Genomic DNA, 56,393 nt, shown 5'->3' with positions numbered 1-56,393 from the left:
GATCGGCGTGGACAGGTTGCCGATCAGACGCATCGCGCCGAAGCCGATGCGGTTGATCCGCTTGTCGCCGAGCTGCCAGGTGCCGGCAGTCCCGGCGGTGATGTGGTTCGTGGTCATGCTCTCCAGCGTCGCGACCCGACGCCGCGTACTCACGCCGTTGGCAGGTTGTTGCCGATCGCGCCTCGCGTCTTGGCAGGCGGGGGAGAATCGATGCCGTGACCAACATGGTGGGGACGATCCGGACGGGCGGGACCGTCGCCGTCGTACGCGGCGAGGAGGAGCTGGTGCGACGCACCTCGCACCTGTTCGCGGCCGCCACCGACATCGCCTGTGCGGCGATCGACCTGCGCACCTGGTCGGCCGCGCGGACCGAGTCCGGCATCAGGGCAGCGTTGTGCGGTCGCGACGGCGCCGAGGTGCGGCTGCGGAAGGTCTACCGGCCCAACGTGCTGCTCGACCCGGTCTCCGCCGCCCATCTGCGCGAGATCCGCGACGTCCGAGGCGCTCAGATCCGGATCACTCCCGACGAGATCAACGAGACGATCCTGATCGACCGCCGGGTCGCGATCCTCGCCGGCGACCCGCGCCTGGGCGAGCGCACCTTCAGCATCGTCACCCAGCCGGAGGTGGTCCAGGGCGTCACCTCGCTCTTCGACGTGGCCTGGCGCTCGGCGACGACGGTGGACGCCTACGACGCCCGGATCGCCGAGCTGCGCGACATCGCGCCGCAGGTGCTCGATCTGCTCGGCCGGGGCGTCAAGGACGAGGCCGCGGCGCGCACCCTCGGGCTCGGCGTACGCACCTACCGGCGCAGGGTCGCCGAGCTCATGGAGGCGCTCGGCGCCTCGTCCCGGTTCCAGGCCGGCGTACGCGCCCGGGAGCTCGGGCTCGTCTGACCGTTCCGGTCAGTGAATCCGGTCAGCGGTGTCCGGATCCTGACGCCGGAGTCTCTTTCTCAGGGGCCGCCCGGTAACGTCGAGGGCGACTTGTTCGGGCGGGTCAGGAGGTCAGCAATGCGTTGCTTCATCGTCGTCAAGGAGCGCAGCGACGCCGAGAAATGGGACTGGGTTCTGGCCGGTCCACGGCTGCACGCGGCGGGATCGCTGGGTGCCCGCGGGACCGAGGACGCGATCATCGCGGCGGTCGGGGCGGCGTACGACTCGCTGGAGTCGCTCGCGCCGGTGCAGGTCGTGGTCGCGCTGCCGTCCAACTCGCGGTTCTGGATGCTGACCGACGAGATCGCGGACGCCTATCCCGGGGTCACTGTTGTGCCGTTCACCGACGAGGACGCGGACATCCGCTCGGAGGCGGTGGAGGCGCTGGCGATCCATCGGGCCGGCCCGCTGCCGCCGCTGGTGGTGGCGACCGACGGCTCGGCGCACCGCGGGTTCATCGGCTGGGGATGGCTCGCCGGCGACGGCCAGCACGGCTTCGGCCGGCAGGTGCCCAACGCCCGGATCCGCGACCCCCAGTCGCTGGTGGTCCTGGCCGAGCTGCAGGCGATCGCGGAGGCGGTGCGGGCGCTGCCCCGCCGTACGCTGACCATCCGGACCGACTCGAGGGTCGCGCTCGCGATGATCGAGGACTGGCTCCGAGGCGAGCTGTCGATGCCGAAGGGCTATGACACCGAGCATCGCGCCGAGCTAGCCGGCCTGACCCGGATGCACGACGACCTGTGCCGCGAGTCCGATCGGCTCTCGTTCGAGTGGGTGCGCGGCCACGTCGGCGAGGCGCTCAACGAGGGCGCCGACTCGCTCGCGAAGCTCGCCCGGCGCTTCGCCGAGGGGACCTGGGGGCTGACCGCCGACGAGGTGCCCGGGCGCGCTCGGGCGATCGCGGAGACGTTCGCTGCGCCCGTGGCCTCTGGCTCCGCCACCGCCGGGTAAATTCGGCCCTCGTGAATCCTCCGACGGTCACCATCGCCCCCGACGAGCCCGCGCAGCTCCGCGCGCGGCTCGATGCGCTGGGCCTGGACGGCATCTTCGACGTACACATCCACTTCCTGCCCGCGCGGATGCTCGACAAGGTGTGGGCCTACTTCGATGCGGTCGGGCCGTTGACCGGCCAGCCGTGGCCGATCGCCTATCGGCACTCCGAGGAGGAGCGGCTCCGGGTGCTGCGGGATCTCGGCGTACGTCACTTCTCGGCGCTCACCTATCCGCACAAGCCGGGCATGGCGGCCTGGCTGAACCAGTGGGGTGCGGAGTTCGCGGCGGACAAGCCGGACTGTCTCCAGTCGGCGACGTTCTACCCGGAGCCGGGTGCGGGCGACTATGTCCGCGAGGCCGTCGAGGCGGGTGCGCGGATCTTCAAGGCTCACGTCCAGGTCGGCGACTACGACCCCAACTCACCGCTGCTCGACCCGGTCTGGGAGGTGCTCTCGCAGTCGCGTACGCCGCTGGTGATCCACTCCGGGCACGGGCCCGCTCCGGGGCGGTTCACCGGGCCGACCGGCATGGAGGCATTGCTCGGGCGCTATCCGGACCTGGTGCTGATCGTCGCTCACATGGGGCTGCCGGACTACTCGCGCTTCCTCGACCTGGTCGAGAAGTACGACGGGGTGCACCTGGACACGACCATGGCCTTCACCGCCTTCACCGAGGCGTCCACGCCCTTCCCGGCCGAGGAGCTGCCGCGGCTGAGGGCCCTGGGTGAGCGGGTGCTGTTCGGGAGCGACTTCCCGAACATCCCCTATCCCTATCTCGAGGCGGTCGACGGGGTCTTGGGCCTCGGTCTCGGGGACGAGTGGACGCGCGGGGTGCTCTACGAGAACGCCGCGCGGCTCTTCGGGCAGAAGCCCTAGGCAACCGCGGTCTCGTCGTAGCTGTCGGTGAGGAGCTGGACGATGTCGGGGACGCCGAGCGCGAGCCGGTTGAACCGTGGCGACTCGGCGGCGACTTCCAGGTGCTTGGCGAGCTCGACCTCGTCGCGGGCCCACGGGATCAGCCCGGCACGGTCCAGGTTGGCCGAGTTGGCGGCGCCGTGGCCGGAGATCGAGCGGTAGGTGATCACCGGGGTGCCCGAGGCCAGGGCCTCGAGCGAGGTGAAGCCGCCGGCGTTCTGGACGACGCAGTCGCTGGTCGCCATCAGGGCACGTACGTCGGTGCGCCAGCCGAGCGCCACGACCCCGGGGATCCGCTCCAGGCGGCGCTTGAGACACGGGTCGGTCGCGCAGAGGACCACCGGGGTCATGTCGCTGTGCTCGAGGATGTCGCGGGCGGTCTGCTCGAGCGCGCCGGCGCCCAGCGAGCCGCCGGTGACCAGCGCCCGCGGGCCTTCCAGCTGGAGGTCGGCCAGGGGGTCGGGGAAGACCTGCCCCGGCACGTACGCCGCCCCCGGCGGGACCAGCGGCTGGACCACGGCCGCGTTGCCGCCGAGCATGCGCGCCTCGCGTGCGGCGACCTCGTGGATGGCGAGGTTGAGGTCCATGCCGGGGTTGATCCACAGCGCCGGGACCGCGGCGTCGGTGAGGTAGGTGACCGCGGGCACGGCTAGCTGTCCGCTGGTGCGTAGGTGCCCGATGACCTGGGAGCAGAACGGGTGGGTCGAGATGACCAGGTCGGCGCCGCACATTGCCTCGGTGAGCTTGCGCGTGGAGAGACGGAGGAACTGGTTGAACGGCTTGTGGAGCGGGCGTCCCGGCATGACCAGACTCATCGTGGTGCCCCACGAGTCGGGGCTGACCTGGAGCTGCATCTTGTAGCCGACCTTCAGGCCGTGCCCGAGGCGCCAGGGCATCAGGTCGACGAAGTCGAAGATCTCGACGTCGCATCCGGCCTCCCCGAGTGCTCGTGAGATCTCCCGGGAGGCCGAGTTGTGGCCCGCGCCGTAGCTCGCGGAGATGATCGCCACGCGGGGAGCCGTGCCGGGCCGGATGTGAAGGAGGGGCCCGAGCCGCTCCGAGTCGATTGACATGCGCCGGATTCTGTACGCACGGTGTGACGTTGTGGTGAACGGGGGCACCCCGGCGCGTCACTCTTCACCGTCGGTTCGTCTCCCCGAACCTGCGGGCGTTCTATGGTTCATCCTGTGATCACCCCCCGGGCACTGCGCAGTCGAGCGCGGTCGGCGGTTGCCGAGCTGGGCGGTGGCCCCTCGGCGGTGGCGGCGGTGATGCGCAGCGTCGTTGCGGGGTTCGCGCAGGCGCGGGGGATGGTGCTCACCGATGGCGCCCTGGACGCCGCTGGGTTGCTGTCGTGCGCGGACGGTCCGGAACCGGATCATCTGCTGTCGAACTATCTGTTCCTGGATGGGGCCGCGATCGATGATCTGGTTCTGGAGGAGATCGGTTACGTCTACGAGGCGCTGCTCGAGGTTTCCTCGCGACGCGACAACGGCGCCCACTACACCCCGCCCGAGCTCGCCGACGAGGTCGTCGCCCACGCCCTGGCACCAGTCGCCTCTGCCGACGCGGCCGTGGTCGACATCGCCGCCGGGACTGGCGTCTTCCTCCTCGCCTCCGCCCGTTATCTGGCGTCCTCGTGCGAGCGGCCCGTGGCCGAGATCGTCACTCGCTGCCTCTACGGGGCCGACATCGACCCGGTCGCGGTCGACATCGCGAAGCTCTCCCTCTGGCTGCTCTGTGAGGACCCCTCGCTCCCGCTGACCTTCCTCGACGACCGGATCCTGTGCGGCAACTCGCTGGTCGGGCTCGTCGACGCGGGCGAGCTGCCTACCGGCGTGGATGACCCGAAGGCGTACGCCGATGCCATGGTCGCGGTCGCGCTGCCGCTGGGCGGGCGGCCGGGGAGAAGGCTGGACGAGGCGTACGCGGCGCTGGGCCGAAGCCGGCGCCTGCCCGTTCCCGCAGTCCGGCCGATCCACTGGGCGCTGGCTGCGCCCGAGGTGATGGCGCGCGGCGGCTTCGACGCGGTGGTCGGCAACCCGCCCTATCTCGGGGTGAAGCGGGTGCGGGACGCGATCGGCCAGGAGCTGCGCGACTACCTCGCGCACACCCTCGCCGCCGGCACGACGAGGCGGGCCGACTACATCATCTACTTCCTGCTCCGGGCCGCTGCGCTCAGTCGCGGCGAGATCGGGCTGATCACGACCGACTCGATCAGCGAGGGAGACACCGCGCGCTTCGGCCTCGGCACACTCCTGGACCGCGGCTGGCAGGTCGCCCGGGCGGAGCGTTCGGCCCCGTGGCCGACGGCGGGCGTGCGGTTCGCGAAGATCTGGCTCACCACCCGACCGCTCGACAGTGCGTGGCTCGACGGGCGCTCGGTCCCGGCGATCACCGGGACGCTCGAGGACGGCTTCTCGCTCCCGGAGCCGGCGCGGCTGGATCTCGACGTACCGCTGCCGCACGGCTATCAGGGCACGATCGTGCTCGGCCGCACGCTCGTCCTGACGCCGGCCGAGGCGGAGGCTCTCGGACGCGGTCCGCTCGGGCACAACGTACGGCCCTATCTGAGCGGCGAGGACCTGGTCACGCCGTGCGGCTCGACCGCTTCCCGCTTCGTGCTCGACGTCGGCAAGCTGGGTCTCGAGGAGCTCGCCGAGGACCGCGCGCTCGCACGTCTGGTGCGGTCGAAGGTGCGTGCCGAGCGCCGCCGCCAGTTCGTGAAGTACCCCCAGCTCAAGGAGCGCTGGTGGGGCTTCCTCAGCCCCGTCGACGAGCTCTACCGCGACGCCGCCGGGCTCTCGCACGTCATCGCGTTCAGCAAGCACAGCAAGCACCTGTGGCCCGTGCTGGTCGGTGCCGACCACGTCTTCTCCAACGGACTGGTCGTCTACCCGACGCAGGACGCGGCTGCGTACGCCTTCCTGGCCTCCGACCTCCACCGGGTCTGGGCGGTACGCGCCGGCGGCACCATGCTCAACACCGCCTACCGCTACAACCCCTCGCGCCTGCGCGCCACCTACCCGTTCCCCGCAGACCTCGGGCCGCTCCGCCCGGCCGGCGTCGCGCTCCTGGCCGCCCTGGACCGGGTCGGCGACGAGCGCCGCATCGGCATCACCGGCGTACTCAACCTCGCCGGCAACCCCGACACCCACGACCCAGCGACCACCGACCTCCGGCAGGCCATCGCCGACGTCAACCACGCGACCGCCCGCCTCCACGGCATCGACGAGTCCCTGGCCACGCCCGACCTGACCCCCTCCGGCTTCGGCCTCACCCCGACCCGCCAGCGAGCCCTCATGGCCGCCCTCGTCGACCAGAACCTCGCCCTAGCCGAGAAGGCACAAGCGCCGGCCGAGACCTGAGTTCTGGCGGCCGAGACTGTAGAAGTGGGCGACGAAACTAGAGTTTCGTCGCCCACAAGTGCGGATTCGGCCGCCACAACTGCGGTTTCGGCTAGACGGGGGTGGCGGGGCCGCCCTCGCCAGGGGCGGTGAAGTCGACGGTGCGCTTGGCGTTGGCGAGGGCGGTGACGGTGGCGGTGCCGATGGTCCCCTCCCGGTCGAAGACCTCGGCGGTGCCGACGGCGATGCCCTCGCGAGCGACGTGGTCGATGGTGGCGAGGCCGACCTCCATCCCGGCCGGTCGTCGGGCGAGGGCGAGCGAGATGTCGGTGTTGATCCACTCGACGCCGTTGCTGCCCCAGTTGGTGACCATCGAGGTGGCATCGGCGATCGAGGCCACGGTCTGGAACGGGGTCATCGGCTCGCCGGCGACGGTCGGTACGGCGACCTGCCAGGTGACGTGCCGCCCGGCGTTCTGGTGCTTGCCGAAGTCGTCGGACCAAGGGTTCTCGGAGACGAAGAAGGGTACGTGCGGCTCGGAGGTCGGCGGCGCGACCTCGAGCGGCGGGGGAGTGGCGCGGTCGGTCGCCGACCAGACGTCCCCGGCCGGGTTCTCGCCGGCGAGCAGGTAGGTGCAGGTCGCGCGGGCCACGACCCGCTCCTCGCCGTCGCCGGAGGTCTGGACCATCTCGGCGTCGAGCAGCGCGATGCGCGGGCCGTTGCGTACGACCCTCGTGCGGATCCTCGTCGGCACCATCCGCGCCGGTCGGAACAGGTCCACGTGATAGCGCGAGGGCACCAGTTCCGAGGCACGTCCGAGCTCCTCGATCTGGTCCTCGAGGCCGCGAGCGATCAGGCCGCTGGCGGCCACTCCGTGCATGTGGTCCTCGGCCCACATGCTGCGAGCCATCGGCGTAGGCTCGAAACCATCATCGGTGCGCCGGAAGAATGCGAGATCCATGCGGACATTCTAGAACGTGTCCTAACTTCGGATTCAGTTGTGAAAACCGGTAAAGAGTAACGGTTCCGTCATCAAAAGCGCTCCAAAACCACGTACCATCGCACCAAAGCAGCCCCCGATCGAAGAGGATGACGATGAGCACCACGCCTCCCTACCAGGTGACCGACCCCGCAACGGGAGAGGTGATCGAGACCTTCCCGTTCGCCACCGACGCCGAGGTGGAGGAGGCGATGGAGCGGTCCAAGAAGGCGTACGCAGCCTGGCGCTCGACCCCGATCGAGGAGCGTTCCGCGATCGTGAAGCGCGCCGCGGACCTCTTCACCGAGCGTGCCGCGGAGCTCGGGAAGATCATCCGCACCGAGATGGGCAAGAAGGCCTCCTCGGGTGCCGGCGAGGCCGAGTTCTCGGGTGAGATCACCGCCTACTACGCCGACCACGGCCCCGAGCTCCTCGCGGAGACCGACCTGCCCGGCCACGAGGGCAAGGCGGTCATCCAGCGTCTGCCGCTCGGCCCGGTCCTCGGCGTCATGCCGTGGAACTACCCCTACTACCAGGTCGCCCGCTTCGCCGCGCCCAACCTGGTCGCCGGCAACACCGTCATCCTCAAGCACGCCGAGAACTGCCCGCGCTCCTCGGCCGCGATCGCGAAGATCTTCGAGGACGCCGGCCTTCCCGAGGGCGTCTACCAGAACCTCTACGCCACCCACGAGCAGATCGCCACGATGATCGCCGACCCGCGCGTCCGCGCGGTCTCCCTGACCGGCTCCGAGCGCGCCGGCACGGCCGTCGCCGAGGCCGCCGGCCGCCACCTGAAGAAGGTCGTCCTCGAGCTCGGCGGCTCCGACCCCTACATCATCCTCGACTCCGACGACATCGATGAGGCCGCCGAGACCGCTTGGGCGACCCGGATGGAGAACGTCGGCCAGGTGTGCAACGGCAACAAGCGGATGATCGTGAACGAGGGCGTCTACGACGACTTCGTCGCGGCCCTCACCAAGCGCGCCGCGGCGATGAAGCCGCTCGAGGGCGAGGACGGCGACGACACCGCCTACTCCCCGCTGGTGGCCCGTAAGGCCGCCGAGGCTCTGCGCGACCAGATCGAGGACGCGGTCTCCAAGGGCGCCACGCTCCACGCCGGCGGCGAGATCTCCGAGGGCCCCGACGCCTTCTTCGCCCCCGCGGTCCTCACCGGTGTCACGCCGGAGATGCGCGCCTACACCGAGGAGCTCTTCGGCCCCGTCGCCGTCGTCTACAAGGTGACCACCGACGAGGAGGCCGTCGAGCTTGCCAACGCGGTGGAGTACGGCCTCGGCGGCGCCGTCTTCTCGACCGACGAGGAGCGCGCGATCGCCGTCGCCCAGCAGCTCGAGGTCGGCATGGCCAACGTCAACACGCCGGCCGGCGAGGGCGCCGACGTCCCCTTCGGCGGCACCAAGCGCTCCGGCTTCGGTCGCGAGCTCGGCCCGCTCGGGATCGACGAGTTCCTCAACAAGCGTCTGTTCTACGTCGAGCGCTGAGCAGACCCGAGCAGTCGCGCCGGATTCTGAGAGAATCCTGGGCGTGGCTGAGAAGGTGACCTTCAAGAGTACGTCCGGACCCATGCTGGCCGGTCTGATCGACCTGCCCGAGGGTGAGGTGCGTGGCTGGGGCGTGTTCAGTCACGGCTTCACCCTCGGGAAGGACTCTCCGGCCGCCGCGCGGATCTGCAAGCAGCTCGCCGCCGAGGGCGTCGGGATGCTGCGCTTCGACAACCTCGGGCTCGGCGACTCCGAGGGCGACTGGGGCGACGGCTCCTTCACCCACAAGGTCGCCGACACCGTCGAGGCGACCCGGTTCATGGCCGAGCGCGGCACCCCGGCCGAGCTGCTCGTCGGACACTCCTTCGGCGGCGCAGCGGTCCTCGCTGCGGCCGCTGACGGGGTCGGCGTCGATGCCGTCGCCACTGTCGCGGCTCCGTTCCAGCCGGCGCACGTCGAGCACAACTACGACGCGGTGCTCTCCCGGGTGCTGGAGGAAGGCGAGTCGCCGTGGATGGCGGGCGGCAAGTCGCTGACCCTTCGCAAGGCCTTCGTCCATGACGTACGCCGCGCCGACCTGCGCCAGAAGATCATGCAGCTCAAGAAGCCGCTCCTGGTGATGCACAGCCCGACCGACACCACGGTCGGCATCGAGAACGCCTCCGACATCTTCAACACCGCCCGCCACCCGCGCTCCTTCGTGGCACTGGAGGGCTCCGACCACCTCCTCACGAAGAGGGGTCAGGCCCAGCGCGCCGCCCGGATCATCTCGGCCTGGGCGGATCAGTACCTGATCGACTGAGTCGCAGAGCCGTCGCCGGGCCGCGCTCGGATAGGTTCGGGCCATCAGACGGTGGCACGGCCGTCGAGCGACGCGGAGGGCAGATGATCAAGAAGCCGAAGTTCCCGGTCAAGGAGCTGATCAAGGCAGGACCGGCGGCACCACAGGTGCTGGTCGGCCACCTGGTTGCCACCCAGGGCCCGGAGATCGCCAGGAGGGTGGCCGAGGACCGGGCCGAGCCCGGCTTCGACATCGAGGCGTACGTCGACGATCTGGTCCGCAAGCACCGCTGGTTCGCTCGCCTGCAGGGTGCCGGCGGCGGCGCGATGATCGCGGTCGCCGAGGTGCCGGCCGTCATCGGCGGCCCGGGTGCGGTCATGGCCGCGGCCGGAACGGCGATCCTCGGGGACCTGATCGCGCTGGCGTGGATCGAGCAGCGCCTGGTGATGCACATCGCCGCTGCGTACGGACACAATCTGGAGGATCCGGCCCGGATCAACGAGTTCCTCAGGCTGGCCGGCGTGGATCTGCTCTTCGACGGCGGCGGCAGCGCGGCGGGCACCGCAGGCAGCCGGTTCGGCGTCCGCGCCGCCTCCCGCTGGGCGACGAACAAGACCGTCGAGGCCACCAGGTCGATGGCGCACCTCGTCGGTGCCCGGGTCGCCCGGCGTGTCGTCCTGCGCGGGATCCCGGTGCTCAACATTCCGCTCGGTGTGGTGCTGTCGGACGTCGCCACCAAGCGTCTGGGACGGCGCGCCCGCGAGTTCTACAGGGCTCGTCCGAGGTCTGTCTGACCCATGTGTTTGATCAATTGACAGAAAACGCGGAACGAGACTTCCGCTAACGGGTGTGGGTGGGGTTACACTCGCTGCAAGCGCCCGGCTCGTGGACGTTCGTCGTGGGGACCGAACGAGTCACTGGCCCGGTCGATGAGGCGCCGATCGCGCGTATCCGCTGTTTGGACGCGGTCGTCAGTCGTCTGCCATCGATCTGCGTGAGCCCTGGGAGGGCGACCGGCCGATGAGGGTCGGCATTTGGACATGCCACTCACCCGTGCGTGGCCCCAAGGAGGATTCAGTTGGCTCAGGGAGCCGCTACCCGGCGCAACAACCGGTCAGGCCGTTCGCGTAGCAACGGCAATGCCGGCAAGTCCGGGCAGAACGGTCGCCGCAAGGGCGTCCACAAGGACAACGAGGGCATCATCCCGGTGCTCGCTCAGGTCGTCCGCGAGGTGGAGTCGGCCGTGCAGCGCCGCTCGGCCATGCCCGACGTTCGGACCAAGTTCCAGGTCGTCGCGCTCCTCGCCCGAGACGAGCGCCACCGCGTGCTCGAGGACGAGACCCTCAACGAGGGCCGCCGCGCCGAGCAGCTCAAGCGTCTGGACGGGATCGCCACGATCCTCGCCAAGACCGCGACCATGGACTCGCGTCTGTTCGAGCTCCTCGCCGAGGACGCCGAGATCTCCGACGCCGCCGTCGACCTCAAGCACGAGCTGATGGCCCGTGGTGGAGTCGACGTGCCGGAGGACGAGGAGGAGGACGAGGACGAGACGCCCGCCGTCGTGGTACCCGACAAGCGCGTGGTCCCGACGAGCGTCGTCCAGCGCCAGCTCTCCAACCCGTTCCTGGCGCCCGACTTCACCAACGCCCGCCCGCCGGTGCACGCCCGCCGCCTGTCCGGCTGGGAGCTCCTCGGGCCGCTGTTCCGAAGCTTCGAGTACGCCGACTCCGGCCCCTCCTGCATGCCGCTCCCCGAGCCGCCCGCCTACGGCCCCGGCCACATCGACGCGCCCGGCACCCGCGAGCTCATGCACCACCAGGCCCAGCTGGTCGCCTCGGCAGCCGAGGGCCACCGCTCCTACCTCCTGGCCGACGAGCCCGGCCTCGGCAAGACCGCGCAGGCGCTGCTCGCCGCCGAGGCAGCCGACGCCTACCCGCTGCTCGTCGTCGTGCCCAACGTCGTCAAGGCCAACTGGGCGCGCGAGGTCAACCTCTGGACGCCGTCCAAGAAGGCGACCGTCGTGCACGGCAACGGTGAGGACATCGACGGCTTCGCCGACATCATCGTGGTCAACTACGAGATCCTCGACCGCCACGTCGGCTGGCTCGGCGAGTTCGGCTTCAAGGGCATGGTCGTCGACGAGGCCCACTTCATCAAGAACAAGTCCTCCCAGCGCTCCCAGCACGTGCTGGCCCTCTCGGAGAAGATCCGGCAGCGTACGGCCAACCCGCTGCTGATGGCGCTGACCGGCACCCCGCTGATCAACGACATCGAGGACTTCCGGGCGATCTGGCAGTTCCTCGGCTGGATCGACGACGTCAAGCCGCTCAACGGCCTTCTCGAGGGGCTCGAGGAGACCGGGCTGACCCCCCAGGACAACAGCTTCTACGGCGCCGCCCGCCGCGTCGTCGTCAACCAGGGCATCGTGCGCCGCCGCAAGATCGACGTCGCCAGCGACATCCCGGCGCGCCGCGTGGCCGACCTGCCGGTCGAGCTCGACGACGCCGAGGGCCGCTCGATCCGGGCCGCCGAGGCCGAGCTGGCCAAGCGGATGATGCAGCGCTACGACACCGCGATCGAGACGCGGGTGACCGGCGCCAAGCCGGCCCCTGGCGAGCTCGACCTCGAGCTGATCCGCCGCGTCGCCACCTGGGAGCGCGAGGACCAGGACGCCTCCACCGGCGAGAACGTCTTCGGCATGATGCGCCGCATCGGTCGCGCGAAGGCCTCGCTGGCCGCCGACTATGCCGCCCAGCTGGCGCGCAACGTCGGCAAGGTCGTCTTCTTCGCCAAGCACATCGAGGTCATGGACGCCGCGCAGAAGCTCTTCGAGGAGCGCGGCATCCGCTACTCCACGATCCGCGGCGACCAGACCTCGAAGGCGCGCGAGAAGGCCATCGACGAGTTCATGAACGACCCCGAGGTCAAGGTCATCGTCTGCTCGCTGACCGCCGCCGGTGTCGGCATCAACCTGCAGGCCGCCTCCAACCTGATCCTGGCCGAGCTCTCCTGGACCGACGCCGAGCAGACCCAGGCGATCGACCGTGTTCACCGCATCGGTCAGACCGAGCCGGTCACCGCCTGGCGCATCATCGCCTCGCAGACCATCGACACCCGGATCGCCGAGCTGATCGACTCCAAGGCCGGCCTCGCGGCTCGTGCCCTGGACGGCTCCGACGAGGAGGTCACCGACTCCGCCGACGTGCAGCTCGAGGCCCTGGTCTCGCTGCTCACCGACGCCCTCCGCAAGCGCGAGTCCGGCCGCCGCGGCCGGCGCGCCGCCTGACACCGACCCGGGACTCGTCCTGGCCCATCCGGGCCTCATCTCAGGGTGAATCCTGAGGTGAGGCCTGGGTGGTGCGGCGTACGCTGGACCACATGTTCTGGATTATCTTGCTGGTCATCGCAGCGGCTGTCGGTGGATACGTGTTCCGAGTGCCGATCGTCGCCAAGCTGACCGGTCAGCCACGCAGCCGCATCGAGCGGCAGATCGGGCCGAAGGCCAAGCGCCTTCCCTGATTCCACGAGGAATTCGCACGGGGAATCCTCAGTGGTGCACGTGCGTTGAGACGTACGTGCCCGCCGATCCGGCGCGCACCAACCCCAGACCGGAAGCGAGAGCCCCATGCCCACCGTCGAGCTCGGCGCAGAGAACTTCGAGAGCACCGTCAGCGACAACGAGATCGTCCTCGTCGACTTCTGGGCGTCCTGGTGCGGCCCGTGCCGCCAGTTCGGCCCGATCTATGACGCTGCCTCCGCAGAGCACCCCGAGATCGTCTTCGGGAAGGTCGACACCGAGGCCGAGCAGGCGCTCGCCGGTGCCGCCAACATCACCTCGATCCCGACGCTGATGGCCTTCAAGAAGGGCAACCTCGTCTTCTCCCAGCCCGGTGCGCTCCCCGCGCCCGCGCTCAAGCAGGTCATCGACGCCGTCGTCGAGCTCGACATCGACAAGGCGCTCGCCGAGCAGTCCTCGAAGGAGTCCGGCGAGTAAGACTCGTCGGTGCTCGGGGACTCGGATCAGGTTTGATAGCGCTGTGACCGAAGACGCCCACGACGAGCTCCTGCGCCTGCGCGGCAGCATCGACAACCTCGACGCCGCCCTTGTCCACCTTCTCGCCGAGCGCTTCAAGTGCACCGAGCAGGTCGGCCGGCTGAAGGCGCGCGCGGGCTTCCCGCCGGCCGATCCCAGCCGCGAGGCGGTCCAGATCGAGCGACTCCGCCGGCTCTCCGACGACGCCGGTCTCGACCCCGAGTTCGCCGAGAAGATCCTCAACGTGATCATCGCCGAGGTGATCCGCAACCACCGCCAGTTCGTCGAGGACTGAGCGGACCCGGCCTCAGCCGAGCACCCGGTCCAGCCAGGCGTTCCAGAACCGGCGGTCCGGGTCGAAGCGGCGTACGAGGTCCCTGAAGTCGTCCCAGCGCGGGAACTCGGCGCCGGGATCCTTGGTGGCGAAGAGCTTGCCCCAGTGCGGCCGAGTGCCCGCCGGAAGCCGCTGCTCAAGTTCGGGCAGGAGCTCGCGTACGCCGACGGGGTCAGCGTTCCAGGTGAAGTGCAGCGCCAACGTGTCGGTGCCGTAGGCGGGGGAGAGCCACAGCTCGTCGGCGGCGACGGCGCGGATCTCGCTCACCTGCAGGAGCGGCCGGACCCGGTCTGCGAGCGACCGGACGGCGTCGACCGCCTCCTGCGCGCGATCGAGCGGCACCAGGTATTCGCTCTGCAGCTCCGCACCGACGCTCGGCTGGAAGTCGAGCCGGAAGTGGGGCAGCCGCTCGTGCCACGGCCCCGGCACGCCGAGCTGCTCGGTGCACGGCGCCGGGTCGAGACCGGGGACGACGTGCCGCGGTCCCGTCGCAAGCACCGTCCCGGGGAGCTCCGGCGTCGTCGAGCGCGACTTCACCCAGACCCGGGCGACCGACCCGTCAGGCTCGTCGGCCCAACGCGTGAAGATCGACACCGAGTAGGCCGCACCGAGGATCTCGGTGAGGTGTTCTCGCAGGTCAGCGTAGGTAAGACCTTCGTGGACCGTCTGTGCGATCTGGTAGGTCGGCGAGGTCAGCAGCTCGAGATGGGTCACGATCCCGAGGGCGCCGATCCCGACTACGGCGCCGGCGAAGTCGGGCGAACCGGCTTCTAGACGCACCAGGTCGCCGCGGCCGTCGACGACCTCCAGCGCGGTCACGGAGTTGGCCAGCGAGCCGTTGCCGACCCCGGAGCCATGAGTGCCGGTCGCGACCGCACCGGCGACCGAGATGTGGGGGAGCGAGGCGAGGTTCGGCAGCGCCCGGCCGTGCTCCTGCAGCCAGGCGGCGAGTTCGCCGTAGCGCATCCCGCCGGGCACCCGGACCACGTCGCCGGCCAGGCTCGGCGAGCTCTCCAGGTCGAGCGAGACCAGCACGCCCGGTGTGTCCGCGAGATCGGTGAAGGAGTGCCGAGACCCCAGCGCGCGCAGCCGTGGCTCGCGCAGCACGAGGTCGCGTACGTCATCCACGGAACGTGGTCGCACCAGCTCGCGCGCGGTGTAGTCGTAGCTGCGGGCCCACGTCGATCCGGGAGCTTCGTGGGCAGAGGTCTCGGTGGGCATGGATCGGATCGTAGCCGGGATCCAGCTTCGGCGCCCGTCTTCAGAAAACGTTATCGACAACGATTGACAAAGTCGCGAGCCTCTCGCCATCCTGATCCCTGTCTGTGATGCCGATCACACTTAGTGCACTTGGAGGCACCGTGAAACTTCGTCACATCGTCGTGACCGTGACCGCCGCGGCGACCATCGCGGCCACCGCATCATCCGTGGCCCAGGCCGAGCCGCGTGGCTTCCGGCCCCCGTCCGACTCGCTCCGTTCCTACGCTTCCCAGATCGGGCTGCACCTAGGTGTCGCCGCCAACCCCGAGGTGCTCGCGGACGAGGAGCTCGCCGGCATAGCCGCGGACGAGTTCTCCAGCATCACTCCCGAGAACGAGATGAAGTGGGAGACCGTCGAGCCGACTCGCGGCACCTACGACTGGTCCGGCGCCGACGAGGTCGTCGAGTTCGCCCGCGCCCATGGTCAGAAGGTGCGCGGCCACACCCTGCTCTGGCACAACCAGAATCCCGCCTGGCTGACGGAGGGCGTCAACAACGGCACCATCAGCAACGACGAGCTGCGCGGGATCCTCAAGAAGCACATCACCGACGAGGTCGCCCACTTTCGCGGCAAGGTCTACCAGTGGGACGTCGCCAACGAGTTCTTCGCCGACTCCTGGAGCCCGAACCCGCTCCCCAATGGCATGAACGGCGACAACTTCTGGATCAAGCACCTCGGCACCGGGATCGTCGCCGACGCCTTCCGCTGGGCCCGTGCCGCCGACCCCAAGGCCAAGCTGTTCTACAACGACTACAACATCGCCGGTGAGGACGGGAACAGCGCCAAGTCGACCGCGGTCTACAACTGGGTCAAGGAGCTCCTCGCCCAGGGCGTACCCATCCACGGTGTCGGCAACCAGGGCCACCTCGACACCCAGTACGGCTTCTCCGGCGAGCGCTTCCGCGCCGACCTGCAGCGCTATGCCGACCTCGGTCTCGAGGTCGCGGTCACCGAGGCCGACGTACGCACCTTCGTCGACTCTGCCGAGACCCAGGTCCCCACGGACAACCTGGCGCTCTTCGCCCACCCCTACGAGTTCTCCCAGATGCTCCAGGCCTGCCTCGCCGTACGCGCCTGCACGTCGTTCACGGTCTGGGGCATCGACGACACCCACTCCTGGGTACCGGGCTGGTTCGAAGGGGAGGGCTACGCGCTGCTCTGGGATGTGAACCGGCAGCCCAAGGAGGCATACACGACCCTGAAGCAGGATCTCCGCCTCGCCCTGGGGGCACCACGCCGGCGCTGAGCCACAGCGATCCGTGGCGGCACCCGGGTGGCGGTGGTCTACTGGAGACCGAGCACACGGATCGAGCTGAGCGAGGGTAGATGAGCGAGTACGCAGCAGAGGCAGACCTCGAGGAGCAGGCGACCGACGTCGTGAAGAAGACCGTCGACGACGAGGCGCCTCTGGACGCCGAGGAGACGGTGACCTCGACGCCGGACGACGTCAACGAGGCCGACTACGCCGAGCAGAAGCTCGACGCAGTCGGCCCCGACGACGACTACGACTACTAGATCTCTCAGGAGTTCTGCGGGAACCCCAGGTTGATCCCGCCGTGCGACGGGTCGAGCCACCGGGTGGTGACAGCCTTCTCCCGGGTGAAGAAGTCCAGCCCCGCGGGGCCGTACGCCTTCGCGTTCCCGAACAGCGAGGCCTTCCAGCCACCGAAGGAGTGGTAGGCGACCGGCACCGGGATCGGCACGTTCACGCCGACCATCCCGACCTGCACCTCACGCTGGAACCGGCGGGCGGCGCCGCCGTCGTTGGTGAAGATCGCGGTGCCGTTGCCGAACTGACCGGAGTTGATCAGCTCGAGGCCCTCCTCGTAGCCGGAGACGCGGATGACCGAGAGCACCGGGCCGAAGATCTCCTCGGTGTAGACGGTCGACGTGGTCGGCACCCGGTCCACCAGGGTCGGCCCGACCCAGAACCCGTTGGGGTCGCCGTCCACCTCGATCCCTCGTCCGTCGACGACGACCTCGGCACCGTCGGCCGTGGCCACGTCGACGTAGCTCGCCACCTTGTCCCGATGGGCGCCGGTGATCAGCGGCCCCATGTCGGCGTCCCGGGTGCCGTCGCCGGTCTTCAACGTGGCCATCCGCGAGGTGATCTTCGAGATCAGGCTGTCGGCCACCGAGTCGACCGCGAGCACCACCGAGATCGCCATGCAGCGCTCGCCCGCCGACCCGAAGCCCGCGTTGACCGCCGAGTCGGCGACCAGGTCGAGGTCGGCGTCGGGCAGCACGAGCATGTGGTTCTTGGCGCCCCCGAGCGCCTGGACCCGCTTGCCGGCGGCGGTGCCGCGCTCGTAGACGTAGCGGGCGATCGGGGTGGAGCCGACGAAGGAGATCGAGGCGACGTCGGGGTTGTCGAGGAGCGCGTCGACCGCCTCCTTGTCGCCGTGCACGACGTTGTAGACGCCGTCGGGCAGCCCTGCCTCGGACCAGAGCTCCGCGATCCAGCTGGACGCGGTCGGGTCCTTCTCCGAGGGCTTGATCACGACCGCGTTGCCGGCCGCGATCGCGATCGGAAAGAACCACATCGGCACCATGGCGGGGAAGTTGAACGGGCTGATGATGCCCACCACGCCGAGCGGCTGCTTGAGCGTGGTCACGTCCACGCCGGAGGAGACCTGCTCGGAGACCGTGCCCTTGAGCAGGTGAGAGAGGCCGCAGGCGAACTCGACGACCTCGAGCCCGCGGGCGATCTCGCCGGCGGCGTCGGAGAGCACCTTGCCGTGCTCGGAGGTGAGGATCTCGGCGAGCTCGCCCTTGCGGGCGTTGAGCAGCTCGCGGAACTTGAAGAGCACGGCCGTACGCCGGGTGAGCGAGGTCTCGCTCCACTCTTCGAACGCCTTCTTGGCCGCCGAGACGGCGGTGTCGACGTCGGCGGCCGAGGCGAAACGTACGCGCTTCTGGACGGTGCCGAGCGCGGGGTTGTAGACGTCGCCGAGACGGGTTCCGGTGCCGGGGTTGGTGGCCCCGCCGATCCAGTGGTCGAGGATGGGGAGATCGGTCATGTCATGCGTCCTTTGAAGAGCTGTTACAGCGAGCCGAGCACGTCGTCGTAGATCGAGATCGCCTGGGCGACCTCGTCGGGGGTGACGACGCACGGGGGCACCACGTGGATGCGGTTTTCCATGATGAACGGGATCAGATCGCGGGCGATGAGGTCGGACTTGATCCGGCCCATCGTCGCGGCCGGCAGCGGCTCCCGCGTCTTGCGGTCGGCGACGAGCTCGAGGGCCCAGAAGACTCCGGTGCCGCGCACCTCGCCGATCACGTCGTGCTTCTCGGCCAGCGAGGCGAGGCCTGGGGCGATGTGGTCGGTGCCGATGGTCGCGGCGTTGTCGACGATGCCCTCCTCGTTCATCGCCTCGATGGTCGCCACGATCGACGCCATCGCGAGCGGGTGGCCGGAGTAGGTGAGCCCGCCGGGGAAGACCTGGTCGTCGAAGGTCGCGGCGACCGGGTCGGAGATGATCACCCCACCGGCGGGTACGTAGCCGGAGTTGACCCCCTTGGCGAAGGTGATCAGGTCGGGAACGACGTCGTAGGCGTCCAGGGCCAGCCACTCGCCGGTGCGGCCGAAGCCGGCCATGACCTCGTCGAGGATGAGCATGATCCCGAACTCGTCGGCCAGCGCCCTGACCCCGGGGAGGTAGCCCGGCGGCGGGATCATGATCCCGGCGGTGCCGGGGATGGTCTCGAGGAGGATCGCCGCGATCGACGCCGGTCCCTCGGACTCGATGACCCGGCGCAGGTGCTGGAGGGCGCGCTCGGCCTCCTGCTCGGGCGTGGTCGCCCAGAACTCCGAGCGGTAGAGGTAGGGGCCGAAGAAGTGGACGTGACCCCTGGCGTACTCGTTCGGGATCCGTCGCCAGTCGCCCGTCGCGACGATCGCCGCCCCGGTGTTGCCGTGGTAGGAGCGGTAGGTCGAGAGGACCTTGTCGCGGCCGGTGTGGATGCGGGCCATCCGGATCGCGTTCTCGACCGCGTCGGCGCCGGCGTTGGTGAAGAAGACCTTGTTGAAGCCCACCGGCGCGATGTCGGTGATCCGCTCGGCCGCCTCGCCGCGCGTCAGGTTGGCCGTCGTCGGCGCGATCGTCGTCAGCGTCTCGGCCTGCTTCTTGATCGCCTCCACCACCCGCGGGTGCTGGTGGCCGATGTTGGTGTTGACCAGCTGGGAGGAGAAGTCGAGGTAGGTGTGCCCGGAGTCGTCCCACACCTTCGAGCCCAGACCGCCGGCGATGACGAGCGGTTTCAGCGACCCCTGGGCGGACCAGGAATGGAAGACGTGGGCACGGTCGAGGTCGTAGGCACGGGCGTCGCTGGCGCTGGTCAAGGCTGTCCCCTGGGGTGCGTGGATGGACATGGATCTGGCTTCTCACTCTACGCCGCAAACCGCGACGTAGCCGCCGAACCGGAATACCGATTACGACGGTATATCAGGTCGACGGCTACGTTTTCGTTACATTCTGGTGCCATAGACGACTGAATCAGGCGCCTCCGGCCGTCACCTCCACCTCGATGGGCTTGAAGTCGGTGCCCTTGGTGTCGACCTCATCGCCGAGCTCGTCGAGCGCCTTCTCGATGTACTCGTTGGAGTAGGCCGTCTCCGGCGGCGCCTTGGTGATCAGCTTCTCGCCCTTCTCGTTGGTCGCCGCGAGCGCGCCGTCGACGGTCTGCTTCCAGGCGGCCTCGTCGATGACCCCGACCCCGTTCTCGGCAGGCCAGATGAGCTTGTTGGTCTCGTTGAGCATCCACAGCTCGTGCGAAGGCCCCCAGGTCGACTCGTGCTCGGCCATCGTCGGGGCCACCTCCTCGGCGTTGTCGCGGGCGTAGGCCCAGCCCTTGACGACCGCCTTGAGGAACTTGACGGTCGTCTCCTCGTAGTCCGCGTCCGAGGACAGCCGTTCGGTGTCGGCCCACAGCGCGTCCTGGAGCATCGCGCCTTCGGTGTCCTCGTACGAGATGACGTTGAAGTCCGAGGGCTGGTAGAGCTTCCCCGTGTCGGGGTTCTCGGCCTCCAGCAGCTGGGCGTACTCGTTGTAGGTCATCGCCTGCGCCGCGTCGATGTCGCCCTGCAGGAACGCGTTCATGTTGAAGTCCTGGGTGACGATCGAGACGGACTTGGAGTCGAGTCCCTCCGCGGCCATCGCAGCGAAGATCTCCCACTCGTTGCCGAAGCCCCACGAACCGATCTTCTTGCCCTCGAAGTCCGCGACCGACTCGATGCCGGAGTCCGCCCAGGAGACCTGCAGTGTGCCCGAGCGCTGGAAGATCTGAGCGACGTTGGTCAGGTCGGCGCCGCCCTCGATCGAGCCCAGCACCTTCGGCACCCAGGCGACCGCGTAGTCGACGTCGCCGTTGGCCAGGGCGTCCTGCGGCACGATGTCGCCACCCGAGGGGATGATCTCGACGTCGAGCCCCTCGTCCTCGAAGAAGCCCTGGTCCACGGCCGCGTAGTAGCCGGCGAACTGTGCCTGCGGCAGCCACTGCAGCTGCAGCTTGACCTGGGTGAGGTCGCCGTCGCCATCACCCTCGCTGTCGGAGCCGCCGCATGCGGCGAGCCCCAAGGTCAGTGCCACGGCGGCCGCGGCAGCGAGTCCTTGTCGTACGAAACTGTTCATTTCTCCTCCGGTGGTCCAGCTTGTCGAGACCTCCGCGCGACACTGCGAGAAGGAGGCGGTACGCCGCCTAGCGGCTCTCTCCTGACGGGTAGGCCCTGCGCGCCAGCCGCTCCAGTGCGGCCGTGATCGCGAAGACCAGCAGGCCGAGCACGATCGCGCCCCCGACGTACGCGAATGCCCGGGCATGGTTGGAGGTCGCGGCGTTCTTGATGGCGCTGCCGAGACCGTTGTTGACCCCGCCGAAGTACTCGGCGACCAGTGCCGAGATGACCGCCAGCGAGCCGGCCACGCGCAGCCCGGTGAGGGTGTACGGGATTGCGACCGGAAGCGTGACGGTGCGGAAGCGCTGCACCGGCCCGGCGGCGTACGTCCTCATCAGATCGCGCTGCAAGGGAGTGGTCTGCCGCAGGCCGCGGAGGGTGTTGATGAAGACGGGTACGAACGCGGCGATGCCGCCGATGATGCGTCGCGGCGTCTCCTGGTCGGTGCCGAGCATCGTGTAGAGCAGCGGCGCGATCGCGACGATCGGGATGACCGCGAGGATCGCGACCAGGGGTCCGAGCATGCCGTCGAAGAGCCGGGTCGTGGCGGCGACGCCGGCGAGCGCGACGCCGAGGACCGCGCCCGCAGCCAGGCCCCACAGCGAGTTGACCGCGGTGACCCAGAAGGCTGCCCGGATGGGCTCCCAGCTCTCCCCGAGCGCGGTGACGACCTCACCGGGACCGGGGAGGAAGAAGGTGCCGATGCCGAGCACGTCGACGGTGAGCGCCCACAGGGCGAGGCCGAGGAGCCCGACCACGAGCGGGGCGACCAGGCGCGAGAGCGACAGCGTCATGAGGTCGCTCCGGACGCGGGCCGCGAGTGCAGCGCCTCGCGGACCTCGGTGACCAGCTCGTAGAAGCGCTCCGACTCGCGCAGCACCTCGTCGCGGACGACGTCGGGGCCGAGTCCGGTCGGCACGATCCGGGTGATCCGGCCCGGCCGCGGCGACATCACCACGACCCGTTCGGAGAGGAAGACCGCCTCCGGGATGGAGTGAGTGACGAACACGACCGCGGCACCGGTCTTCCGGACCAGCCGGGACAGCTCGGTCTGGAGGCGCTCGCGGGTCATCTCGTCGAGCGCGCCGAACGGTTCGTCCATCAGCAGCAGCCGAGGCTGCTCGGCGAGAGCCCGGGCGATCGCCACCCGCTGCTGCATGCCGCCGGAGAGCTGGTCCGGGTAGTGCCCGGTGAACTCCTCCAGCCCGACCAGGGCGACCAGCTCGGCGATCCGCTCCTGTCGCCGGCGCCTGGAGACCTTGTGCAGCTCCAGCGGTACCGCGATGTTGTCGGCGACCGTACGCCACGCCAACAGCCCCGACTGCTGGAAGGCGATCCCGTAGTCCTGGTCCTTGCGGGCGCGCGCCGCGGTCTTGCCGAACACCTGCACGGTCCCCGTCGAGGGGGTCTCGAGATCGGCCACCAGCCGCATCAGCGTCGACTTTCCGCAGCCCGAGGGCCCGATGAGCGAGACGAACTCGCCCGGTGCGACGCTCAGGTCGATGTCGGCCAGCGCCTGCACCTGGCCCTGCTTGCTCGCGAACTGCTTGGTCACCCCCGTCAGCGAGACGGCCGGGGTCGGCAGCTCGTCACCGCTCTCGGCTGTGGGCGTCGTCGAATCAGGGGTCACGGTGGCCTTTCCGTCGTCGATCATGTCGCCTCACCCCTCCGGTAGCGCCGCAGTGCGACCCCGATGAGCCAGACCACCCCGGCGGCGAGCAGCCCGAGCACGGCCGCGCCGAAGATCGGCGCCCAGGCCTTCGCCGGGTCGCCGGAGGCCTGGCCGCCATAGCCGATCAGCTTGCGTCCGATGCCGTCGAGGTAGGCGATCGATCCCTCCGCAACCACCGTCCCGACCACCGCGGCGGCCGCTGCCAGACGTAGCGAGGAGAGCAGGTAGGGCACGGCTGCGGGCAGCTTGACCTTGCGCAGCGTGGGCCAGTAGCCCGCGTCGTACGTCCTGAAGAGCTCACGCTGCTCCACGGTCGGTGACTGGAGTCCCCGCAGCGCTCCGACGGCGACCGGGAAGAAGGCGAGATAGGAGGCGATCACCGCGACCGACATCCACGCCGGCCACTCCCAGGCGCCGATGGCGATGTTCGAGCCCCACGACTTCACCATCGGTGCGAACGCGATCAGCGGCACCGTCTGGGACAGCACGATCCACGGCAGCAGGCCGTGCTCGGCGAGCTGGAACCGGTCCATGGCCAGCGCCAAGGCGAGTCCGACGACGGTGCCGACGAGTAGCCCGACACATGCTATCCCCAGTGACACCAGGGCCGCCTGGAGGATGACCAGCCACAGCGGTGACGAGGTCGAGGCGGAGGTCTCCGGCTCGAGGAGCCGGGTGACCATCTCCCATACGTGCGGCATCGCCAGGTCGGTCGCCCGTGGCAGGATCCGCGCCTCGCCGATGACCCAGCCCGCCTCGGGCCCGAACTGCTTGTAGCACTCCCACAACGCCACCACCAGGGCCAGCCCCAGCACCCCGGCGACCATCCGGACGCCGCCGGTGAGGACGCGACCCACCGTCACGCCTTAGCTGTCGCCGGCCGGTTGACCCGGGGGATGACCAGATCGCCGTACGCCGCCAGGGTCTGATCCATCGCGTCGTGCTGCAGGTAGACGGCGAACTGGTCGACGCCGAGGCTCTTGAGCCGCTCGAGCTTGGCGACCTGCTCCTCGACCGAGCCGAGGATGCAGAACCGGTCGACGATCTCGTCGGGCACGAACTGGGTGTGGGTGTTGTCGGCCCGCCCGTGCTCGTTGTAGTCGTATCCCTCGCGGCCCTTGATGTAGTCGGTGAGCGCCTGCGGGACGGCACCGCTGCCGTACTTCGACACGATGTCGGCGACGTGGTTGCCGACCATCCCGCCGAACCACCGGCACTGCTCGCGGGCATGATCCAGCGCCTCGGGCGACCCGTCGGTGACGTACGCAGGAGCGGCCACGCAGAAGGTCAGCGACTCCGGGTCACGGCCGGCGTCGGTGGCCGCCTTCTTGACCGCCCCGATCATCCACTCGGTGATGTCGGGGTCGGCCAGCTGCAGGATGAACCCGTCGCCGACCTCTCCGGCGGCCTTCAGCGCGAGCGGGCCGTAGGCCGCGATCCACACCTCCAGCTCGGAGCGCTTGGCCCACGGGAACTGCAGCGTGGTGCCGTTGATCTCGACCGGGCGCCGGTTGGCGAGCTCGCGGATGACCCGGGTCGCCTCGCGCATCTCCTTGATCGTCGACGGCTTCCCGTTGAGCACCCGCACCGCCGAGTCGCCGCGCCCCATCCCGCAGACGGTGCGGTTGCCGTACATCTCGTTCAGGGTCGCGAAGACCGACGCGGTCACCGTCCAGTCGCGGGTCGCCGGGTTGGTCACGAACGGACCGACCTTGATCGTGCGGGTCTCGGCGAGGATCTGGCTGTAGATGACGTACGGCTCCATCCACAGCAGGTGGCTGTCGAACGTCCAGACGTAGTCGAAGCCGTACGCCTCGGCCTGCTTCGCGAGGGAGACGACCCGCCAGGCGGGCGGGTTGGTCTGGAGGACGACACCGAAGTCCATCACGTCACACCAGGTACTGGGAGAGGTCGCGCTTGAGGTAGCTGCCGTGGCCCTTGGTGCCCTTGAACTCGCCGTCGGCGACGACCACGGACCCGCGGGAGAGCACCACGTCGACGTGTCCGTCGATCTCGTAGCCCTCCCAGGCCGAGTGGTCCATGTTCATGTGATGGGTCTTGCCGACTCCGATGGAGGTGTGGCCGTTCGGGTCGTAGACGACGATGTCGGCGTCCGCTCCCGGCGCGATGACGCCCTTGCGGCCGTAGAGCCCGAACATCCGGGCCGGCGTGGTCGCGATCAGCTCCACCCACCGCTCGAGCGTGATCTGCCCGGTCACCACGCCCTGGTAGAGCAGGTCGACGCGGTGCTCGATCGACCCGATCCCGTTGGGGATGGCCCGGAAGTCGTCCTTGCCGAGCTCCTTCTGCTCCTTCATGCAGAAGGGGCAGTGGTCGGTGGAGACCATCTGCAGGTCGTTGGTGCGCAGCGCCTGCCACATCGCGTCCTGGTGGCCCTCCTCGCGCGAGCGCAGCGGCGTCGAGCAGACCCACTTGGCGCCCTCGAATTCGCCCCACTCCTCCGACCTCGCGCCGAGCTGGTCCTCGAGGGAGAGATAGAGATACTGCGGGCAGGTCTCGCCGAACACGTTCTTCCCGTGGTCGCGGGCCGTGGCCAGCTGCGCCACCGCCTGCTTGGCGCTGACGTGCACCACATAGAGCGGTGCCCCGGTCACGTCGGCGAGCATGATCGCCCGGTGGGTGGCCTCCTCCTCCATCTGCCAGGCACGCGCGATGCCGTGGTAGTAGGGAGACGTCTTGCCGGACTCGGCCAGCTGAGCGGCGAGCACGTCGATCGCCGGACCGTTCTCGGCGTGCATCATGGTCAGCAGCCCGTGGTCGGTCGCCTTCTGCATCGCCCGCAGGACCTGCGCGTCGTCGGAGTAAAAGACGCCCGGGTAGGCCATGAACAGCTTGTACGAGGTGATCCCCTCGTCCACGAGCGTGTCCATCGCCTTGAGCGAGTCGCCGTCGACCCCGCCGATGATCTGGTGGAACCCGTAGTCGATCGCGCAGTTGCCGGCGGCCAGCTCGTGCCAGTGCGCCAACCCGTCCTGTACGCGTTCGCCGTAGCGCTGCACCGCGAAGTCGATGATCGTCGTGGTGCCGCCCCAGGCCGCGGCCCGGGTGCCGGTCTCGAAGGTGTCGCTGGCGTTGGTGCCGCCGAACGGCAGCTGCATGTGGGTGTGGGCGTCGACGCCGCCGGGGATGACGTACTTCCCGGTCGCGTCGATGGTGACGTCGGCCTCGATCGTCCCCAGCGGAGTGCTCCCGGGGGAGATGAGCGCGACGATCTTCTCGCCGTCGACGAGCACGTCTGCCTGGGTGCGTCCGGTCGAGGAGACGACCGTGCCGCCCGTGATGAGCGTGGTCAATGCCGCAGTCATGGGTAGAGCCTCCTCAGGGTCGGGGGATGGAGGTGTACGAATCGGGCCGACGGTCGCGGTAGAACTGCCAGTCGTCGCGCATCTCCTGGACCATGCTCATGTCCAGGTCGCGTACGAGCAGCTCCTCCTTCTCGCCCGAGCCGAGCTCGCCCACGTAGTTGCCGCGGGGGTCGACGATCTGCGACATCCCGTAGAAGTTGACCGCCTCTTCGCCGTACTCGTTGTCCTCCAGGCCGACCCGGTTGGGCGCGAGCACGAAGTAGCCGTTGGCGACCGCGGCCGCGGGCTGCTCGATCTCCCACAGCCGGTTGGAGAGCCCCGGCTTGGTGGCGTTCGGGTTGAAGACCATGTGGGCGCCGTTGAGCCCGAGCTCGCGCCAGCCCTCGGGGAAGTGGCGGTCGTAGCAGATGTACATCCCCACCTTCCCGACCGCGGACTCGAAGACCGGATAGCCCATGTTGCCGGGGCGGAAGTAGAACTTCTCCCAGAACTTCTCGACGTGGGGCAGATGGTTCTTCCGGTACTTGCCGAGGATCGTGCCGTCGGCGTCGACGAGCACGGAGGTGTTGTAGTAGACCCCGGTGTCCGCCTCCTCGTAGATCGGCAGCACCATCACGATGCCCAGCTCCTTGGCCAGGCTCGCGAAGCGCTGCACGATCGGCCCGTCGGCCGGCTCGGCGTAGCGGTAGTACTTCTTGTCCTGGGTGATTCCGAAGTAGGGCCCGTAGAAGAGCTCCTGGAAGCACATCACCTGGGCACCCTGGGCAGCGGCGTCACGCGCGAAGCCCTCGTGCTTGTCCAGCATGGAGACCTTGTCCCCGGTCCAGGTGGTCTGGCTGATTGCGGCTCTGACGATCGTCATGCAACTACCTCCCGCCTCACATACAAGCACGCCGCCGCGACCCGTGGGGTCGCGACGGCATTTTTGCTTCAGACGTTGAGGTGGTTGAAACCCTGTCGTTTTATGCGGCGGTCGCCGGATGACGTACGACGACGTGCTCGACGGCCCTGGCGAGCTCCTCGCGGAGCTCGGGCGCGAGCTGAGGGCAGTCGATGGAGAGGAACAGCTCCATCGCGGAGCGGGTCGCGCGGGCCCGCTCGCCGGGCGTGCCCTCTGCAAGGGTCGGCGCGATCTCGGCGAGATGGGCACTGGTCTCGACCACGGTGTTGCAGTCGTGCGGGGTGAGTGGGGCGCGGGCCTCCCGGCCGGCGCGGACGAGGACGCTCAGAACCTCCACCTTGGCGGCGGTGGTCAACGACATAGCGCTCCTCGACGAGTCGAACAGATGCGACCCCACACCGTCCGCGTTGTGCGACGACATGTATCTCCTCGGTGGGACGTGTGCCTCCCCCGAGGCACTCTCGCCCACTCCAACGAGCAGGGGAAGGGATCGGTGACGCCCTTGGGTGCTTTGTAACTGACCTGTGGGCCGACCCGTGAGTAACCTATAGAAACCATGACCCTGGTGTTGCAGATCGCCTCGCATGGGACGACCCGGCACAATTGAGCCCATGAGTTCTCCTGGGGGCGCCGGCATCGGCGGTCTGATGGTCGAGACCGAGGCCGATGTCGTACGCCGCCAGGCACTGCGCCGCATGCGCATCGTCGCCACCGGGCTCCTGGTCGTGGCCGCCATCGTCTACCTGCTGACCCTTCGGCTGGACGGGTTCTGGGGGTTCGTGAACGCCGGCGCCGAGGCGTCGATGGTCGGCGCGATGGCCGACTGGTTCGCGGTCACCGCGCTGTTCCGCCACCCGCTCGGGCTGCCGGTGCCGCACACCGCGCTGATCCCGAAGCGGAAGGACGAGCTCGGCGCCAGCCTGGAGGAGTTCGTCCAGGACAACTTCCTGCAGGAGGAGACGATCCGCGAGCGGCTCGGTGTCGCGATGCCGTCGCTGCGGCTCGCGCTGTGGCTCGCCGAGGAGCCCAACGCCAAGCGGGTCGTCGACGAGGTCTCCACCGTGGTCGCCGACGGGCTCTCCCGGATCAGCAACCGGCACATCGTCGAGATCATCCAGGACGGGTTCGTACCCCGCCTGCGCGAGGAGCAGATCGCGCCGCTGCTCGGCGGCACCCTGCAGGCGGCGCTGGACGACGGCGTCCACCACGGCCTGGTCGACCTGGCCCTGGTCGAGCTGCACGGCTGGCTCGAGGAGAACGAGGAGATCGTCACCGAGGTGCTCGGCGAGCGGGCGCCGTGGTGGACGCCGCAGGTGCTGCGCGAGCCGGTGACCGCCCGCATCCACGTCGAGCTGGTCCGATGGATCGCCGACATCCGCGACGACCCCGAGCATCGCGCCCGCAAGGCGATCGACACGATGCTCGCCGACCTCGCCGACAACCTGCAGCACGACGAGGCCACCATGGAGCGCGCCGAGCGGCTCAAGGAGCGTGTGCTCGACCACCCCGGCGTGATCAACACCGCCATCTCCATCTGGGACGCGCTGCGCCGTGCGCTGACCACTTCCCTGCGCGACCCCGAAGGCGTCGTCCGTCGCCGCGCCTTGGACGAGGTCGTCCGCTACGCCCAGAAGGTCGTCCTCGACGAGGCCCTCCAGCGCCGCTACGACGCGCTCGCCTCCGACGTGGCCGTCTACGTCGTCAAGCGCTACGGCCGCGAGGCGACCACCGTCATCACTCACACCATCCAGCGCTGGGACGGCAAGCAGGCCGCCCGCCGCATCGAGCTGTTCGTCGGCCGCGACCTGCAGTTCATCCGCATCAACGGCACCATCGTCGGTGGCCTTGTCGGCGTGATCATCCACACCGTCGCCGTCCTGATGGAGTGATGGGGGAGGATGGTCGCGTGAGTGAACCCTTCGACGTACCCATCAGCGACGAGGTCATCCGGCTCGGTCAGTTCATGAAGCTGGCCAACCTGGTCGAGGCCGGCTCCGAGGCGCGCCCGGCGATCACGGCCGGCGAGGTGAAGGTCAACGGTGAGATCGAGCTCCGCCGCGGACGCCAGCTCCGCCTCGGCGACGTCGTCGAGTACGCCGGCCAGGCGGCCCGGGTCTCCGACGAGGCCGACTTCGACGTGCCCTGGTAGGACCTGACGCAAATAGGAGCGAGGCGGTGACCCCGAAGGGTCACCGCCTCGCTGCGTACGAACTGCTTACTTCTCGACCTTGACCAGGTCGCAGACGAAGATCAGGGTCTCGCCGGGCTTGATCGCGCCGCCGGCGCCGCGGTCGCCGTAGCCCAGGTGGGGCGGGATGACGAGCTGGCGGCGGCCGCCGACCTTCATGCCGAGGATGCCCTGGTCCCAGCCCTGGATGACCTGGCCGATGCCGACGCGGAAGTCGAGCGGCTCGCCGCGGTTGTAGGACGCGTCGAACTCCTCACCGGTGGACAGTGCAACGCCGACGTAGTGGACCGATACGCGGTCGCGCTCGGTGGCCTCCTGGCCGTCACCGACGGTGATGTCCTTGATGACGAGGTCGGTCGGAGGGGTGGGGTCGACGAAGTCGATCTCAGGCTTCTGGCTCATGAATTCAGTCTACGTATCGATTCTCGCTGGGGCACACCACCGTCGCGTCGGCCGTCCCGGGGTAGATCGTGGTCAGCCCGTCGGCCCGCTCCCGGCCGAGGTTCCACTCCAGCCAGTCGCCCTCGCGCTCGCTGGGCCCGAGCACACAGCTGCGCAGGTCGTCGGGGAGCTCCTTCAGGGCCGGCACCGCGTCGTCGCTGAGCTCGGCGAGGAAGTCGGTGTCGATCTTCCCGGTCTCCTCATAGCGCGAGACGTTGTGCTCGGCAATCCACGCATCCGGGTTGATCGCGGCGATGCCGAGCAGCGCGACAGCACCGCTGACCAGCGCGAAGCGGCCGAGCCAGAGCCCGCCGCCGATGGCCTTGCCGGTCACCGCGGCGACGAGGCCGGCGATCACCAGCAGACCCAGCCAGGCCTCGAAGACATCGACGAGCAGGCGGAGCTGGGTGAAGCCGTACGCCTCCTGGTAGAGGTGCATCCGGTACAGCGCCGACCCGACGACGACCAGGGCCTCCGCGGCGAGCAGCCCGAGCGCGATCCTCAACCACAGCCGGTCGGCGACGGTCTCCACCGGCGCCTTGCGCGCCGCCGCCCAGATCACCAGCAGAGTCAGCGCGGTCGCGACGGTGAGCTGGCCGAACCCCTGGTGGACGTATTCGGCGTAGGTCAGCCCCGTCGTCTCGCGCAGGTAGTCCTCGCCGCCGAAGACCGCGGTCGCCTGTGCGATCAGGAACGCGGCGAAGACGGCGACCACGACGCCGACCGGAGCCAGCCACTCGTAGCGGTTGGCGACGGGCTGGGACGTACGCTCGCTGCGGTCGATCCTGGGCGGGTTCACAGCCAGGTACGCAGCGCCCATCACGACCCCGAAGACGAAGACTGTCATGAAGATCCGAGCCGCGAAGGTGTCCGGCCGTACGTCCGGAACGAACTGGTCGACCCAGCTGCCCAGCACAGCGTCGGCGGTGGTGAACAGGAGCCCGAAGATCACCAGGCCGAGCAGCGAGAGCACCGTGGTGCGGGCGACCGCGGCTCCGTGACCCTTGCCGGAGACGCTGGTCAGCGTACGGCCCAGCCACGGGATCCCGCGCAGCCCGGCCAGCGGCCAGGAGATCCCGGTCAGCACGATCCCGAGCAGCGTCTTCGCCTGGGTGGAGGCGCACAGGATCACCGCGATCGCCGTGAGCAGGCACAGCACGACGAGCCACTCCGCGTCGCGGAACACCGCGACCGAGGAGAGCAGCGCGAACAGGACGTAGCAGACGATCGGGAACAAGTTGCGACGCTTCTCGCTCGCCAGCATCACGACCCCGCCGGCGGCCAACAGCACGATGACCGTGCCGAGCCCGGCGTTGCGGTCGGGGATCAGCAGGCCGCCGAGCAGGCCGGCGACCACGGCACCGATGAAGAGCCCGAACCTCCCCGCGACACCGGAGTCGGGCCAGTAGGTGCCGAAGATGTCGTCGAGGACCGACGGGGTGGCATAGGCGGCGTTGGGGTTCGTTGTGGGGGCGTCGACCGGCCTGGCCGGTTCAGCGGGCTCGGCCGCCGGGGGAGTGGTGGGCATCTGGCTCTCCTCGTGGGTGGGGGTGAGATGACTGGGACTGTGCGGATCAGGGTCGGCGCGCGCGGGTGGGCGCAGCGGGAGGTCGACGCGCACCCGGGCGCCGGCGGCGCCGGGGAGCGGGTCGAGAAAGGCGATGGAGCCGCCGTGCAGGTCGGTGACCCATCGGGCGATGGCGAGCCCGAGCCCGGTCCCGCCGCCCTCGCCCGAGGCGCTGAGCGTGCCGAAGGGCTCGAAGACGCGGCCCCTGTCGGCGACGGGGATGCCGGGCCCGGAGTCGAGGACCTCGAGTTGGTAGCGATCGCCGTCGATTCCGGCGCGCACGGTGACCACACCGCCGCGGGGGCTGTGCCGGGACGCGTTGTCGAGCAGGTTGACGACGAGCTGGCTGAGGCGATCGGGGTCGGCGTCGACGATCAGGTCGGCCGGTGCGTCGATCTCGTAGGTGACCGGCCGCCCGTTGACCCGCGTCTCCGCGACGCAGGCCTCCAGAAGCGGGCCGAGCTCGACCGAGTCAGTGCTCAGCGGCGCCTTCCCTGCGTCGACCCGCGCCAGGTCGAGCAGGTCCTCGACCAGCCGGCTCAGCCGCTCGGCCTGGCCGAGCGCGGTCTGGAGCGCGGCCGGGTCGGAGCCGACGCCGTCCACGAGGTTCTCCAGCACGACGGTGAGAGCAGCCAGCGGCGTACGCAGCTCGTGGGAGACGTTGGCGACCAGGTCGCGGCGCTGGCGGTCGACGGCGCCGAGGTCGCTGGCCATCGTGTTGAACGCGCGGCCCAGCTGTCCGACCTCGTCGGCACCTACGGCAGGCACCGAGACCGAGTAGTCGCCCCGGGCCATTCGCCGGGCCGCGACGGTCATCTGCCGCAGCGGCGAGGTCATCCCGGCCGCCAGCAGCTGGGTGACCGCGAGCGCGATCCCGATCGTGACGGGGATGGAGATCCACGGGGAGACCCCGGTGATCCGCCCGACGGAGGCGACGACCGCCGCCACCAGGGCGCTCGCGGCGACCAGGAGGCCGAGCTTGACCTTGATCGAGGAGACCCGCTCCAGCGGCGTCATTCGCCGGCCTCCAGGGCATAGCCGACCCCGTGCACGGTGCGGACCCGCGCGGACCCGATCTTGGCGCGCAGCCCCTTCACGTGGCTGTCGACCGTGCGGGTGCCCGAGGCGTCGTTCCAGCCCCAGACCTCGGCCAGCAGCCGCTCGCGGGTGACCACGGCGCCCGGGTCGGCGGCCAGGCAGACCAGCAGGTCGAACTCGGTCGGGGTGAGCCTGACCTCGTCGCCGTCGACCCACACCCGTCGGGCCGCCGGATCCATCCGCAGCCCCCCGATCTCAGCCGTACGCCGCGGCGACCCGGCAAGCTCGGCCGCCCGCTCCACCCGCCGCAGGAGCGCGTTGACCCGGGCGACCAGCTCGCGGGCCCGGAACGGCTTGGTCAGGTAGTCGTCGGCCCCGACGCCGAGCCCGACGAGCACATCGGCCTCGTCGACCCGCGCGGTGAGCATGAGCACCGGCACGGGCCGTACGGCCTGGATCCGGCGGCACACCTCGAGGCCGTCGTAGCCGGGGAGCATCACATCGAGGACGACCAGGTCGGGCGAGGTCTCCTCGAAGCAGGAGACCGCCCCGGGGCCGTCCCACGCCCGGACGACGTCGTACCCCTCCGCCTCGAGCCGGTCCGAGACGGCCTGGTTGATGACCGGCTCGTCCTCGACGACGAGGACCCGGCGGGTGACGGTCAGATGTTCTGGCACATGCTCAGGCTAGAAGCCCGAGCCGCCGGAAAGGCTGCAGAAGTTGTGCAGGTCCTGTGAAGGTCAGGTCTGGTGGACGTACGCCTCGAGCTGGTCGCGCTCGAAGGCGAGCTGGTCGATGCGGTGCTTGACCAGGTCGCCGATGCTGACGATGCCGACCAGAGCGCCGTCGGGGGAGACGACCGGCATGTGCCGGATCCGGCGCTTGGTCATGATGCCCAGGATCTCGTCGATGGTGGCCTCGGGGGCACAGGTCTCGACCTCGGCGGTCATGATCGAGGAGACTTCGGCGGCGAGCAGCGCGTCGTTCTCGTGGAGGCGCCGCACCACGTCGCGCTCGGAGACGATCCCGGCGACGGCGGTGCCGTCGGTGCTGACGACACAGGCTCCGATGCCGTGCTCGGCGAGCACCCCGAGCAGGTCACGCACGGTGGCGGTTGATGCGATTGTGACGACTTCTGCGATCGCCTTGCGAGTGAGTACGTCCGCGATCTTCATGCACCAACGGTAGCGGCCGTGACGTGCGTCACGCCAGGGTCTGTTCCGGAACGCGCCTACTCGGTTCCCGGCCGGCGGAACGCGGTGACCGATCCGGGCTGCGCGGCCGGCCAGTCGGCGTCGTTGTTGCCGTCGGGCAGCCCGCCGAGGAAGGAGAGCACGGCATCGTGCAGGTGGCCGTTGGTGCCCAGTGCGTTGCCGCCCCACGGGCCGGGGTCGCCGGCCAGCGACGTGAACTGGCCGCCGGCCTCACGCACGATGATGTCGAGCGCGGCCATGTCGTAGAGCTCGAGCTCCGGCTCGACCGCGATGTCGACAGCGCCCTCGGCGACGAGCATGTAGGACCAGAAGTCGGAGTAGGCACGGGTGCGCCAGCAGCTGCGCATCAGCGCCAGGAAGTCCTCGAGCCGGTCGCGCTCCTCCCAGCCGTGCAGCGAGGAGTAGGACATCGAGGCGTCCTCCAGGCGGCGTACGTCCGAGACCTGGCAGCGGGTCGACTTCATCAGCGACTTGCCGGTGTGGGCGCCCTGGCCCTTCGCCGCCCACCAGCGCCGTCCGAGCTGGGGCGCGGAGACGACCGACATCACGACCTCGTTGTCGACCGCGAGCGCGATCAGGGTCGCCCAGACCGGCACGCCGCGCACGAAGTTCTTCGTGCCGTCGATCGGGTCGACGATCCAGCGTCGGCTGGACGAGCCGGAGGATCCCGACTCCTCGCCGGTGATCGCATCCCGCGTACGCGCCCGGGAGAGCGTGCGCCGGATCGACTCCTCCACGGCCTTGTCCGCGTCCGAGACGGGGGTCAGGTCGGGCTTGGTCATGACATGCAGGTCGAGCGCCTTGAACCGCGACGTCGACAGCGAGTCGGCATCGTCGGCCAACAGGTGCGCCAGCCGCAGGTCGTCGTTGAAGTCAGGAGTGCTCGCCACGAGGGTCCACTCTAGTGGCTCCGCCCCCGGAGCGAACCCTCCCCTGGTAACCGGTTCCCCACGAAAACACCGACCAGGGCATGTGCGATGAACCAGGTCAGAGAGCGTACGTAGGAACCGACCGCGCCTCGAGCAGGCGACGGAACGAGGCGACCCGCTCCGGATCGAGCCTGCCAGCCTCGACCGCGGTGTCCAGCCCGCACTCGGGCTCCTCGGCGGCGTGCGAGCAGCCGCGCGGGCACTCGGCCGTCGCCTCCTGCAGATCCGGGAAGGAGACGATGAGCCGTTCCGGCTCGACGTGAGCCAGCCCGAACGTACGGATCCCCGGGGTGTCGATGATCCAGCCGCCCCCCGGAAGGCGCAGCATCAACGCCGACGTGGAGGTGTGCCGCCCCCGCCCGGTGACCGCGTTGACGTGCCCGACCTCGCGCCCGGCGTCGGGGACGATGGCGTTGACCAGCGTCGACTTGCCCACGCCGCTGTGGCCGAGGAGAACCGACGTACGTCCGTCGAGTTTTTCCTGCAGCGCGCTCATGTCGCCGCCCCGCTGCGTCACCACCCACGGCACCCCTAGCGCCCGGTAGGTCGAGGCCAGCGACTCCGGGTCGGCCAGGTCGGCCTTGGTGATGCACAGCAGCGGGTCGATGCCCGCCTCCAGGGCAGCCACCAGCGCGCGGTCGATGAACCCCGTGCGCGGCTCGGGGTCGGCGATCGCGGTGACGATCACCAGCTGGTCGGCGTTGGCGACCACGACCCGCTCGACGGGGTCGTCGTCATCGGCCGTACGCCGCAGCACCGTCTCCCGCGGCTCGAGCTCAACGATCCGGGCCAGTGCCCCCTCCGCGCCCGAGGTGTCTCCGACAACCTTCACCCGGTCGCCCACGACCACGCCCTTGCGGCCGAGCGGGCGGGCCTTGACCGCCCACACCTCGACGTCGGGAGCTTCGTCCATGACCAGCGTGAACCGCCCACGGTCGACCGTGATCACCCGCCCGAGATCGGCCTCGTCATAGCTGGGCCGGTCCTTCGTCCGCGGCCGGGTTCGGCGCCGGGGACGGTCGTAGTGCTCGACGTCCTCGGTCCCGTAGCGCCGCTGTGCCTTGGCCATGTCTAGAAGAGTCGGGCCCAGAAGGGCGCGAAGTCGGTGAAGGTCTTGCTGGTGGTGGTGATGTTCTCGACCAGGACGTCCTCGACGGCAGCCCCGATGATGACGCCGGCGTGGGCCATCCGGTGGTCGGCGTAGGTGTGGAACACCCCGCCGTGCAGAGCCGCCGGCCGGATCGTGAGCCCGTCGGGATGCTCGGTGACGTCAGCCCCGAGCGCACCCAGCTCGCGCGCGAGCGCGGCGAGCCGGTCGGTCTCGTGGCCACGGATGTGGCCGATGCCGGTCAGGTGCGAGGGGGTCGAGGCAAGCGCGCACAGTGCCGCGACGGCCGGGGTGAGCTCGCCGATGTCGTGCATGTCCAGGTCGATCCCGGTCAGCCGCTCCGGCCCGGTCACGGTCAGCCCGTCGTCGGTGACCCGCACCTCGCAGCCCATCAGCGAGAGCACCTCGCGCAGCTGGTCGCCCGGCTGGTCGGTGGCCTGCGGCCAGTCACGCACGGTCACGGTCCCGCCCGAGACCGCGGCCAGGGCCAGGAACGGGGCCGCGTTGGACAGGTCCGGCTCGATGGTGCGGTCCAGCGCCTTGATCGGTCCTGGTGCCACCGTCCATCGATTCGCGTCAGAGTCGTCGACCGCGACGCCGTGCTCACGCAGCATCGCGACCGTCATGTCGATGTGGGGGAGCGACGGCACCGGCTTGCCGTCGTGGCGTACGTCCACCCCCTGCTCGTAGCGCGCCCCCGCCAGCAGCAGCGCGCTGATGAACTGGCTCGAGGCCGAGGCGTCGACCACCACGGTCCCGCCGGGCACGGCGCCCTGCCCCTGGATAGTGAACGGCAGCCCGTCGCCCTCGATGTCCACGCCGAGATCGCGGAGCGCACGCAGCACCTCGCCGACCGGCCGCTTGCGCATGTGCGGGTCGCCGTCGAAGGAGACCGTGCCGGTGGAGAGCGCGGCCACCGGAGGTACGAACCGCATCACCGTCCCCGCCAGCCCGCAGTCGACCTCCGCGTCGGCGTCGAACGCCCCAGGCGTCACGACCCAGTCGTCTCCCGAGGTGTCCACGTGCGACCCCAACGACGTCAGCGCGGCCGCCATCAGCAGCGTGTCGCGGGACCGAAGCGCACGACGTACGACGCCGGGCCCGTCCGCGATCGCGGCGAGCACCAAGGCCCGGTTGGTGAGCGACTTGCTCCCGGGCAGCGACACCGTCGCCGTCACCGGACCGCGCGCTCGGGGTGCCGGCCAGGGGTCGGCCGGTCCGTTGGCGGGGTCGGCGGCACGGTCGGTCGTCGTAGTCACAGGTCCAACTTTAGAGGTTCCGCGAGCGGAGGCGGCCGTCGGTCACCGGGATGAAATCACTCGAACCCGATCGCCTTCAGGAATTCCTTCCAGGTCAGACCGCCCGTCGTGGCGCCGCGCTCGGCCTCGGGGGTCGCGCTCGGGCTGGCACTGGGCACGCCGGAGTCCTCGGGCAGCGACGGGCTCTCGCCGGGCGTGCTCGGCAGGGTGGGAAGGTCCGAGGAAGGCGTCGGCACCTGCGGCACGTCAGGAGTCGTGGGCGGCGTGGGCACCTGGGGTACGTCGGGAGTCGTGGGCGGCGTCGGCACCTGCGGCACGTCCGGCGTCTCGGAGGGCGTCGGCTCCGGTGTCGGAGTGGGCGTCGGCTCCGGCTCGGCGGTGCCGCTGGTCGAGGCGGTGTTGTTGCTGGTGTCGGCGTCCTCGTAGCCGGCGGGCACGATGCTGGCCTCGAAGGTCCAGGTCGCGCCCGACATCGGGATGAACGAGACGTGGGCGGCCTCGCCGTCACCGGAGAGCGTGCACTCGTAGGTGACGGTGCCGTTCACAGGCATGGTGGCGAAGGGAGCGCCGCAGGCCGACCAGGCGAAACCAGGTCCGAAGTAGGGCGAGGCCACGCCGGTCATGGTGATCCGGAGCGTCGTCGACCGGTCGCCGGCAGCCTCGGGGAGGCCGTCGACCGAGACGACGACGTCCTCGTACTCGTGCAGGTCGGACACGCCCGGGATGGTGAAGACCCCGCCCATACCCGATTCGTGACGGTGGCTAACCCCGACTTTTGGGTCGTGCTTCGGAGCTTGCTCGAAGGTCACCTCCACAGCACCGACGTCCTTGCCGCCGTGGCCATCCGAGATCCGATAGGTGAAGGTGTCGCCGGCCCCGTCGTAGCCGGCGGTCATCGTGTAGACGACCTTGCCGTCGACGATCTCGGCCGTGCCGTGCGCGGGCTTCTCGACGATCTCGACCAGCTCGAGGGTGTCCTCGTTGTCGTCGGCGTCGTTGGCGAGCACGTCGATGGTGGTCCTGGCGCTCCCCGGCTGGTTGCCGTTGCCATTCCCGTTGTTGCCCTCGCCGTTGCCGTTGCCGTCGGTCACCGTCGCCGTGGCGGCGTCGTTGACCGCGTCGGGGTCGGCGTTGGGCGTGGTCACGTCGACGGTGCCGGCGACGTCGCCGCCGTTGCCGTCGGTGAGGACGTACTCGATGGTGTCGGTGCCCCGCCAGCCGATGTCGGCCTGGTAGGTCACCGTGGTGACCGGCTCGCCGGCCATCCGCAGACCACCGAAGATCGCGCCGCTGACGCTGCCGCCCCTACCGCCCGGCGACGACGTGCCGCCGATGGTGACCGTGCCGTGGGCGGGGGAGGCGACGGTGGCCTCCTTGACCGAGAGCGGGTCGCCGTTGGCGTCGGTGGCTCCCTCGGTCAGGTCGATGACGGTCTTGCCGCCGGGCTGCCCGCTCACGGTGGAGAGCGGTGTGGCGATCACCGGTGCCTGCTGCGTCTGGGCGGGAGCCGTGTCGGCGGGCTGGTCGGCCGGCTGGTCGGCGGGAGGCGGCGCCGCTGCCGGCGGTGCCGCAGGGTTGTCGGCCGGAGGTGCGGCCGGGTCGGCCGGAGCCGGAGCAGGGTCTGCCGGTGCCTCGGCAGCAGGCTCTTCGGCCGCCGGCACCTTCGGGGCCGGGTCGCCGCCGGTGAGCACGAGCCCCGCGGCCACGGCCGCAGCAGCCGCGACACCGGCACCCGCACCGACCGTACGTCCCACGGGATCGCCCAGCACCCAGTCCCGGACCCGCCCGAAGAAGAGCACCACGCCACCCTTGGCGGCGACGCCACTTCCGACGGCGAGGTAACCCGCGCCCGCGGCGCCGAGCAGGGCCGGAGCGAGCCAAGCACCCATCCCGGAGTTGACCTCGGTGAGCTCGAGGTAGATCGCGGTGCACGGACGGCAGTCCTGCAGGTGGTCGTCGACCTTCGTCGAGTCGCGCTTGGACAGGCCGTTGCGGATGTAGGCACCCAGGTTGGCGCGCGTGGTGGCGCAGGCCTCCTCGCCGGCGTCCTGCGCGTGCATCGAGATGAAGGCCTGCTTGAGGCCCTCGCGAGCCCGGTAGGCGAGGGCGGAGACCGAGTTGGCCGACATGCCGAGCATCGGCGCGATCTCGGCCGGCTTCTGGCCCTCGACCTCGGTGTGCCACAGCACCTGCTGCCAGCGCTCCGGAAGCTGCTGGAACGCCTTCGCGGCGGCCTGGTTGTCGAAGCCCGACACCGCGGTGTCCTCGAAGGGCACGCCCGGGTCGAACGGCGTCAGGTCGTCGGTGGTGGTCAGCTTGGAGGCGGCGCGGATCTTGTCCACATGGAGCCGGCGCAGCGAGGTCAGCAGGTAGGCGCGGAACGCCAGGTCCGGGCCGCCGCCCCGCTGCAGCACGTTGAGCACCTTGGCGAACGCCTCGGAGACGAGGTCGTCGACGTCACCGGCCGACACCAGCTGGCGGGCGAGGCGGCGGGCAGCCTCGACATGGCGCTCGAACAGGGTCCCGTACGCATCCAGGTCACCGCCGCGGACAGCGGTGATCAGCTCGGCGTCGCCAGGGGCGTCGAGGGTAGGTAGAGAGGTGGGGGTCGATTCGCTCACAGCACCAGAGACGTTAGAAGGACGGAGGTATGACGCGGGTTGCGCCGACGGGAGACATGCGTTGTGCTAACGACTACGGAAGCCCGCACGTCACGCCCCCTCCCCGGATCTGACAACAACTTTCGCGAAACCCAGAAAATGTGGGTCGCTACCGCGTCATGGTTGCCGATTTAGTACGTCAAGTCCATGTGGGCACGCGGTAGTTCAGCGCGCGCACCACTGTATCCGTGACCCAGCAACTTCGGACAAGGAACGACACCAACGCCAGGAAACACGAGGAAAGAGGTGAGTTGTGCGGCTGTTCTCCCGAGGTCGGCGTGCGCCTGCATCCACCTCGCCTGAATTCAGAGAGCTCTCCGACGAGCAGCGTGCGGCGCTCCCGCCGCGGTTCGAGGCTGTCGCGGAGGCGCTCGCCGAGCGCAGCAATTACGTCGCCGAGGCCTGCTGGGTCGCCGGCCATGACCTCGCGGAGTCAGGTGTGTCCCTCGGGGAGAGCCTCGAGGACCTGCGGATGACGACCCAGGCCATGGATGATCGCGACCCGGCCTTCGTCGAGGTGCATGCGCTGTCCGTCGCCTGGAGCGAGGCGACGCTCGGCTACCTGCACACCATCTCCTGCGCCGACCCGCTCACCGGTCTCGCCACCCTCGCGCACCTGCGCGAACGCATCTCGGACCTCTACCGGGAGGCCACCGCGCGCAGTCACGCGCTCGTCGTCACCGACGCCCACCTCCCGGGCGCCCCCGGTGGGAAGACCGACAGCATCGCCACCGCCCGCCGGATGTCGCTGCTCGGCCAGACCGCTCGCACCGTCTTCGCGACCGCGGCCGCCGTCGGTCAGGTCGGCCACAGTCGGATGGTGGTGGTCGCCCCGCGTGACGAGACGCTGGTCAAACGGCTCGGGCTCCTCAAGCGGATGGTCGAGCACAGCGCCGACCGGATCTGGATCGAAGGGCTCCCGGAGAACGACCGGTCTGCGGGCATCCTGCTCGACGAGCTCGCTCGCGGAGCCTAGAAATACCTCCGAACACCACTGCCGCGCGGCGCTAAGGTGAACGTATGTGCGGTCGTTACGCGTCCAGCCGCCAACCCGACGAGCTGGCCGAGGAGTTCGAGATCGATGAGCTGCGCCTGCAGGAGCCGCTCACCGAGAGCTACAACGTAGCCCCGACCAACGATGTCTATGCCGTCGTCGAGCGCCCGCCGCGTGAGGACGACGCCTCCAGCGAGCGCCAGCTCCGTTCCGTACGTTGGGGCCTGGTCCCGTCGTGGGCCAAGGACGTCAAGATCGGCAACCGGATGATCAACGCCCGGATGGAGACGGTAGGAGAGAAGCCTGCCTATCGCCGGGCCTTCGCCAAGCGCCGCTGCCTGCTGCCGGCCGACGGCTACTTCGAGTGGTACGCCACCGAGGCCAAGGACGCGAAGGGCAAGCCCCGCAAGCAGCCCTACTTCATCACTCCGAAGGACGGGGGAGTGCTGGCGATGGCCGGGCTCTACGAGCTCTGGCCCGACCCCGCCAAGGACGAGGACGACCCCAGCCGGTGGCTGTGGAGCTGCACGGTGATCACCACCGAGGCGGAGGACTCCCTGGGGCGGATCCACGACCGGATGCCGCTCATGGTGGAACGCGAGCGCTGGGACCAATGGCTCGACCCGGCCCGTCCGGGTGACCTGGATCTGCTGACCCCGGCGGCGCCCGGCCGGCTGGAGGCATACCCGGTCTCGACGCTGGTGAGCAACGTACGCAACAACGGCCGCGAGCTCGTCGAGCCGCTGCCGCTCGAGGAAGCCTGGGGATGACATGGGTGGAACCACGACGCAGATGATCGACACGCCCTACGGACAGGGGCGGCTCTACACCCGCCGGGCGCGGCGACCACAGGCGACGCTGCTGCTCTCCCACGGTGCCGGCAACGGCATCGACACCCACGACCTGATGGCGCTCAACGACGCGCTGCCGGCCCAGGGGATCACCGTGGTCCGCTTCGAGCAGCCCTGGCGGGTCAAGGGGAAGCCGGTGGCCACGCCGCCCAAGTCCCTCGACGCGGCGCTGACCCTGGCTGCCAACTGGATGCGGGTGCGCACTCCGCTGGTGGTCGGAGGCCGCTCCGCCGGCGCCCGCTCGGCGGTCCGTACGGCGCGCGGCTTCGGCGCCGCGGGTGCGCTCTGCCTCGCCTTCCCGCTGCACCCGATCGCCAAGCCGAGCATCTCGCGTGCCCACGAGCTGCTGGAGTCCAGGGTGCCGACAATGGTGCTGCAGGGCACCCGGGACAGGTTCGGCAAGCCCGAGGAGTTCCCGGAGGGGATCGAGGTCACCCCGATCCCGGGCGCGGACCATTCCCTGATCGTCGGCAAGCGTGGCCCGATCACGCAGGCCGACGCCGACGCGATCCTGGTCGAGTCCACCCTGGAGTGGCTGGTCCGCGAGGTCATCGTCTAGCCGGATCTGGGCGATTTCAGGGCGGGCCATGCGTGGCGGCGCTAGGTTTTACAACGTGGTAAACGCTCCTCGACTGCGCAGCCGGGACTGGTTCGACAACCCGGCCAATCCTCCGATGACAGCGCTCTACATCGAGCGCTACATGAACTGGGGCGTGACGCGCGAGGAGCTTCAGTCGGGCAAGCCCATGATCGGCATCGCGCAGACCGGCTCGGACCTGTCGCCCTGCAACCGGCACCATCTCGGGCTGGCTCAGCGCGTACGCGACGGGATCCGGGAGATGGGTGGGATCGCGTTCGAGTTCCCGGTGCACCCGATCCATGAGATGGGGAAGCGGCCGACGGCGGCGCTGGATCGCAACCTCGCCTACCTCGGTCTGGTGGAGGTCCTCTACGGATATCCGCTCGACGGGGTGGTGCTGACGACGGGATGCGACAAGACCACGCCGGCCTGCTTGATGGCGGCGGCCACGGTGAACATCCCGGCGATCGTGCTTTCGGGCGGGCCGATGCTCAACGGCTGGCTCAAGGGGGAGCGCATCGGTTCGGGCACGATCATCTGGAAGGCGCGCGAGATGCTCGCTGCCGGGGAGATCGACGAGGCGGAGTTCACCGAGCTGATCGCATCCTCGGCGCCGTCGCCGGGCCACTGCAACACCATGGGCACCGCAGCCACGATGAACAGCCTCGCCGAGACTCTCGGGATGAGCCTGCCCGGATCGGCTGCGATCCCGGCGCCGCACCGTGATCGCGGCCGGATGGCGTACCTGACCGGCAGGCGCATCGTCGAGATGGTGCACGAGGACCTCAAGCCCTCCGACGTCCTGACCAGGGACGCGTTCGAGAACGCGATCGTCGTGAACTCGGCGATCGGTGGCTCCACCAACGCTCCGGTCCACATCAACGCGATCGCCCGGCACATCGGGGTCGACCTCGGCATCGAGGAGTGGGAGACGATCGGGCACCGCATCCCGCTCCTGGTCGACATGCAACCCGCAGGAAGGTTCCTCGGTGAGGAGTTCCACCGCGCGGGCGGGGTGCCGGCCGTCGTCCACGAGCTGATGCGTCACGGGCTGATCCACGAGGATGCGATCACCGTGAACGGACGGACCGTCGGCGAGAACTGCCGCGACAGGGTGAGCGAGGACGCCGAGGTGATCCGCGGCTTCGACGACCCGCTCATGGAGCAGGCCGGCTTCATCGTGCTGACCGGAAACCTGTTCGACAGCGCGATCATGAAGACCAGCGTGATCTCGGACGAGTTCCGGGAGCGCTACCTCTCGGACCCCGAGCACCCGAACGTGTTCGACGGCCGCGCAATCGTCTTCGAAGGGCCCGAGGACTACCACGCCCGCATCGACGATCCCTCGCTCGAGGTCGACGAGCGGTGCATCCTGTTCATCCGGGGTGTCGGCCCGATCGGCTATCCCGGCTCGGCCGAGGTCGTGAACATGCAGCCACCCGCCGCGCTCATCGAGCGCGGTGTGCACTCGCTGCCGTGCGTGGGCGACGGCCGCCAGTCCGGTACGTCAGGCTCGCCCTCGATCCTCAACGCCTCGCCCGAGGCTGCCGCCGGAGGAGGCCTGGCGGTGCTGCGTACGGGCGATCGCGTCCGGATCGACCTCAACACGGGAAGGGCGGACATGCTCGTCTCGGACGACGAGCTGGCCGAGCGGCGCGAGGCGCTCGGGGAGTTCCCGGTGCCGGAGTCGCAGACCCCGTGGCAGGAGATCCAGCGGTCAATGGTCGGCCAGCTCGCCGATGGCATGGTTCTCGAGCCTGCGGTGAGCTATCAGCGTGTGGTGCAGACCAAGGGCACCCCGCGCGACAACCACTGAGGAGCAGCCGATGCACCTTGTCCGATACGACCGCGGGAACGGTCCCCAGGTCGGTGTACGCAGGGACGACTCGATCACGCCGGTGAGCGGTGTCGGATCCATGGCGGAGCTCCTCGCGATGTCCCGCGACGAGCTCCGGGCGACCGTCGAGTCCGATTCGGCGGCACCGGTCCCGGTCGCGTCCGTACGTCTTCTCGCCCCGCTGGACGGGCGGGCCGAGCTGTGGTGCGCGGGGGTCACCTACGCCCGTTCGCGCAGCGCTCGGATGGAGGAGAGCGCCGAGCAGTCGGTCTACGACAAGGTCTACTCCGCACAGCGGCCCGAGCTGTTCCTGAAGGCGCCGGCCTGGCGCCTGGTCACCGACGGCGAGCCGGTCGGCATCCGGGTCGACTCCGGCCACGACGTGCCCGAGCCGGAGCTTGCCGTCGTCATCAACGCCCACGGCGAGATCGTCGGCTACACGGTCTGCAACGACATGAGCTCTCGCTCGATCGAGGGCGAGAACCCGCTCTACCTGCCCCAGGCCAAGGTGTACGCAGGTGCGGCGGCGCTCGCGACAGGCATCAGACCCGTCTGGGAGGTCCCCGACGCCACCGGCCTGGCCATCAGCCTGGTGGTCCGCCGGCGTGACCAGGAGGTGGTCGCGGCAAGGACATCGTCCAACCAGCTCGTACGTCCGATCCAGCAGCTCGTCGACCACCTGTTCGCCGCCAACGACTTTCCTGATGGTGCGGCGTTGGCCACGGGCACCGGGATCGTCCCCGACATGGACTTCAGTCTTCAGTCCGGCGACGTGGTGGAGATCGAGGTCGCGGAGGTCGGACGGCTCGTCAATCGGGTGGAGGTCGGGAAGGAGCCCTTCGGGTGGCTCAACCGTTGAGTGTCTGAGCCGTCGCGCCAGACTTCCGCGAAGAGGTCTCCGGTGTTCCGGAGGCGGTGCCGCCGGACGACTCCCGCACGATGACGTCGAAGGCGGCCTTGTGCAGCCGTGCCGGCCGCGATGAGCCCGCGCCCCACTCGATGCGCTCGACGAGCATGCTGACCGCCGTCTCCGCGATCTCCGCACGGCCGGGATCGATGCTGGAGAGCGAGGGGACGGTGAGGTTGCTGATGGTGATGTTGTCGAAGCCGATCACGGCCACATCGTCGGGCACGACGCGCCCGGCTTCGCCGAGAGCCCGAAGCGCACCCAGCCCGAGCGAGTCGGTCAGGGTGAAGATGGCGTCGAACTCCAACCCGGACGCGATCAGCTGCCGGGCCGCGTCGGCGCCGTCCTCCGGATGCCAGGGCGCGACGACGCGCTCGAGTCGGGGATCGTGCTCGATACCGGCAGCCGCCAGAGCTTCCCGGTAGCCCTGGATCCTCAGGTTCGAGGGCCCCATCACCCGGGTCTCGTCGTCCGGATGGGCGCCGATGACGGCGATCCGCTGGCGCCCCAGTGAGATCAGGTGCTCGACGGCTGCGCGGGCCGCGCTGATGTTGTGCATCGTCACGTGGTCGGTGGGTCCGCCGAAGATCCACTCTCCCAGCATGACCAGCGGGAAGTCGACGTACGCCAACAGGTCGCGGTCCTCGGTGCCGAGCCGCTCGGGGCTGAAGAGCAGGCCGTCGGTCTGGGGGAGCCCGTGGGTGAGGAGCTCGATCTCGTGCTCGCGGTCGCCTCCGAGCTGTCCGACGATGACGCTCAGTCCGCGCTTGGCCGCCGCCGCGATGACCGCATCGGCCAGCTCCGCGAAGTAGGCCTGCCTCAGCTCCGGCACCGCCAGGCCGATGACGCCGGTGCGGCCGGAACGCAGGCCGCGCGCGGAATGGTTCGGCCGGTAGCCCAGCTCGGCGATCGCCTGCTGCACGCGGGCACGCGTGTCCGGGTGCACGTTCGGGTGGTCGTTCACCACGTTGGACACGGTCTTGGGCGAGACACGGGCAATGGCCGCGACTTCGCGCATCGTGACAGCCATCGTCGCCTCGTGTTCCCTCGTGCCCCCGGTTCAGGGGCAGCCTACATCGCCTTTTTCCCTCGACGCCGCCTGCGCTTTCGGACGCTCTGTGTGGCGAATGTCACGTTCGGGTCTTGACAGCGTCTGGGCGCAGGACAAGGATATGCGCTGATTACCACGTAGTAAATCCGCTGGTGAGAGGCGTGCATCGTCGTAAACCCGCGGTGTCCCCACGCGTGGGATACCTCAGCGAAGAGGAGTCTTCATGGTCGTTCTCCGGCGGCTGCTGTACTCGCAGAGGGCGGCGCCCTACCTCTTCATCGCGCCGTTCGTGATCACGCTGCTCGCCTTCTGGATGGTCCCGCTCGTTCGTACCTTCCTGCTGAGCACCCAGGAGGTGGTGTTCGGACAGTCCGCCTTCATCGGTCTGGACAACTACCAGCGGCTCTGGGAGGACCGGCTCTTCTGGAAGGCGATGTTCAACAGCGCCCGCTACATGGTGCTGACCATCGCGCTCCTGATCCCGATCCCGCTCGTGCTGGCCGCGGCCATCAACTCCAAGATCGGCAGTGACCGCGTCAAGGCGGTCTTCAAGGCCTCGATGTTCGTTCCGGCGCTGACGTCCGTCGTCGTCGCCGGGATCATCTTTCGGCTGATGTTCGCCGAGACCGGCACCGGACTGATGAACCAGATCGTCGGGGTGTTCGGCCTCGAGCCGGTCCGGTGGCTTCGCATCGACACCGGCGGGCTGATCGCCCTGCTGGCGCTGGCGATGTGGCGCTGGACCGGCGTCAACATCCTCTACTTCCTCGCCGGCATGCAGGCCATCCCGGAGGAGTACTACGAGGCCGCGACCATCGACGGGGCCAGCAAGCTGCAGCAGTTCTTTCACATCACCCTGCCCAACCTGACGCCGACCATCGTCTACGTCACGACCATCAGCGTGTACGGCGGTCTGGCGATGTTCCTCGAGAGCTTCATGCTCTACCGCGGCAACGCCTCGCCCAACGACCAGGGCCTGACGGTGATCGGCTACCTCTACCGGCGGGGGATCGAGCAGAACGACCTGGGCTTCGCCTCCGCGGTCGGTGTCGTGCTCCTCGTGGTCATCATGACCATCAACCTGACGTTCCTCACGCTCAGCGGAACCTTCAAGAAGGAGAGCGCGCGATGAGCGGCGAGCCGGCAACGCGTACCAGGGTCCAGCTGCCGTACTGGATCCACGGCTCGGTCCAGACCGCGCTCCTGATGACGATCGTCCTGCTGGTGCTGACCCTTGTCGTGCTCGCGCCGCTGCTGATCATGTTCGTGGCGACGTTCCAGGATGGCAACGACGTCATCCGGCGGGGACTCTCCTTCGACATCGACCTCGGCTCGCTGTCGCTGGACAACTACGTGATGCTCTTCACCGACTCCGGGCCGTACTTCCGCTGGTTCGCCAACTCGATCCTGCTCACCGTCGCGCAGGTGGCCGGGACGCTGCTGGTCAGCTCGTTCGTGGCGTACGGCTTCGCGGTCTACGACTTCAAGGGCAAGACCGCGCTGTTCATCGCCGTGCTGCTGCTCATGGCCGTGCCGTTCGAGATCATGATGCTGCCGCTGTACGTGCTGGTGAACGACGTCGGCCTGGCCGACTCCTACTCGGTGATCGTGCTGCCGTTCCTGGCCGCTTCGGTGACGATCTTCTACTTCCGGCAGTACTTCCTCGGCATCCCCAAGGATCTGCTCGAGGCGGGCCGTATGGACGGCGCCACGGAGTTCGGCATCTTCTTCAAGATCGTGGTGCCGGTGGCGAAACCGGCGTTCGCGGCGATGGCCATCCTCAACGGGATGATCATCTGGAACAACTTCCTCTGGCCGCTGCTGGTGCTGCGTTCGGAGTCGAAGTTCACCCTCCCGATCGGGCTCAACACCCTGCTCACCCCGCATGAGAACAACTACGAGCTTCTCATCATCGGATCTTTGTTCTCGCTCCTTCCCGTCCTGCTGCTCTTCCTGCTGTTCCAGCGGTTCTTCGTCGCTGGGATGACGGCCGGGGCGCTCAAGGGGTGACCCCTTGCACAACCTCACAGATGGAGAGAACCAATGACGACAACGCGGAGATTGACCTCGCTCCTCGCCGCAGGACTCGCCGCGACGCTCGCGCTGAGCGCCTGCGGCGGCTCCGAGGACGAAGGCGGACCTGACGCCCAGGGCCGCACCAGCATCGACATGTGGGTGTTCGCCGAGCTGCACGGCACCTACTACGAGGCGATGGCCGAGGAGTGGAACGAGAAGAACCCCGACAAGGAGATCAAGCTCGACGTCACGGTCTTCCCGTACGACGAGATGCACAACAAGCTCCAGCTGGCGGTGAACTCCGGCAAGGGGCTCCCGGACGTCGTGGACATCGAGGTGAACAAGTTCTCCAACTTCGTCACCGAGGACGGGCGTACGCCGCTGGCGGACCTCTCCGAGGCCGCCGAGCCGTACAAGGACGACATCGTGCAGGCCCGGATGGACCTGTATGCCCGGGAGGGGAAGCAGCTCGGCTTTCCGACCCACGTCGGGGCTCAGGTGGCCTTCTACAACGTCCCGTTGATGGAGAAGGCCGGTGTCGACTACAAGACCATCGAGACCTGGGACGACTTCAAGGCGGCCGGCGCCAAGTACAACAAGGCGACCGGCAAGGCGTTCGGCGTCGCCAGCACCGACACCAACATCGTGCAGCCGCTGGTCATGGCGCAGCTCGGCGGCAACCTGTTCGACGAGGACGGCAACGTCACCGTGAACAGCCCGGAGGTCGTAGAGGCGATCGAGCTGCTGCAGGAGATGCAGAAGGCCGGAGCGATCTCGACCATCCCGGGTGGCAGCCCGGACATCGAGGAGGCCTTCGGTCCCATCAACAACGGCGACTACGCGGCCATCGTCTACCCGGCCTGGTACACCTCCCGTTTCGTCGACTACATGCCCGACCTGGCCGGCGACGTCGCGATCGCACCGGCGCCGGTCATCGAGGGTGGTGAGGTCGCCACGATCGGTGGCGGCGGCACCGGCACCGCGGTGATCGACAGCTCCCCGGACAAGGAGTTCGCCACGGAGTGGCTCGCCTTCGCGAAGCTGTCGCCGGAGGCCAACGTCGCCGTCTGGGAGGAGCTCGGCTTCGACCCGGTGAACATGTCGGTGTGGGAGGACAAGGAGGTCACCCACAACCCGGAGAACAAGTTCAACAAGTACTTCCGGACCAATCTCTTCGACGTGCTCAACGAGGTCAAGGGCGACATCGGCCACTTCGAGTCCTTCGAGGACCCGAACCTGCCCAAGGTCGACGAGGTGTTCACGACCAGTACGTACAACCAGATCTTCGGGGACGGCGTCCCGGCCAAGGAGGCGCTGGACCAGGCGCAGGCCGATCTGGAGAACGAGCTCAAGTAGATGGCATCGATCCCGGGCGCCAGCGGTCGCCGGCGCCCGGGACGCCGCTGCCCGGACCAGAGAGGAACCCATGGAGAACGGCAAGCTGACGATCGATCCGGCGTTCACCGTCGCCCCCGTCAACAGGAGGATCTTCGGGTCGTTCGTGGAGCACATGGGGCGCTGCGTCTACGGCGGCATCTTCGAGCCGGAGCACCCGACGGCGGACGGCGACGGCCTGCGAGGTGACGTACTGGATCTCGTACGCGAGCTCGGGGTGACCGCTGTTCGCTACCCCGGGGGCAACTTCGTCTCCGGCTACAAGTGGGAGGACGGAGTGGGGCCGCGCGACCAGCGGCCGACCCGCCTCGACCCTGCGTGGCGGACCATCGAGACCAACGCGTTCGGTCTCAACGAGTTCATGACCTGGGCGAGGAAAGCCGGCATCGAGCCCATCATGGCGGTGAACCTTGGGACGCGCGGCCTGCAGGAGGCGATCGAGCTGTTGGAGTACGCCAACCACCCCGGCGGAACCGAGCTGTCCGACCGTCGTGTCGCGCACGGCGCCGTGAAGCCGCACGACATCCGGATGTGGTGTCTCGGCAACGAGATGGACGGTCCCTGGCAGCTGGGCCACAAGACGGCCGAGGAGTACGGGCGTCTGGCCAAGGAGGTGGCTGGTGGCATGCGCCAGTACGACGCCGACCTCGAGCTGGTCGCCTGCGGCAGCTCGGGCCGCTCGATGCCGACCTTCGGTGCGTGGGAGGCGACGGTGCTCGAGCACACCTACGACGTCGTCGACTTCGTCTCGGCGCACGCCTACTACGAGCTCGAGGGCGACGACGTCGCCAGCTTCCTCGCCTCGTCGGTCGACATGGACCTCTTCATCCGGGAGGTCGTCGCGACCGCTGACCACGTCGGGGCGAAGCTCGCCTCGCCGAAGCGGATCAACATCTCCTTCGACGAGTGGAACGTCTGGTACCTGAAGAAGTTCCAGCAGGAGGGCACGTCGAAGGAGTGGACCTCCGCCCCTCGGCTCAGCGAGGACGCCTACACGGTGCTCGACGCCGTCGTCGTCGGTTCTCTGCTCATCACGCTGCTCAAGCACAGCGACCGGGTGACCGCCGCCTGCCAGGCCCAGCTGGTCAACACCATCGGCTCGATCAGGTGCGAGCCGGGCGGGCCGGCATGGCGGCAGTCGATCTTCCACCCGTTCGCGCTGACCGCCCGGTTCGCGCAGGGAGAGGTGCTCGAGCCGCGGGTGGTCGCTCCGACGATGGCGACCGCCAAGCACGGCGACGTCTCCGTCCTCGACTCCGTGGCGACCTACGATCCGGAGAACGGCCGCGTGGCGGTGTTCGTCGTCAACCGGCACGCGTCGGATTCAGTGGCCTTCTCCACCGATCTGCGCCACTTCGGCGGCGTGGACCTGGTCGAGGCGACGGTCCTGGCCGACGAGGACCTGTTCGCGGTGAACAGCATGGAGGATCCCGACCGGGTGGTGCCGAAGGCGTACGACTCGGCGAAGGTCGTGGGTGGCGCGCTCGAGGCCGAGCTGCCACCGGCCTCGTGGAGCCTGTTCGTCCTGCAGACGTCCTGACGCAGCGGTCGGCCGGGTCCTCGGACAGCAGGGAATGTTTGGCGGCCGTCGCGGCGTTCACGCAACATGACCATTCTGCTCGAACGCCCGGTGGCGAATATGTCGCCGATGAGCGCCCCGATGGTCGCGCGCGTACCCTGGGACGTGATGAGCGACAACAACGATGAGGTCGTCGACCTGGCCACCGAGACTCCCGAGGAGCGCGCGCTGCGCTTCGAGCGGGACGCGCTGCCCTTCCTCGACCAGCTCTACTCGGCGGCGATGCGGATGACCCGCAACCCGTCCGATGCGGAAGACCTGGTGCAGGAGACGTTCGCCAAGGCCTACTCCTCCTTCCACCAGTTCAAGCCCGGCACCAACCTGAAGGCCTGGCTCTACCGCATCCTCACGAACACCTTCATCAACACCTACCGCAAGAAGCAGCGCCAGCCGCAGCAGTCGATGTCCGAGGACGTCGAGGACTGGCAGCTGGCGCGGGCCGAGTCGCACAGCTCGACCGGTCTGAAATCCGCGGAGATGGAGGCGCTCGAGCACCTGCCCGACTCTCAGGTGAAGGACGCGCTGCAGCGCCTCCCAGAGGAGTTCCGGCTCGCTGTCTACCTCGCCGACGTCGAGGGATTCGCCTACAAGGAGATCGCCGAGATCATGGAAACCCCGATCGGCACCGTGATGTCGCGGCTGCACCGCGGCCGGCGCCAGCTGCGCGATCTTCTCTCGGACTACGTCCGCACCAACGACCTCACCGGCGCTCGTGGAGGTGCGTCATGAGTGCCCACAAACATGACGCGTCACCGACCGACTGCGCGGACTTCCTCGAGCAGATCGTCTTCCTGATCGACAACGAGCTCACCGCGGCGGATGCCGACCAGGTCAAGCATCACCTGCAGAGCTGCAACCCCTGCCTGGAGACGTACGACCAGCAGCGCATCGTCAAGGCGGTCGTGGCGCGCTCGTGCACCGAGGTCGCCCCGGGCGACCTGCGCGCGAAGATCATGGTCCAGATCCAGGAGCTCCGCACGAGGTCCTGACCCGGCGCCGAGTCCTCAAACAGACCCAGACGCGACGAGAGCCCCAGCCGAATCGGCTGGGGCTCTCACGTCATTTACAGCTGTGTTCAGCTGTTGGGGCGCTTGCCGTGGTTCGCGCCCTTCTTGCGGCGCGCGCGGCGCTTGCGGCCAGTCTTGCCCATGATGATCTCCTCCATTGGGGTACGTGGACCCCGAGGGGCCTCGGCACAGTCTCTCAAACCCAGGTGCGGGAGGGCGAATTCAGGTCAGGTACGTCGCGTTCGACTTCTTCAGCGCGGCGACGACGACCAGCAGCAGGTCGCCGCGGATCTGCGGGATGTCGTTGCTGAGCGCGAGCTGGATGTAGAGGGCCCGCAGGAACGCCTCGGCGTTGCCGGTGAGCAGGAACGGGTCGCGGTCGGGCGTCTCCGGGGTGGCGGTGGCGACGGTGACGATCCGGTTGATCCACGGCTCCATGATGTTGAGCGGGACCAGGTTGCGGCGAAGCACGGACATCGTGGCGGCCGCCAACCGGTCGGGCTCGCCGTGAGCGTAGATGGTGTCTCCGCGGGCGAGGACCCGGTCGGCGACCACGTCGAGGATCACCGTCAGCTCGGGCTTGCCGAGGTGGGCGGAGGAGGCCAGGGTGCCCAGCGCGTCGGCGCCGCGGGCGACAGCGTGCGCCCAGCCACGCTCCGGAACGAAGGCGCGCAGGTCTCGCTCGCGCAGCAGCCAGGTGGCGATCCGGTCGCCCCACTCCAGCACCTTCTCGGCCCGCACCAGCGAGCGGGCGTTGTCGCGGGCGATGCACTGGGCCAGGGCCTCGACCGAGGAGGCCCGGCGGAAGACGCCGTTGTTGCCGGAGTCACCCAGCCCGACCACGAGGCCGGCGGCCATCCCGTCGCCCAGACCTCCCAGCAGGTCGTCGTAGACACCGCGCTGGATCCACGTCGACAGGGCCGGCACGGCCAGTCCGCTGCGTACGTCCGGGTCTGGATCACCGAGCATCCGGGTGAGCTCGATGGTGAGGTCACCGAGGGGCCGGTCCGTGGGTACGGCGAGACCGGTCGAGTGAACCTCCCGCCAGTACGCCTCCGACATGGGGAACATCCTGCCAAACCCGGCCACGCGCCGACCACCGACCCGCGCAATGCCCTACCAAGGTCTACATCTACGCTGTCCGCGTGCCCACCCTGAGTGAGCTTGCCCAGAGCCACACCGACCTCGACAACGAGGACGTCGGCTGGCTTCAGCTGCTCATGGCCGACTGGCAGATCCTGGCCGATCTCTCCTTCGCCGACCTGGTGCTGTGGTTGCCGGACAAGTCCGGGAACGGCTTCTGGGCGGCCGGTCAGATGCGTCCCACGACCGGTCCGACGGCCTATGTGGACGACATCGTCGGCATGTTCGTGCCGAAGGGACGTCACGCCACCCTGGACGACGCCGTCGACGCCGGCCGGCTCGTTCGTGAGGGTGACCCGGAGTGGCGCGATGACCTCCCGGTGCGGGTCGAGACCATCCCCGTACGCCGCGCCGGCCGCATCATCGCGGTGCTGAGCCGCAACACCAACCTGCTCGGCGTACGCACGCCCTCCAAGCTCGAGCTGTCCTACCTGCAGACCGCCGCCGATCTGACCCAGATGGTCGCCAACGGCTACTTCCCCGCGGTGGGGCAGCGCAGCGACCACACCGACACCCCTCGCGTCGGGGACGGGTTCGTCCGAGTGGACGCCGACGGTGTCGTCGACTACGCCAGCCCCAACGCGCTCTCGGTCTTCCGCCGGCTGGGGCTCTCCGGCGACCTCGCGGGCCAGTCCCTGGCCGGGATGACCCGGGCCCTGGTGCCGCCGCGCAAGCGCCCCGACGAGGAGACGCTGAGCGCTGTCCTCGGCGGGCGGGCCCACCGCGACACCGAGATCGACACCGGGGTGATGGCGATCATCATGCGCTCGATCCCGCTGCGGCCGCGTGGCGAGGCGATCGGTGCGCTGGTGCTGCTGCGCGACGTCACCGACCTGCGCCGACGCGATCGTGAGCTCGTCACCAAGGACGCGACGATCCGCGAGATCCACCATCGAGTGAAGAACAACCTACAAACCGTGGCCGCGTTGCTCCGGATGCAGTCCCGCCGGGTCGACTCCGGTGTCGCCCAAGATGCGCTGAACGAGGCCGTACGGCGTGTCGGATCCATCGCACTGGTCCACGAGATCCTCTCCCAGCAGGCCGTCGAGGAGACCGTCGAGTTCGACGAGATCGCCGACCGGCTCGCGTTGATGGTCGGGGAGGTCACCTCGGTCGGCGTCCCGGTGCGGGTGCGCCGTGAGGGCTCGTTCGGATCGCTGCCCTCGGAGGTGGCCACGCCGATGGCGATGGTCGTCACCGAGCTGCTGCAGAACGCAGTCGAGCACGGCTACCGCGGCAGCGGCCCTGGCGATGCCGAGACGGGCAAGATCGTGATGTCCGTACGACAGCAACCCGCCGGGCATCTCCGGGTGACCATCGAGGACGACGGTCATGGACTACCCGACGGGTTCAGTCTCGACACATCGACAAACCTTGGGTTGTCGATCGTGAAGACTCTCGTCGAAGGCGAGCTCGGGGGCCGGCTATCGTTGGGGCCCCGGCCTACTGGCCATGGGGCGAGAGCTGCTGTCGAGCTGCCGTTGGAGCTCTAGGTGGATCGCTAGGGGTTGATGGCCTCTAGGGCTTGGTCAGACGGCGGTGCGGACACGGGAGCGGGCGTTGCGGCGCTTCAGCGCACGACGCTCGTCCTCGCTAAGTCCACCCCACACGCCGTGGTCCTGACCGGCCTCAAGAGCCCACTGAAGACACTGCTCCCGGACGTCGCAACGCCGGCAGACCTGCTTGGCTTCCTCGATCTGGAGGATGGCCGGACCGGTGTTTCCGATGGGGAAGAACAGTTCCGGGTCTTCATCGAGACAAGCCGAACGGTGGCGCCAATCCATGGCTGGGTAGACCCTCTTTCTGACGTAGGATGGGCAAGGCCCTGGTGGTTCGAGACCCTGCGAGTCGGCACGTGGCGGGGATGTGTGAATGTCTTCACGTGCGTGCTGGTCTCTAGAGTTCCAAGAAATGGACGCCGAAACAACCCCTAACCAGTGTCTGGTTCGTCACCGGACCGTAACACTCAGTCTTCCTGGGGCTAGACAATTCGGTAACGCGGTGAGTTACCCGCAAATCCGGTGGTGTATGCTACTGCGGATTTTCTGACGCTTGGCGAGGGTTCTAGGCTGCTGAGGTGACCGCGCCGCATCGCCCCTGGACCCTCCTGCTGACCGTGCTCGCCGCAGGCGTCGAGACCGCAGCGATGCTGATCTGGGGAGCGCTGGAGTTCGTACGCATCCCCGGCGCCGCATCGCTCACGACCGCGATCGCGGGCGGCCTGTTCTTCCTGCTCTGCGCCGCCGGCATCGGCTGGTGTGCCGCCATGTTCTGGCGGCTGGAGTCGTGGGCGCGGGCGCCGCTGGTGCTCGTCCAGCTGATCGTGCTCGGCCTGGCCTGGAACCTGCGCGACGACCTCGCGATCGCGGGTGGACTGGCGCTGGTCGCGGTCGTCGCCCTCGTCGGCATCTTCGCGCCGCCGAGCATCGCCGCGCTCGAGGAGCGCCCGGGCGTGTCGCCCGACGACGCGCCCTAGTCCTCCTCCAGCGCCTTGCGGAGCTGGGCGAGCGAGCGGTTGAGCAGCCGGGAGACCTGCATCTGGGAGACCCCGAGCTCGGCGGCGATCTCGGTCTGAGTCTTGTTGCGGAAGAACTTCAGCATCAGCACCTGCTTCTCGTGGGCGGAGAGGCTGTCGAGCACCGGCTTGATCGACTCCCGCACCTCGACGTCGTCCAGGCGCAGGTCGTGGGCGGTCAGCGAGTCGAGCATCGGTGAGGTCTCGTCGCTCTCGGAGTCGAGGGACAACGCTGCGTACGCATTGCTGGACTCCAGGCCCTCGATGACGGTCTCCAGGCTGACCCCGAGCCGGGTGGCGAGGTCGCGGGCCGTGGGGGAGCGGCCGAGCTCCTGGGAGAGCTCTGCGGTGGCGTCGCGGAGGTTCTGCTGCAGGTCGCGAAGGCGGCGCGGGACGCTGACGGCCCACCGGCTGTCGCGGAAGTAGCGCTTGATCTCGCCGAGGATCGTGGGCACGGCGTACGTCGAGAACTCCACGTCGCGGGAGAGGTCATAGCGGTCCACGGCGTTGAGGAGGCCGACGACGCCGACCTGGACGAGGTCCTCGTGCGGCTCGCCGCGGCCGTAGAACTGGGAGGCGCAGTATTCGACCAGCGCCATGTTGAGGTGGACCAGCTCGTCGCGAACGCGGGTCCGTTCTGGGTCGGTCAGGTCTGGCCCGGCGAGGGTCCTGAAGAGCTCGCGGGAGCGTGCGCGGGCGTCATCCACCTCGCTGGAGCTCCTGGACCTCGACGACCGAATCGTCTCCTGCGCCATGTCAGCGCGCGGCTCCAAGCGGGGTCGCTCCCGCGACCAGGGAGATCCTGAGCTGATCACCGTCCGGGGTGGCGGTGACCTCCCTGGCCAGGGTGGTGAGCACCTGCCAGGCGAAGCTCTGCTCGTCGATCTCCGCCACGGCATCGCAGGTCGTGGTCACGGTGACCCCGATGGTGTCCTCGCCCAGGTCGAAGACGACGTCCAGGTCGGCGGCCTCCGCGGCGCACTCCAGACAGATCGCCGCCGCCTCGCTGACCGCCATCCGCAGGTCCTCGATTTCCTCGAGCGTGAAGTCGAGGCGCGCGGCGAGCGCGGCGGTCGTCGTACGCAGCACGGAGACGTAAGCACCTTCTGCGGGAAGGCGCAGCTCGACCTGGGGCATCTGGGTTTGTCAGTCCTTCTGTGGGAGTCCCGACGATTATGCAACGAGACCTCTCTCGCCGCGCCGTTAACGCACCACAGCCGCTCCGGGAACGGAGCGGCTGTGGCGTACGGGCTGATCTAGAGAAGGCTCAGGCCTTCTTCGTCGCCCAGAAGATCTCGGCGATCTCGTCGATCTTGGCGAGGAGCTTGTCGGCGACCTCGAGGTCGAGGGTGCCCTTGGTGCCGGAGGCTCCGGCCAGCTTGGTGGCCTCGTTGACGAGGGTGTGGAGCTGGGGGTAGGCCTCGAAGTGCGGGGGCTTGAAGTAGTCGGTCCACAGCACCCAGAG

The 56,393-nt window shown here is 69.0% G+C and carries 56 protein-coding genes (1 of these 56 running past the window's edge); 28 read left to right on the top strand and 28 right to left on the bottom strand.

Features of this window, described 5'->3' with window-relative positions:
- Positions 1-117 carry the 5' end (the start) of an oxidoreductase gene (locus tag AB0F44_RS22435; RefSeq protein ID WP_357358885.1) on the bottom strand. Its footprint begins 801 nt before the window's first position, so the window shows 117 of its 918 coding nt (coding positions 1-117); its start codon is at positions 115-117; its stop codon lies beyond the left edge, outside the window.
- Positions 118-224: 107 nt separating this feature from the next.
- On the opposite strand from AB0F44_RS22435, the gene AB0F44_RS22430 reads away from it, so the two are divergent.
- From AB0F44_RS22430 to AB0F44_RS22420, 3 genes are all read left to right on the top strand, one after another.
- Complete coding sequence (locus tag AB0F44_RS22430) at positions 225-896, top strand: DNA-binding response regulator (RefSeq protein ID WP_357358910.1); 672 nt, start codon at positions 225-227, stop codon at positions 894-896.
- Positions 897-1,013: 117 nt separating this feature from the next.
- Positions 1,014-1,886 (top strand): RNase H family protein, encoded by an 873-nt coding sequence (locus AB0F44_RS22425; protein WP_357358884.1) that lies wholly within the window; start codon positions 1,014-1,016, stop codon positions 1,884-1,886.
- Between the two features lie 11 nt (positions 1,887-1,897).
- The gene (locus AB0F44_RS22420; RefSeq protein ID WP_357358883.1) at positions 1,898-2,803 is read left to right on the top strand and encodes an amidohydrolase family protein; all 906 of its coding nucleotides are present in this window, start codon (positions 1,898-1,900) and stop codon (positions 2,801-2,803) included.
- Here the strand turns inward: AB0F44_RS22420 and AB0F44_RS22415 are convergent.
- Positions 2,800-3,915, bottom strand: coding sequence for a glycosyltransferase (locus AB0F44_RS22415; RefSeq protein WP_357358882.1), 1,116 nt, complete (start codon positions 3,913-3,915; stop codon positions 2,800-2,802). The genes AB0F44_RS22420 and AB0F44_RS22415 overlap by 4 nt on opposite strands.
- 114 nt (positions 3,916-4,029) lie before the next feature.
- Here AB0F44_RS22415 and AB0F44_RS22410 point away from each other — a divergent pair, with 114 nt between their 5' ends.
- Positions 4,030-6,210, top strand: a complete 2,181-nt coding sequence (locus tag AB0F44_RS22410; protein WP_357358881.1) for a DNA methyltransferase — start codon at positions 4,030-4,032, stop codon at positions 6,208-6,210.
- Positions 6,211-6,301: 91 nt separating this feature from the next.
- Here AB0F44_RS22410 and AB0F44_RS22405 read toward each other — a convergent pair whose 3' ends face one another.
- A complete protein-coding gene (locus AB0F44_RS22405) occupies positions 6,302-7,150 on the bottom strand; it encodes an acyl-CoA thioesterase domain-containing protein (RefSeq protein ID WP_357358880.1) in 849 nt (282 codons plus the stop codon).
- A 134-nt stretch (positions 7,151-7,284) separates the two neighbouring features.
- On the opposite strand from AB0F44_RS22405, the gene AB0F44_RS22400 reads away from it, so the two are divergent.
- From AB0F44_RS22400 to AB0F44_RS22370, 7 genes are all read left to right on the top strand, one after another.
- On the top strand, positions 7,285-8,667 hold the full coding sequence (locus AB0F44_RS22400) for an NAD-dependent succinate-semialdehyde dehydrogenase (protein ID WP_357358879.1): 1,383 nt from the start codon (positions 7,285-7,287) through the stop codon (positions 8,665-8,667).
- A 43-nt stretch (positions 8,668-8,710) separates the two neighbouring features.
- The gene (locus tag AB0F44_RS22395) at positions 8,711-9,469 is read left to right on the top strand and encodes an alpha/beta hydrolase (protein WP_357358878.1); all 759 of its coding nucleotides are present in this window, start codon (positions 8,711-8,713) and stop codon (positions 9,467-9,469) included.
- An 83-nt stretch (positions 9,470-9,552) separates the two neighbouring features.
- Complete coding sequence (locus AB0F44_RS22390; RefSeq protein WP_357358877.1) at positions 9,553-10,242, top strand: hypothetical protein; 690 nt, start codon at positions 9,553-9,555, stop codon at positions 10,240-10,242.
- A gap of 284 nt (positions 10,243-10,526) precedes the next feature.
- Positions 10,527-12,734: a DEAD/DEAH box helicase gene (locus tag AB0F44_RS22385; RefSeq protein ID WP_357358876.1), complete on the top strand. Its 2,208-nt coding sequence runs from the start codon at positions 10,527-10,529 to the stop codon at positions 12,732-12,734.
- Positions 12,735-12,826: 92 nt separating this feature from the next.
- A complete protein-coding gene (locus AB0F44_RS22380) occupies positions 12,827-12,967 on the top strand; it encodes a hypothetical protein (RefSeq protein ID WP_350659602.1) in 141 nt (46 codons plus the stop codon).
- A 106-nt stretch (positions 12,968-13,073) separates the two neighbouring features.
- The gene (gene trxA, locus AB0F44_RS22375) at positions 13,074-13,442 is read left to right on the top strand and encodes a thioredoxin (RefSeq protein WP_357358875.1); all 369 of its coding nucleotides are present in this window, start codon (positions 13,074-13,076) and stop codon (positions 13,440-13,442) included.
- Positions 13,443-13,485: 43 nt separating this feature from the next.
- Positions 13,486-13,776 (top strand): chorismate mutase, encoded by a 291-nt coding sequence (locus AB0F44_RS22370; RefSeq protein ID WP_201451241.1) that lies wholly within the window; start codon positions 13,486-13,488, stop codon positions 13,774-13,776.
- A gap of 12 nt (positions 13,777-13,788) precedes the next feature.
- Here AB0F44_RS22370 and AB0F44_RS22365 read toward each other — a convergent pair whose 3' ends face one another.
- Positions 13,789-15,036: an FAD-binding protein gene (locus AB0F44_RS22365; RefSeq protein WP_357358874.1), complete on the bottom strand. Its 1,248-nt coding sequence runs from the start codon at positions 15,034-15,036 to the stop codon at positions 13,789-13,791.
- Positions 15,037-15,176: 140 nt separating this feature from the next.
- On the opposite strand from AB0F44_RS22365, the gene AB0F44_RS22360 reads away from it, so the two are divergent.
- Positions 15,177-16,322: an endo-1,4-beta-xylanase gene (locus AB0F44_RS22360; protein WP_357358873.1), complete on the top strand. Its 1,146-nt coding sequence runs from the start codon at positions 15,177-15,179 to the stop codon at positions 16,320-16,322.
- Positions 16,323-16,402: 80 nt separating this feature from the next.
- Positions 16,403-16,591, top strand: coding sequence for a hypothetical protein (locus AB0F44_RS22355; RefSeq protein ID WP_350659606.1), 189 nt, complete (start codon positions 16,403-16,405; stop codon positions 16,589-16,591).
- 5 nt (positions 16,592-16,596) lie between these two features.
- On the opposite strand, the gene AB0F44_RS22350 is transcribed toward AB0F44_RS22355, so the two are convergent.
- The 10 genes from AB0F44_RS22350 to AB0F44_RS22305 all read right to left on the bottom strand — a co-directional run bounded on the left by AB0F44_RS22350 (position 16,597) and on the right by AB0F44_RS22305 (position 27,010).
- Complete coding sequence (locus tag AB0F44_RS22350; protein WP_357358872.1) at positions 16,597-18,096, bottom strand: CoA-acylating methylmalonate-semialdehyde dehydrogenase; 1,500 nt, start codon at positions 18,094-18,096, stop codon at positions 16,597-16,599.
- Positions 18,097-18,119: 23 nt separating this feature from the next.
- Positions 18,120-19,421, bottom strand: a complete 1,302-nt coding sequence (locus tag AB0F44_RS22345; protein WP_357358871.1) for an aspartate aminotransferase family protein — start codon at positions 19,419-19,421, stop codon at positions 18,120-18,122.
- Positions 19,422-19,575: 154 nt separating this feature from the next.
- Positions 19,576-20,709, bottom strand: a complete 1,134-nt coding sequence (locus AB0F44_RS22340) for an ABC transporter substrate-binding protein (RefSeq protein ID WP_357358870.1) — start codon at positions 20,707-20,709, stop codon at positions 19,576-19,578.
- A gap of 67 nt (positions 20,710-20,776) precedes the next feature.
- On the bottom strand, positions 20,777-21,544 hold the full coding sequence (locus AB0F44_RS22335; RefSeq protein WP_357358869.1) for an ABC transporter permease subunit: 768 nt from the start codon (positions 21,542-21,544) through the stop codon (positions 20,777-20,779).
- Positions 21,541-22,404, bottom strand: coding sequence for an ABC transporter ATP-binding protein (locus AB0F44_RS22330; RefSeq protein WP_357358868.1), 864 nt, complete (start codon positions 22,402-22,404; stop codon positions 21,541-21,543). Before AB0F44_RS22330 ends, AB0F44_RS22335 begins: the two co-directional genes overlap by 4 nt.
- Positions 22,401-23,279, bottom strand: coding sequence for an ABC transporter permease subunit (locus AB0F44_RS22325; protein ID WP_357358867.1), 879 nt, complete (start codon positions 23,277-23,279; stop codon positions 22,401-22,403). Before AB0F44_RS22325 ends, AB0F44_RS22330 begins: the two co-directional genes overlap by 4 nt.
- A 2-nt stretch (positions 23,280-23,281) precedes the next feature.
- Entirely contained in the window at positions 23,282-24,307 is a 1,026-nt protein-coding gene (locus AB0F44_RS22320) for a TIGR03842 family LLM class F420-dependent oxidoreductase (RefSeq protein ID WP_357358866.1), read from the bottom strand.
- 4 nt (positions 24,308-24,311) lie between these two features.
- The gene (gene hydA, locus AB0F44_RS22315; RefSeq protein ID WP_357358865.1) at positions 24,312-25,748 is read right to left on the bottom strand and encodes a dihydropyrimidinase; all 1,437 of its coding nucleotides are present in this window, start codon (positions 25,746-25,748) and stop codon (positions 24,312-24,314) included.
- 13 nt (positions 25,749-25,761) lie between these two features.
- Positions 25,762-26,610, bottom strand: a complete 849-nt coding sequence (locus AB0F44_RS22310) for a nitrilase-related carbon-nitrogen hydrolase (RefSeq protein WP_350659611.1) — start codon at positions 26,608-26,610, stop codon at positions 25,762-25,764.
- 100 nt (positions 26,611-26,710) lie between these two features.
- Complete coding sequence (locus AB0F44_RS22305; protein WP_350659613.1) at positions 26,711-27,010, bottom strand: hypothetical protein; 300 nt, start codon at positions 27,008-27,010, stop codon at positions 26,711-26,713.
- A 250-nt stretch (positions 27,011-27,260) separates the two neighbouring features.
- Between AB0F44_RS22305 and AB0F44_RS22300 the strand changes: the two genes are divergently transcribed.
- Complete coding sequence (locus tag AB0F44_RS22300) at positions 27,261-28,538, top strand: DUF445 domain-containing protein (protein ID WP_350659614.1); 1,278 nt, start codon at positions 27,261-27,263, stop codon at positions 28,536-28,538.
- Positions 28,539-28,555: 17 nt separating this feature from the next.
- Positions 28,556-28,798, top strand: a complete 243-nt coding sequence (locus tag AB0F44_RS22295; RefSeq protein WP_141803051.1) for an RNA-binding S4 domain-containing protein — start codon at positions 28,556-28,558, stop codon at positions 28,796-28,798.
- A 66-nt stretch (positions 28,799-28,864) separates the two neighbouring features.
- On the opposite strand, the gene AB0F44_RS22290 is transcribed toward AB0F44_RS22295, so the two are convergent.
- The 8 genes from AB0F44_RS22290 to AB0F44_RS22255 form a co-directional block, all read right to left on the bottom strand.
- Positions 28,865-29,239: an FKBP-type peptidyl-prolyl cis-trans isomerase gene (locus tag AB0F44_RS22290; RefSeq protein ID WP_357358864.1), complete on the bottom strand. Its 375-nt coding sequence runs from the start codon at positions 29,237-29,239 to the stop codon at positions 28,865-28,867.
- Between the two features lie 4 nt (positions 29,240-29,243).
- The gene (locus AB0F44_RS22285; RefSeq protein WP_357358863.1) at positions 29,244-31,862 is read right to left on the bottom strand and encodes a DUF4153 domain-containing protein; all 2,619 of its coding nucleotides are present in this window, start codon (positions 31,860-31,862) and stop codon (positions 29,244-29,246) included.
- Positions 31,859-32,560 (bottom strand): response regulator transcription factor, encoded by a 702-nt coding sequence (locus tag AB0F44_RS22280; protein ID WP_357358862.1) that lies wholly within the window; start codon positions 32,558-32,560, stop codon positions 31,859-31,861. Before AB0F44_RS22280 ends, AB0F44_RS22285 begins: the two co-directional genes overlap by 4 nt.
- Positions 32,561-32,623: 63 nt before the next feature.
- A complete protein-coding gene (locus AB0F44_RS22275) occupies positions 32,624-33,058 on the bottom strand; it encodes a CBS domain-containing protein (protein ID WP_350659618.1) in 435 nt (144 codons plus the stop codon).
- Between the two features lie 56 nt (positions 33,059-33,114).
- Positions 33,115-33,987, bottom strand: a complete 873-nt coding sequence (locus tag AB0F44_RS22270; RefSeq protein ID WP_357358861.1) for an inositol monophosphatase family protein — start codon at positions 33,985-33,987, stop codon at positions 33,115-33,117.
- A gap of 97 nt (positions 33,988-34,084) precedes the next feature.
- Positions 34,085-35,095 carry a ribosome small subunit-dependent GTPase A gene (gene rsgA, locus AB0F44_RS22265; RefSeq protein WP_357358860.1) on the bottom strand — a complete coding sequence of 337 codons (1,011 nt, stop codon included), beginning with the start codon at positions 35,093-35,095 and terminating at the stop codon, positions 34,085-34,087.
- A 2-nt stretch (positions 35,096-35,097) separates the two neighbouring features.
- Complete coding sequence (gene aroA / locus AB0F44_RS22260) at positions 35,098-36,393, bottom strand: 3-phosphoshikimate 1-carboxyvinyltransferase (protein WP_357358859.1); 1,296 nt, start codon at positions 36,391-36,393, stop codon at positions 35,098-35,100.
- Between the two features lie 56 nt (positions 36,394-36,449).
- Positions 36,450-39,014, bottom strand: a complete 2,565-nt coding sequence (locus AB0F44_RS22255) for a sigma-70 family RNA polymerase sigma factor (protein ID WP_357358858.1) — start codon at positions 39,012-39,014, stop codon at positions 36,450-36,452.
- A gap of 292 nt (positions 39,015-39,306) precedes the next feature.
- Here AB0F44_RS22255 and AB0F44_RS22250 point away from each other — a divergent pair, with 292 nt between their 5' ends.
- The 5 genes from AB0F44_RS22250 to AB0F44_RS22230 are packed head-to-tail and all read left to right on the top strand — an operon-like array spanning position 39,307 to position 44,174.
- Positions 39,307-40,029 (top strand): hypothetical protein, encoded by a 723-nt coding sequence (locus tag AB0F44_RS22250; protein ID WP_357358857.1) that lies wholly within the window; start codon positions 39,307-39,309, stop codon positions 40,027-40,029.
- 44 nt (positions 40,030-40,073) lie between these two features.
- Positions 40,074-40,817: an SOS response-associated peptidase gene (locus AB0F44_RS22245; protein ID WP_357358856.1), complete on the top strand. Its 744-nt coding sequence runs from the start codon at positions 40,074-40,076 to the stop codon at positions 40,815-40,817.
- A gap of 1 nt (position 40,818) precedes the next feature.
- A complete protein-coding gene (locus AB0F44_RS22240) occupies positions 40,819-41,457 on the top strand; it encodes an alpha/beta family hydrolase (RefSeq protein WP_357358855.1) in 639 nt (212 codons plus the stop codon).
- Positions 41,458-41,512: 55 nt separating this feature from the next.
- Complete coding sequence (locus AB0F44_RS22235) at positions 41,513-43,294, top strand: IlvD/Edd family dehydratase (RefSeq protein ID WP_357358854.1); 1,782 nt, start codon at positions 41,513-41,515, stop codon at positions 43,292-43,294.
- 10 nt (positions 43,295-43,304) lie between these two features.
- A complete protein-coding gene (locus AB0F44_RS22230) occupies positions 43,305-44,174 on the top strand; it encodes a fumarylacetoacetate hydrolase family protein (protein WP_357358853.1) in 870 nt (289 codons plus the stop codon).
- On the opposite strand, the gene AB0F44_RS22225 is transcribed toward AB0F44_RS22230, so the two are convergent.
- Positions 44,164-45,252, bottom strand: a complete 1,089-nt coding sequence (locus AB0F44_RS22225; protein ID WP_357358852.1) for a LacI family DNA-binding transcriptional regulator — start codon at positions 45,250-45,252, stop codon at positions 44,164-44,166. The genes AB0F44_RS22230 and AB0F44_RS22225 overlap by 11 nt on opposite strands.
- A gap of 244 nt (positions 45,253-45,496) precedes the next feature.
- Between AB0F44_RS22225 and AB0F44_RS22220 the strand changes: the two genes are divergently transcribed.
- The 6 genes from AB0F44_RS22220 to rsrA all read left to right on the top strand — a co-directional run bounded on the left by AB0F44_RS22220 (position 45,497) and on the right by rsrA (position 51,252).
- A complete protein-coding gene (locus tag AB0F44_RS22220; protein ID WP_357358851.1) occupies positions 45,497-46,405 on the top strand; it encodes a sugar ABC transporter permease in 909 nt (302 codons plus the stop codon).
- Positions 46,402-47,283, top strand: coding sequence for a carbohydrate ABC transporter permease (locus AB0F44_RS22215; protein ID WP_357358850.1), 882 nt, complete (start codon positions 46,402-46,404; stop codon positions 47,281-47,283). The genes AB0F44_RS22220 and AB0F44_RS22215 overlap by 4 nt, the downstream gene beginning before the upstream one ends.
- 33 nt (positions 47,284-47,316) lie before the next feature.
- The gene (locus AB0F44_RS22210) at positions 47,317-48,645 is read left to right on the top strand and encodes an extracellular solute-binding protein (RefSeq protein WP_357358849.1); all 1,329 of its coding nucleotides are present in this window, start codon (positions 47,317-47,319) and stop codon (positions 48,643-48,645) included.
- Positions 48,646-48,715: 70 nt separating this feature from the next.
- The gene (locus tag AB0F44_RS22205) at positions 48,716-50,224 is read left to right on the top strand and encodes an alpha-N-arabinofuranosidase (RefSeq protein WP_357358848.1); all 1,509 of its coding nucleotides are present in this window, start codon (positions 48,716-48,718) and stop codon (positions 50,222-50,224) included.
- A 120-nt stretch (positions 50,225-50,344) separates the two neighbouring features.
- Positions 50,345-50,992, top strand: a complete 648-nt coding sequence (locus AB0F44_RS22200) for a sigma-70 family RNA polymerase sigma factor (RefSeq protein ID WP_350659898.1) — start codon at positions 50,345-50,347, stop codon at positions 50,990-50,992.
- Positions 50,989-51,252, top strand: a complete 264-nt coding sequence (gene rsrA / locus AB0F44_RS22195; RefSeq protein WP_357358847.1) for a mycothiol system anti-sigma-R factor — start codon at positions 50,989-50,991, stop codon at positions 51,250-51,252. Before AB0F44_RS22200 ends, rsrA begins: the two co-directional genes overlap by 4 nt.
- 240 nt (positions 51,253-51,492) lie before the next feature.
- Here rsrA and AB0F44_RS22190 read toward each other — a convergent pair whose 3' ends face one another.
- Positions 51,493-52,332 (bottom strand): DUF2785 domain-containing protein, encoded by an 840-nt coding sequence (locus tag AB0F44_RS22190; RefSeq protein WP_357358846.1) that lies wholly within the window; start codon positions 52,330-52,332, stop codon positions 51,493-51,495.
- Between the two features lie 83 nt (positions 52,333-52,415).
- Here AB0F44_RS22190 and AB0F44_RS22185 point away from each other — a divergent pair, with 83 nt between their 5' ends.
- Complete coding sequence (locus AB0F44_RS22185) at positions 52,416-53,906, top strand: histidine kinase N-terminal domain-containing protein (RefSeq protein ID WP_357358845.1); 1,491 nt, start codon at positions 52,416-52,418, stop codon at positions 53,904-53,906.
- Positions 53,907-53,942: 36 nt separating this feature from the next.
- On the opposite strand, the gene AB0F44_RS22180 is transcribed toward AB0F44_RS22185, so the two are convergent.
- Positions 53,943-54,197: a WhiB family transcriptional regulator gene (locus AB0F44_RS22180; protein ID WP_008362075.1), complete on the bottom strand. Its 255-nt coding sequence runs from the start codon at positions 54,195-54,197 to the stop codon at positions 53,943-53,945.
- Between the two features lie 293 nt (positions 54,198-54,490).
- Between AB0F44_RS22180 and AB0F44_RS22175 the strand changes: the two genes are divergently transcribed.
- On the top strand, positions 54,491-54,889 hold the full coding sequence (locus tag AB0F44_RS22175; protein ID WP_357358844.1) for a hypothetical protein: 399 nt from the start codon (positions 54,491-54,493) through the stop codon (positions 54,887-54,889).
- Here AB0F44_RS22175 and AB0F44_RS22170 read toward each other — a convergent pair.
- From AB0F44_RS22170 to AB0F44_RS22160, 3 genes are all read right to left on the bottom strand, one after another.
- Entirely contained in the window at positions 54,886-55,635 is a 750-nt protein-coding gene (locus tag AB0F44_RS22170) for a SigB/SigF/SigG family RNA polymerase sigma factor (protein ID WP_357358843.1), read from the bottom strand. The genes AB0F44_RS22175 and AB0F44_RS22170 overlap by 4 nt on opposite strands.
- Before the next feature lie 49 nt (positions 55,636-55,684).
- Complete coding sequence (locus AB0F44_RS22165; RefSeq protein ID WP_357358842.1) at positions 55,685-56,065, bottom strand: anti-sigma factor; 381 nt, start codon at positions 56,063-56,065, stop codon at positions 55,685-55,687.
- A 130-nt stretch (positions 56,066-56,195) separates the two neighbouring features.
- Positions 56,196-56,393: superoxide dismutase [Ni] (locus tag AB0F44_RS22160; protein WP_357358841.1), on the bottom strand; the 198-nt coding region annotated here is incomplete at its 5' end.

It is taken from the genome of Nocardioides sp. NPDC023903 (assembly GCF_040639295.1).
GTDB lineage: Bacteria > Actinomycetota > Actinomycetes > Propionibacteriales > Nocardioidaceae > Nocardioides.
Note: the sequence above shows the minus strand (reverse complement) of the source record. Positions and strands in the feature narration are given on the sequence as shown.

Bases quoted from the DNA above. Each gene is read 5' to 3' on its own strand.
- AB0F44_RS22320 (WP_357358866.1), bottom strand. From the start codon at position 24,307: ATGGACTTCGGTGTCGTCCTCCAGACCAACCCGCCCGCCTGGCGGGTC.
- AB0F44_RS22340 (WP_357358870.1), bottom strand. From the start codon at position 20,709: ATGAACAGTTTCGTACGACAAGGACTCGCTGCCGCGGCCGCCGTGGCA.
- AB0F44_RS22300 (WP_350659614.1), top strand. From the start codon at position 27,261: ATGAGTTCTCCTGGGGGCGCCGGCATCGGCGGTCTGATGGTCGAGACC.
- AB0F44_RS22355 (WP_350659606.1), top strand. From the start codon at position 16,403: ATGAGCGAGTACGCAGCAGAGGCAGACCTCGAGGAGCAGGCGACCGAC.
- AB0F44_RS22205 (WP_357358848.1), top strand. From the start codon at position 48,716: ATGGAGAACGGCAAGCTGACGATCGATCCGGCGTTCACCGTCGCCCCC.
- rsrA (WP_357358847.1), top strand. From the start codon at position 50,989: ATGAGTGCCCACAAACATGACGCGTCACCGACCGACTGCGCGGACTTC.
- AB0F44_RS22245 (WP_357358856.1), top strand. From the start codon at position 40,074: ATGTGCGGTCGTTACGCGTCCAGCCGCCAACCCGACGAGCTGGCCGAG.
- AB0F44_RS22430 (WP_357358910.1), top strand. From the start codon at position 225: ATGGTGGGGACGATCCGGACGGGCGGGACCGTCGCCGTCGTACGCGGC.
- AB0F44_RS22190 (WP_357358846.1), bottom strand. From the start codon at position 52,332: ATGTCGGAGGCGTACTGGCGGGAGGTTCACTCGACCGGTCTCGCCGTA.
- AB0F44_RS22225 (WP_357358852.1), bottom strand. From the start codon at position 45,252: ATGGCTGTCACGATGCGCGAAGTCGCGGCCATTGCCCGTGTCTCGCCC.
- hydA (WP_357358865.1), bottom strand. From the start codon at position 25,748: ATGACTGCGGCATTGACCACGCTCATCACGGGCGGCACGGTCGTCTCC.
- AB0F44_RS22215 (WP_357358850.1), top strand. From the start codon at position 46,402: ATGAGCGGCGAGCCGGCAACGCGTACCAGGGTCCAGCTGCCGTACTGG.
- AB0F44_RS22210 (WP_357358849.1), top strand. From the start codon at position 47,317: ATGACGACAACGCGGAGATTGACCTCGCTCCTCGCCGCAGGACTCGCC.
- AB0F44_RS22230 (WP_357358853.1), top strand. From the start codon at position 43,305: ATGCACCTTGTCCGATACGACCGCGGGAACGGTCCCCAGGTCGGTGTA.
- AB0F44_RS22425 (WP_357358884.1), top strand. From the start codon at position 1,014: ATGCGTTGCTTCATCGTCGTCAAGGAGCGCAGCGACGCCGAGAAATGG.
- AB0F44_RS22415 (WP_357358882.1), bottom strand. From the start codon at position 3,915: ATGTCAATCGACTCGGAGCGGCTCGGGCCCCTCCTTCACATCCGGCCC.
- AB0F44_RS22400 (WP_357358879.1), top strand. From the start codon at position 7,285: ATGAGCACCACGCCTCCCTACCAGGTGACCGACCCCGCAACGGGAGAG.
- AB0F44_RS22305 (WP_350659613.1), bottom strand. From the start codon at position 27,010: ATGTCGTTGACCACCGCCGCCAAGGTGGAGGTTCTGAGCGTCCTCGTC.
- AB0F44_RS22180 (WP_008362075.1), bottom strand. From the start codon at position 54,197: ATGGATTGGCGCCACCGTTCGGCTTGTCTCGATGAAGACCCGGAACTG.
- AB0F44_RS22405 (WP_357358880.1), bottom strand. From the start codon at position 7,150: ATGGATCTCGCATTCTTCCGGCGCACCGATGATGGTTTCGAGCCTACG.
- AB0F44_RS22290 (WP_357358864.1), bottom strand. From the start codon at position 29,239: ATGAGCCAGAAGCCTGAGATCGACTTCGTCGACCCCACCCCTCCGACC.
- AB0F44_RS22365 (WP_357358874.1), bottom strand. From the start codon at position 15,036: ATGCCCACCGAGACCTCTGCCCACGAAGCTCCCGGATCGACGTGGGCC.
- AB0F44_RS22240 (WP_357358855.1), top strand. From the start codon at position 40,819: ATGGGTGGAACCACGACGCAGATGATCGACACGCCCTACGGACAGGGG.
- trxA (WP_357358875.1), top strand. From the start codon at position 13,074: ATGCCCACCGTCGAGCTCGGCGCAGAGAACTTCGAGAGCACCGTCAGC.
- AB0F44_RS22390 (WP_357358877.1), top strand. From the start codon at position 9,553: ATGATCAAGAAGCCGAAGTTCCCGGTCAAGGAGCTGATCAAGGCAGGA.
- AB0F44_RS22330 (WP_357358868.1), bottom strand. From the start codon at position 22,404: ATGATCGACGACGGAAAGGCCACCGTGACCCCTGATTCGACGACGCCC.
- AB0F44_RS22165 (WP_357358842.1), bottom strand. From the start codon at position 56,065: ATGCCCCAGGTCGAGCTGCGCCTTCCCGCAGAAGGTGCTTACGTCTCC.
- AB0F44_RS22200 (WP_350659898.1), top strand. From the start codon at position 50,345: ATGGTCGCGCGCGTACCCTGGGACGTGATGAGCGACAACAACGATGAG.
- AB0F44_RS22220 (WP_357358851.1), top strand. From the start codon at position 45,497: ATGGTCGTTCTCCGGCGGCTGCTGTACTCGCAGAGGGCGGCGCCCTAC.
- AB0F44_RS22275 (WP_350659618.1), bottom strand. From the start codon at position 33,058: ATGAAGATCGCGGACGTACTCACTCGCAAGGCGATCGCAGAAGTCGTC.
- AB0F44_RS22285 (WP_357358863.1), bottom strand. From the start codon at position 31,862: ATGACGCCGCTGGAGCGGGTCTCCTCGATCAAGGTCAAGCTCGGCCTC.
- AB0F44_RS22350 (WP_357358872.1), bottom strand. From the start codon at position 18,096: ATGACCGATCTCCCCATCCTCGACCACTGGATCGGCGGGGCCACCAAC.
- AB0F44_RS22310 (WP_350659611.1), bottom strand. From the start codon at position 26,610: ATGACGATCGTCAGAGCCGCAATCAGCCAGACCACCTGGACCGGGGAC.
- AB0F44_RS22380 (WP_350659602.1), top strand. From the start codon at position 12,827: ATGTTCTGGATTATCTTGCTGGTCATCGCAGCGGCTGTCGGTGGATAC.
- AB0F44_RS22335 (WP_357358869.1), bottom strand. From the start codon at position 21,544: ATGACGCTGTCGCTCTCGCGCCTGGTCGCCCCGCTCGTGGTCGGGCTC.
- rsgA (WP_357358860.1), bottom strand. From the start codon at position 35,095: ATGGCCAAGGCACAGCGGCGCTACGGGACCGAGGACGTCGAGCACTAC.